We start from the raw sequence: 57,671 nt of genomic DNA, 5'->3' as shown, positions 1-57,671 counted from the left end.
ACCCATGCTGGCCCAGGAGATCGGCCGGGACGACCCGGGCCAGGCCGCCGTCCTAGACCGGCTCCTGGACCTGCTGCTCGTCACCGCGCTGCGGGCCTGGTTCGCCCGCCCCGACACCGACGCGCCGCCCTGGTGGCGGGCCAACGGCGACCCCGTCGTCGGCCACGCGCTGCGGCTGCTGCACAACCATCCCGAGCGCCCCTGGACGATCGCCGCCCTCGCCGCGGCCACGGGCGTCTCCCGCGCCTCGTTCGCGCGCCGGTTCGCCAGCCTGGTCGGCGAGCCGCCCATCGCGTTCCTGACCGGCTGGCGTCTCACCCTGGCCGCCGACCTGCTCCAGGAGCCGGCGGCCACGGTCGGCGCGGTGGCCCGCCAGGTTGGCTACGGCAGCCCGTTCGCCCTCAGCACGGCGTTCCGCCGCCGGTACGGCGTCAGTCCGCAGCAGTACCGCGCCCGCGCCCACGGCGACCGGGCGGACCAGCCGCCGTCCGACGGCCGCCCGGCGGACGCGCCCGGATGATCCGTTCGGCGACGACGACGTTGATGAGCCAGCCGGCGGCCATGAGCACCGCCCGGCTGGCCTCGCCCGGTTTCCCGACGGCGATCTCGTAGGGCAGGTGGGTGAACAGCTGGGTCCCCGCCCCCAGCGCGAGGGCGTAGGCCCGGGTCATCCAGGCCCGGTGCCGGGCGATGTCACCCCGCCGCACGGCGACGACGCCCAGGATGACGGCACTTCCCATCACCGTGCCGACGATGATCCGCAGGCCGGCGAGAACCACGCCGTCGGCCGGCGGCAGGTCGTAGAAGAGCGTCATCCACACGCCGGTGAACGCCACGGCGAGCCCGCAGGGGATCAGGAGCCGCCCGGTGGCGCGGTGCCAGCGAGGTGCGCGCCGACGCAGGCCCGGCGAGAACTGGAAGGCACCCAGCACGCTGTACAGGCTGGCCCCGATGATGTGCACCACCACGGGCACGGGCTGGGCGACGAAGCGCGCGTTCTCCGCCGTGGCCCGCGCGCCGCCGGCCAGCTCACCCACCCGCAGCGCGCCAGCCGCGACCGGCACGGCGCTGAGCAGGAGCAGCCCGGCAGGCACCAGCCACGAGGCCCGCCCCGACGAGACAACGGAGGAGACTGCGGCGGACGACCCGGCGACCGCGCGCCGGCCAGGCAGGCCCGCGGCTCCGGGTGAGCCCACAGCACCGGGCGAACCCACGAGGCCGGAAGGAGACCTGAGCGCGGTCCCGTTCTCATCGGTCACGAGACGATCATGGGGCCGACGGGGCGGTGCTCTCATCAGCGTGGAGGCCGGAGCCACCCTGGCCGATCGGGCGAGCTCCGGGTCCTACTTCCGGCCGACGGACGCCGGCCGGACAGATGCCGTTACCACCCGCCCGCGCCGCCCGCCCCCGACCGGCGGACGTCGACCCGTCCGGTCTGGTAGGCCCAGAGGGCGATCTCGACGCGGTTGCGGGCGCCGAGCTTCGCCATGAGGCTGGCGATGTGGGTTTTGACCGTGCTGAGGCTGATGTGCAGATCGGCGGCGATCTCGCTGTTCGTCCGGCCGCCCGCCACGGTGGCGAGCACCTGTTCCTCGCGGTCGGTCAGCGCCTCGACCGGCTGCACCGGCACCGGTGCGGGCCCGCTCCCGGCGAAGGTGGCGAGCAGCCGGGCGGTGACGTTCGGCGCGATGAGGGCGTCGCCGCGGGCGGCGGCGTGCACGGCCTGCGCCAGCAGATCGGGGCCGGCGTCCTTGAGCAGGAAGCCGCGGGCCCCGGCCCGCAACGCGGCGTAGACGTACTCGTCGAGGTCGAAGGTGGTGATGACGACGACGGCGAGCGGATCAGCCACCCCCGGCCCGGCAAGGGCGAGCGTGGCCTGGATGCCGTCCATCACGGGCATCCGGATGTCGATCAGGCAGACGTCGGGCCGCAGCCGGCGGGCGAGCTCGACGGCCCGGCGGCCGTCCGCCGCCACGCCGACGACCACGATGCCCGGCTGGGCGTCGAGGATCATCCGCAGGCCGGTGCGGACGATCTCCTGGTCGTCGGCGACGACCACCCGGATGTCCGGATCGGGGTTCCCACCGGCGTGCGGGTCGGCGCTCCCACCCGCGTCGCGGCCGGCGTTCACGTCGCCCACCCGGCCCGGGGCAGGGTGGCGGTCACCGTCCAGCCCCGGTCGGGGGCGGGGCCGGCCTCGCAGGTGCCGCCGAGCAGGCGCGCGCGCTCGATCATCCCGGTGAGCCCGTAGCCCGGCGACGGCGGCGGGTGCAGGGCGGCGGTGTCGCCGTCGTCGCGCACGGACAGCCGCACGCACGCGTCATCGGCGGACACCACGACCTCGACGTGGTTCGCGTGCCGCGCGTGCCGGCGGGCGTTGGTGATCGACTCCTGCGCGAGCCGGTAGATCGCGGACCCGACCGACGGCGGGAGATTTCCCACCTCGCCGACGATCCGCACCCGCACCGCCGGGCCGGAGCGGGCCTGGCCGGCGAGCCGTTCGAGATCGGCGACGGTCGGGTTCGGCGCCAGTTCCGCCGGCTCGTCACGGCGCAGTACCCGGACCATGGCCCGCATCTCGGCCAGGGTGCGCGACGCCTCGAGCTCGATCACCCGCAGTGCCTCGGCGGCGGCGGCTGGGCTCGACGGCGCGGTGGCGATGCCCGCCTGGGCCCGGATCGCGATCGCCGAGACGTGGTGGGCGACGGTGTCGTGGAGATCCCGGGCCAGCCGCTCCCGTTCGAGCAGCTTGGCCTGCTCCAGCTCGCGCAGCCGGGCCCCGGCCCGGTACCGGAACGCCCCGCCCAGCGCGAACGAGGCGAGCAGCACGGCCGCGCCGCCGACGGCGTCGGCGGCACCGGTGGCAGCGGAGATCATGCAGACGGCGGCGGCGGCGAGCACGACCGCCGCGCCGGTCACGGCCTCCCGGCCCGATCCCCACCGCAGCAGCGAGTACGGCAACAGCAGCATGAAGATCATGCTGTTCAGCTGGGGGACGCCGCCGCCGGTGAGCACCGAGGCCACAGCCGAGGCACCGAAGGCGATCGTGACCGCCGCCAGCGGCCTCGCCCGGCGCCACAGCAGGGTCGGGACGAGGGCGAGTGCCAGCAACACCGACCAGGTCCGCCACGGAAGGTCCGCCCGCAGCAACCCCTCGGTGAGCGCGGCGACCGTGAGCGCGGCGGCCAGCGGCCAGTCCCGCCGGCCCGGTGTCGACGGGCGCGCCGGACGCGGCTCCTCCCACAGCGGACGGACGAGATCGCGCACACCGCCACGGTAACCAACCCGGGCATCACGCCGGGCCGTCATCGCCGCGTGGCCGGCCGGACGGCCGGATGCCACCGCCGTCACCGGCTATCGCCCAACCGACGTCCCGGGACGGCCCGGGCCCTCTCCCGGCCGCACCCCGGAGGACCGACGAGTGGCAAAGTGGGTACATGTCACAGAGCGTGTCGCCAGGCTGGTACGACGACCCGTCAGGGCAGCCCGGCGCTCGATGGTGGGACGGCAACACGTGGACCGACCACACCCAGCCGGCACCGCCCCCGCAGCCCGCCCCGGCGCATCACGGCCCGGCGCAGCCCGACCAGCCGCAGTACGGCCAACAGCAGCCCGGCCAGCAGGTCCCGCCTCAGAGCGGGCCGAGGCCGGGCGGCTGGGGCGGCCCGCAGGGCTACCAGCCGCCGCCCGTGCAGACCCGCCACACCCCTGACCGGGTCCAGCGGCAGGTCCGCGAGCAGGCCGGGGTGCACGTGCCGGCGCAGGGCGGCGGTTCGCTGTTCAGCGAGCCGGTGCTGGTCGTCAACCAGAAGACGAAGCTGATCGAGTTGACGAACGAGTACGCCGTCTTCGACCAGAACGGGAACCAGATCGGCTCGGTCGTCGAGGTCGGCCAGAACGCGTTGAAGAAGGCCGTGCGCTTCGTGTCGTCGGTCGACCAGTTCCTCACCCACCGGCTTGAGGTGCGTGACGCCGCCGGTGTGCCGCAGCTGGTGCTGACCAGGCCGGCGAAGCTGTTCAAGTCGAAGGTGGTCGTGACGCTGCCCGACGGCCGGGAGGTCGGCAGCATCATCCAGCAGAACGTGTTCGGCAAGATCCGGTTCGGGCTGGAGGCCGGCGGCACGAACGTCGGAATGATCAAGGCCGAGAACTGGCGGGCGTGGAACTTCTCGATCGTCGACCAGAACGACACCGAGGTCGCCCGGGTGACCAAGACCTGGGAGGGCCTGGCCCGGACGATGTTCACCACGGCCGACAACTACGTGGTGCAGCTGCACCGGCCGCTGCCGCAGCCGATGCTGAGCCTCGTGGTGGCCTCGGCGCTGACCATCGACACCGCGCTGAAGCAGGACTCGAACTGAAGCAGAATGTGAAGGGCCTGGGTTGAGCCGGTGGCGCGGGCACCGGCTACCGGTGCCCGCGCTGGCGCTGCTCCGCTCGCTCAGCCGGCCCAGACGGTCTTGAGGTTGCAGAACTCCCTGATGCCGACCGCGCTCAGCTCACGGCCGTAGCCGGAGCGGCGGACGCCACCGAACGGCAGCTCCGGATGGGAGCTGACCATGCCGTTGAGGAAAACCGCGCCGGCGACCAGGTCGGAGATGAACCGCTCCTGCTCGGCCGGGTCGGTCGTCCACGCGTTGGAGCCGAGCCCGAACGACGTCACGTTCGCCAGCTCGATCGCCGCGTCGATGTCCGGCACCCGGTAGAGGGTGGCCAGCGGGCCGAACGCCTCCTCGAGGTGCAGGCGCATCGCCGGGGTGACGTCGCCGACGACGGTCGGTGGGAAGAAGTATCCCGGCCCGGACGGCGCCGTCCCGCCGCACAGGATGCTGGCGCCCTCCTTCACCGCGTCCGCGAGGAGCTCCTCGATGTCGAGCCGGCCGCCCTCGGTCGCCAGCGGGCCGATGTCGGTGCTCGGGTCCATCGGATCACCGACCTTCAGCGCCGCCATCCCGGCGACGAACAGCTCGGCGAACTGCTCGTAGACGTCCTCGTGGACGATGAAGCGCTTCGCGGCGATGCAGGACTGCCCGTTGTTCTGGCAGCGGGCGGTGACCGCCACCTCGGCGGCGCGCGCGACGTCGGCGGAGGGCATGACGACGAACGGGTCGCTGCCGCCGAGCTCGAGGACGGTCTTCTTGATCTCCTGCCCGCACACGGACGCGACGGCCTGGCCGGCCGGTTCACTGCCCGTGACGGTCGCCGCGGCGACGCGGGGGTCGCGCAGCACCGCCTCGACCTGCCCGGCGCCGATCAGCAGGGTCTGGAAGGCGCCTTCGGGGAACCCGGCCCGGCGGAACAGGTCCTCCAGGTAGAGCGCGCACTGCGGGACGTTCGAAGCGTGCTTGAGCAGCCCGACGTTGCCCGCCATCAGCGCCGGCGCCGCGAACCGGACGACCTGCCAGAGCGGGAAGTTCCACGGCATCACCGCGAGGACGACGCCGAGCGGCTGGTACCGGCCGAACGCCCGGCTCGCGCCGACCGAGCCCGGGTCGGCCAGCGTCTCGTCGGCGAGGAACGCCGCCGCGTGCTCGGCGTAGAACCGCATGCCCTTCGCGCACTTCGCCGCCTCGGCCTCGGCCGAGCGCAGCGTCTTGCCCATCTCGGTCGTCATCGTCACGGCGATCTCGTGCCGTTCCGCGTCGAGAATGTCGGCGGCCCGCCGCAGCAGCGCGGCCCGTTCGGCGAAGGTCGTCCGGCGGTAGACGGCGGCCGTCGCGCTGGCCAGGGCCAGCCGCTGTTCGATCTCGTCACCGTTGAGCGCGTCGAACGTCCTGACCACTGCGCCCGTCGCCGGATTGACCGACTGGATCGCCATGTCGCTCCCTCTGCTGGATCTGCCCGCTGGGTCTGCCCGCCTGGCTGCCCAGACGCGGGCCACGGCCGCCGTGGAGAGTGGGCACTCCCCGTCGTCGGCGCGGGCCCGTTCCGACTCCGCCGTCGGCGCGGCACTCACCGATCGACGCGATAATCCCCGATCTCGCCGCGCCGTGCCGGCGCCTGGCACGGTTTGCCCACCAATTTGCCGATCAACCGGTCGATCGGGCTTCGCCGTTCCGCCCCGGCACCCGCCGCCACGAGCTGGACTTTAACAGAGTGATCGATTACTTGCGTCAGGCGATCTGGGTGCCGCCGTCCACCGACAACACCTGCCCGGTGACGAACGCGGCGGCGTCCGAGGCCAGGTAGACGGCGGCGGCACCGATCTCGGCGGGCAGGGCGGTCTGACGCTCCAGCACCGTGCGCCGGCCGACGGAGTGCAGCTCCGGGCCCCGGGTGGCGGCCAGCCGGGCGAACACCCCGTCCGGATGCCAGCGGCTGCCCGAGCTGACGTCCCGGCTCATGTCCTCGGGGAGGGTCCCGTAGGGCGCGATCGCGTTKACGGTGATGCCCTGCCGGCCGACCTCCTTGGCCAGCACCCTGGTGAAGCTGTGCACCGCGCCCTTCATCGCCGAGTAGACGGCGAGCAGCGGGTCGCCGACGATCCCCGACGTCGAGCCGATGTTGACAATCCGCCCGCTCCCCCGCTCGATCATCCCGGGAAGCACCGCATGGGTGCAGTTCAGGGTACTCATGATGTTGAGCGAGATGTCCCGCTCCCACGTCGCCGGGTCCGAGTCGGCGAACGCGTCGAGGTCGACATTGCCGCCGACGTTGTTCACCAGCACGTCGACGCCGCCCAGCCGCTCCCGCACGGCAGCCACCATGGCGACCACCTGTGCGCGGTCGGTGACGTCGGCGGCCTGCMACAGCACGTTCCCCGCGCCGGCGGCCAGCAGCTGCTCGCACACCCGACGGCCCTGCTCCTCATCCCGGCCGACGATGACGACGTTCGCCCGCTCGGCCGCGAAGGCGAGGGCGATACCCCGTCCGATGTTGGCGTTCCCGCCCGTGACCACCGCCGTGCGGCCGTCCAGCCCGGTCTCCATGCTGTGCCCTTCCGTGTCCGGTGCGGGTACCCGCCGTCGCGCCGTTCCGCGGTGGCCGGCTCTCCCGAGATGGCAGGCGTTCCCAAGATGGCGAGCGAAGCCCGGCCCGCCGGTCAGCCGGCAGGCAGGCCGACGAGGACCTTCATCCGCCGGCCGTCGCGAAGATCTTGTAGAGCGTCGTGCAGGTCGGACAGGCCGACGTGGTCGACCCACCCCGCCGTCGGGTACGCGCCGCCCGCGATCAGATCGATCACCCGGGTGAACACCCCGGGGCCGTAGCCCAGCGACCCGGTCAGCTCGATCTCCCCCCGGGCCAGCACCCATGGCGCGAACTCGACCGGCCGCTCGGCGACCGCGATCCCGACGTAGCGCCCCCGGGCCCGCAGCACGGCCGGGGCCAGCCCGAACGTCCCGGGCGCCCCGGCGGCGTCCAGCACCACGTCGACGCCGCGACCGCCGGTGCGGCGCCGGACCTCGTCGGCGACGTCGGTCGTGTTCGGGTCGAGGACGTCGGCGACACCGAGCCGCTCCGCCGCGGCACGCCGCGCCGGCGCCGGCTCGACGAGCAGGATGTCCGTCACCCCGAGGGCGCGCAGACCGAACACCACGCCCATCCCGATCGGCCCGGCACCGAACACGAGGGCGGATCCGCCCGCCTCGGCACCGGAGCGCAGCACGCCGTTGAACGCGACCGCCATCGGCTCCACCAGCGCGCCCTCGGCCAGCGACATCGACGAGGGAAGGCGGTGCACCATCGCCCGCGGGACGGTCGTGAACTGGGCCAGCCCGCCGCCGTTCGAGCAGATCCCGTGCGTCATGACCTGCCGGCACAGTTCGGGGAGACTGGCCTGGCAGCGGTCGCAGTCACCGCAGGAGTAGAGCGGCTCCACGCTGACCCGCTCGCCGACGGCGACGTCGGTGACGCCCGCCCCGACGGCCGCGACCACCCCGGCGAACTCGTGGCCCACGATCTGGGGCAGCACGCCGCCGGTGAGCGGATGCGGCACCGTCGTACAGGCCCGCGGCCCGGAGAAGATCTCCGTGAGGTCGGTGCCGCACAGCCCGTTGTGGGCCACGGCGATCTTCACCTCGCCCGCCGCCGCCTCGGGCTCGTCGACCTCCTCGACGCGCAGGTCACCGGGGCCGTGCAACCTCGCCGCGATCATGACGCCCGGACCTGGTCGATCAGTTCGCGCACCCGGGCGGCGCCGAGGCCGGCGGCCTCCGCGGCGGGCATCCCCTCGGTGGCCGGGGAGAGAACCTCGGGCCCGACCCAGCCGAGCGCGCCGATACCGTCCAGCACGCGGAACAGCCGGACAAGGTCGAAACCGCCGTCGCCGGGAAGCAGCCGGTTGAAGGTGTCCCGGGCGATGTCGTCCGGTGCCTCGGCGGGCCCGTCAGACACCTGCACCGCGAAGACCCGGTCGCCCGGGAGCGCCTCGAGCGCCGCGAAGTCGGGGTTCCCCCGGAAGAAGTGCCACGTGTCGAACACCAGGCCGCCGTTGGCCCGATCCGCCGCCGCGACAACGGCCATCGCGGCCGGCAGGTCCCTGATCGCCATCATGGCCATGAACTCGAGCTGGATCAGGGTGTCGAACTCCGCCGCGCGGTCACACAGCTGCCCGAACGCGGTGGCGATCTCCTCGACCGGGAGGTCACCGGTCGGGCGGGCGAACGCCGTCAGCGCCGCGGGCCGCAGGGCCGCGCACATGTCCAGCACCTCGTCCGCGGTGAAGGCGATGGAGCGCGAAGCCGTCATCGGCTCGCCGCCATACCAGTTCATGAGCCCGTCGAACACGATGCCGAGGCCCTGGTCGCGCAGCCGCCGCCCCAGCTCGGCGGGCGCGGTGCCGGCCTCCTGGGCCAGCGCCACGTCCAGCGGGCTGATCGAGATGCGGMCGAACCCGCCGGCGACGGCGGCCTCCACCCGCTCCGCAAGGGGGCGCTGCAGGCCCACCGTGCCGGACCACATCACCCAGCCGATGCTCTCCGCTGAACCGGTCATCCGCGGCACCTGCCCCTCAGTCACCCGGCACACTACGCCGGAAACGACACTCAATGCCACCGTCGATATCCTGGGGCAGGTGTGGCGCGGCGTATAGTACGACTGTGGCGGGTGAGGTGTCAGCAGGGCTCGACCTCCGCGAGCGCACCCGGCGCGCCGTGCGGACCGAGCTGATGTCCGTCGCGATGGACCTCTTCGTTCGCAACGGCTACGAGGCCACGACGATTGACGAGATCGTGGCCGCCGCCGGAATGTCGCGCCGCAGCTTCTTCCGCTACTTCGGGTCGAAGGAAGACGTCGTCCTGGGGCACCTCGACGCCCTCGGCGCGTCCCTGGCCGAGGCCCTGGACCAGCGCCCCGCGAACGAGGACGCCTGGACCGCGCTGCGCCGGGCCTTCGACACCCTGATCGCCCACCAGACCAGCGACCCGCAGGGCGCCCTCTCAATGCGGCAGATGCTCGACGGCAATCCCGGGTTGCAGGCCCGCAACCTGGAAAGGCAGTGCCGATGGCACGACCGGCTCGCGCCCCAGATCGCCGCACGCCTCAGCTACCCGGGAACCGGACCCGCGGATGACAGTCCCGCGGGAGCTGGCGCCGTAGTCGACAGCCACCCGGGTGCCGGCCCCGCCGCCGGCGCTCGCACAGCCGCGGTCATCGGCGCCGCGCTGGCCTGTATGGAGGCGGCAAACCGCGCCTGGATGGCCACCGACGGCCGCACCCCGCTGGCCACCATCCTCGACGACGTCATGCGCACCGTCCGCCCCGCCGCCTTCTAACCCGTCGCACTCAGCCCAGGCCGGGTTCGGCGCAGGCCGGCTGATATCCAGCAGACCCGGATACCGGGGCAGGTTCCCTATCTGACGGATTTCGCCGCAGTGCTAATCTCGCAACGGAGCGCCGCGCTACATCCCCGCAACCACGCACGCGCCCCTGCAGCGCGCAGAACCGAGCATGTGGGGCTCCAGAACCCGATTTGGGCGTGACCTGCACGTTTGCCCGCCGAACGAGGCCCGCGTCGGGCAGGCTGGACGGCCATGGCGTGGTCGCGGCTCTACGCCCTGACGCGCAACGCTCTCGKACTGATGTTGCTCCGCGTGCGTGGGGACACCTCGAAAGAGGTGGAGCTCCTCGTCCTGCGACATCAGGTGGCGGTGCTGCGACGGCAGGTGAACCGGCCGGCGCTGAAACCGAAGGATCGGGTGATCCTCACGGCGCTGTCCCGGCTGCTACCCCGCGCCCGCTGGGACGTCTTCGTCGTCACCCCGGCCACCGTCTTGCGATGGCACCGTGACCTCCTCGCACGACAATGGACCTACCGGAGCAAGAAGCCCGGCCGGCCACCGATCCGACATGAGATCCGTGAGCTGGTCCTGCGCCTCGCGCGGGAGAACCCAACCCGGTGCCACCGCCGGATCCAAGGAGAGCTCGCCGGGCTGGGCTACCCGGTCGGAGTCGCCACCGTCTGGCGGATCCTGCACCACGCCGGTGTCGACCCCGTACCCCGCCGGGCCGACACCTCCTGGCACACGTTCCTGCGCGCGCAGGCCTCCGGCATACTGGCCTGCGACTTTTTCGCGGTGGACACCGTGTTCCTGCAACGGATCTACGTGTTCTTCGTCGTGGAGATCGCCACCCGCCATGTCCATGTCCTCGGAGTCACGCAACACCCGACCTCGGCCTGGGTCACCCAGCATGCACGGAACCTGCTGCTAAATTTCGAGGACCGCGGCCGCCGGTTCCGGTTCCTCATCCGTGACCGCGACACGAAGTTCACAGCTTCCTTCGACACCGTCTTCACGGCAGCCGACATCGACGTGGTACGCACGCCCCCGCCGTCGCCCAGGCAAACGCGATCGCGGAACGCTGGGTGGGCAGCGCCCGCCGCGAATGCACCGACAGACTGCTGATCGTCTCCGAACGGCACCTGACGTCAGTCCTCATCAGCTACGCCGAGCATTTCAACACCCACCGGCCTCACCGCTCCCTCGGCCAGCACCCACCCGACCCGCCACCCGTGGTCACCCCGCCCCTGGGTTCCACCGTCCGTCGCACACGCATCCTCGGCGGGCTGATCAACGAGTACCGCAACGCCGCCTGACGACGCCCGCAGACAATCACCTCAATGGCAAAAGGGTCAGCTCACAGGCCGAAACCCGAGTTCTGGAGCCCCACAGGCGGCACTATGGTGCTCAGCAGGGCTTTTCCATGTCGACGAACTCCACGGCGCCGTAGCCGTCGAACGTGTCGGTGTGCCGTCCGGTCTCAACGAAACCGAGGCGCTGGTACAGACGGATGGCACGTTCGTTGAAGGCTGCGACGTCGAGCACGACCCGGCGCTGCCCGTAGAGGGGGCGGGCGAACTCCAACCCGGCCAGCACGAACTGCTCGCCGAGCCCCCGGCCGGTGAGATCGGGCCGCAGGCCGAACCCGTAGAACAGCGCGTCGCCGTGCAACTCGAAGAAGTAGAAACCCATGAGCGCACCGGCGTCGTCGCGCACCGCGAAGAAACGCTCGGGGTTCTTCACGGGTAGGCCGTCGTCGTCGTAGAAGTCGTAGGGCGGGTCGTACCGCCAGGCGGCGCGCTCCCCGAACATGGCATCGTCCGCCGGTTCGATCCTCACCGCTTCTACTCCGAACTGGGACCGTCCCGAACGTCGTCCCCCACCGTCAGCGCGATTCTCCCACCATGCGGCCAGGGGCATCCATCGGCCCACCCCCGCACGTTGCGGCAACCGTCCCTGCGCCCTCCCGGTGAACCAGGATCCGGTTTCGGCAACCCGGCTCCTGGCGCTCGTTGCCCGCACTCTCGGCAACCCGTCTCGGCGACCGTGGACGACGGGCCGACGCGCCGCCGTGGACGGGACGAGACTCCGCCCTGTCCGCTGCGAGGCAGCCCCCTCACCAAGCCGAAAATCGTCCAGCGGAACAGATCACTGTGATTTCCATGGCAGAGTTCGACCGTCCTCGACCGCCGAGCTCAGCGCTCGGCGAGGAAGTCGATCTCGCTGATCGCGATGACGTTGCCCTGGCCGTCCGAAGGGTCGTAGGCCTCGGTCACCCAGACCTTGACAATCCGCACGTCCTTTCCGCGAACGTTCAGGTCCTGGCGGTCGGGCACGTCGCGCAGCGAAAGGATCTGGCACGGCCCGTCGCCGAGCTGCACCCCGATCCTCCGCGGCCTGGCCTGGGTCAGCCGCTGCGGGTCCTTCCCGTCCAGGCCGGCGCGGATCGAGACACGGTCGATCCGAACCGCGTCGTCGAAGAGGAGGACGAGGGTCGCGCTCCGGCCGGCCTGCTCGGTATCGGCGCAGGACTCGCCGGGGGGCCGGTCCGGATGCCAGGCCGTGGCCCAGGCCCGGTTCCGGAAGCCGTCGACGGCGAATGCCTGACTGTAGCCGGGGAGCTCTTCCTCGGCCGGTTCGACCCGCCACGACTTGACGTCGATCTCCTTGTACGAATGCGGCAGGAGCCCGGCCGCATGGTCCGAGACCCAGCCACGCGAGCTGCCACTCCATGGCCCGACGAAGGCGAGTACGGCGGCGACGACGACGGCCAGCGCCGTCGCGCGGAAGGCCGCGACCCGCGGTACGAGCGGCTGATCGTATCCGCGCCAGGCGCCGGCGACGGCGCGCATCTCCCGGTCGAACCGGCGGCGCTCACCGGCGCCCGCCAGCGCCGCCCCCCAGCCGCGCGCTCTCGGCGGTTCCGGCTCCGCGTCCCGGCGGGAGCGGGCCTCGAACCGGACCAGCATCTCCCCGCAGGTGCAGAACCGGGCGCCGGCCGGGTTCTGCCGCCCGCACCGGCACGGCATCGGAGTGCCAGGCTCTCCGGATCTCGGCGGGTGACCGGATGCCTCGGGATAAGGCGGCGTCTGCGGGTAGCCCGACGCCTGCGGGTGACCCGGGGGCTGCGGCGGACTCCCGGGAGCCGTCGACGGCGTCGACACTCCGGTCGGCGCCTCCTCGTCCGGACGGACCGCCCGGAAGCTGTCCCGTGGTCCGGCGTCCGGGCCGGCGCCCACCAGGCCGGCGATCGAGATGGGGCGCAACCCCGCCGGCTGTGCCCCACGCGGGACCCGGATTCGCCCCTCGGCCGTCCGAGATGCCGGCGCCGCGGGATCCTCCCTGCGGACGGCCCGCGGCATACCGGGGGCCGACGGCCCAGCGGGAGCCGACGGCGAACCGGGGCCCGGATCCGGCCGGGCTCCGGAGACCTGACCGGGCCCCGCGGCCGCTGGTCTCGGATCCCCGGACGGCGGAGGGCCACCGACGGGCGGATAAGGGCCGGCGGCAGAGCCCGCGGCCGGACCTGGACCTGCGGCTGGCGTTTCCCTCCGGCCTCCTCCCAGTGAGGGCGGCGGATCGGAGCCCTCCGCGGACCACAGGAACCGGCCACATCCCTCGCAGAACTGGACGCCGTCGTTGTTGACTCGCTGGCACGTCGGGCACGTCGTCATCCGGCACCGCCCAGGTCGGCCCGGTCGGCCGGACGCACCTGGTCGGTCACCAGGAGGGCGGCGAGGGCCGCCAGATCCTCCCCGCCGTCGCCACCCGCGCGTTCGCCGCCAGCGCCCAGGCCGACGGCGGCCGGTGGTGCCGATGCCGATGCCGATGCCGGCGGCGGCATCGGCACCACGGGCGACGACACCGGCGCGGGCGGCGCACCGAACCGCCTGGCGCGGCCGGCGGGTTGCCTCCGCGGCACCAGGGCCAGGTCGGGATCAACGCCGTACCCGGTCACCCACCAACCGGGCTCCGCGGGGTCGGGAAGCCCGGCGACCAGCCCATAGGCGTCGAGGACGTCCCCGTCCGGACCGGTCACAGCGAGATGAAGGCAGGTGGCGTCGGGGTCGCCGTCGTGGAGGTGGGGCACGACGACGCCGATGGGCTCCCCGGCGGCGACCCGAGTGCCGGCCTGGGGCAGGCAACGCGTGCCCTGGTAGCGATAGCTGCGGCCGTCGTCGGCGCGCAGCAGCAACGGGGAGCGGCCATCCACGACCCCGCCGGCGACCGCGTACACGGTCTCCCCCGCGCGGGCCGGCAGACGCAGCTCGCCGCCGGGCTGAGGCGCGACGACGAGCGCCCGCGACAGTGGCTGGTATCGGGCGCCGCTCGGGGCCGCGGGAGCCATGACGGGCGTCGCCTCTGCGCCCGGCCGAGCGACCGGGGCGACCTGTGACCGGTCGTCCGGGGAGACCCGTGCCCGCGCAACCGGGGCGACCACCGACGGCACGTGCGACCTGAGATCCGCCGGGCCAACCGGTCCAGCACCACCCGACGGGACGGCCTGCGGGAGGGCGTCGGACCGGTCAGCCGGGACGTCGGACCTGGCGCCTGGGACGACGGCGTCCGCGACCCCGGGCGTGCCGCCACGGCCGGGAGGCGGAGCCGTGCCAGAGCCGGCGGACGAGCCGGCCTCCGCCGAGATCGGGGCCGGGGATGGGGCCTCTGACCTGGGCTTTTCACTGTCTGTCAGATCGTGTGCAAAAAGCGCCCGAAGCGCGTCCGCGTCGGCCTCGCTCCCGCCGAATTCCGGCGGCGCTGGTGGCGGCACCGTCTCCCCCGTCATCGTCCTCGGTCGTCCTCACCGGCCATCAGGAAAGGAAGCTGGTCTATTCTTCCACGTCAGCCGTACCGTCTCCTGCCTCGTCCGGCCTGCTGTTCCGCGGATGACGTTGTCACAGCTGATGCTCAGGGTAAGGTCGGGGCGGCCCTTCGCCCGCACATGGGGCGAAGATGGTTCTCGAGCGATGCCGGAGGCGGGGGATGCGTCGCGGCGTGTACAGATCTATGCCGGCGGGAATGCCGCACTTGACGCCGCGCCTGGAACAACCTCACGGGGAACGGCGATGACCGAGGCGCCGGTTCCCCCGATCCTCGCGGCCCGCGTTCGGCTACCCGCCCCCGCCGGCATGCACCGGCCGCGGCTGGCCGGACCGCTCATCGTCCCGGCCGCCTACCGGGTCGGAACCGTGGTCGCGCCGGCCGGCGCCGGGAAGACAACCCTGCTTGTGGAGGTGGCGCAGGCGTGTGCGTGGCCGACCGCCTGGCTCACGCTCGACGACCGGATCGGCGGCCTCGACTCGTTCCTCGCCCACCTGCATGCCGCCGCGGCAGCGGCGGCCGGTCTGCCCGCCGGATCCTGGACCAGCATCGAGAACGCCATCGTGGACCTCGACCGGCACCTGACCGACAACCTGCTCATTGTCCTGGACGACCTGCACGCGGTGGACGGACAGCCGGCCGAGGCGGCGGTCCAACTCCTGCTCGACTACCTCCCCCCCAAGGTCCGGGTTCTCGTCGCCGCCCGCTGGCGCCCGAACCTCGATCTGCACCGGCTGCGTCTCGCCGGGCAGATACGGGAGGTGGACGCCGACGCGCTGCGTTTCCGGACCTGGGAGGTCGAGGAGCTGTTCCGGGACTGCCACGGCGTCCGGCTGCGACCCGAAGAGGTAACCGCGCTGACCCGCAGCACGGACGGCTGGGCCGCCGGTTTACAGCTGTTCCACCTCGCCACCCGCGGCCGGCCCGCGTCCGAACGGGCGAAGATTCTCTCCGGGCTCGGTAACACGCGGCTCACCCGCGAATACCTGACGATGCACGTGCTGTCCGCGGTGAGCGCGGACGAGCGGGACTTCCTGGTGCGGACGAGCGTCTTCGACCGGCTGACCGAGAAACGCTGCGACAGCCTGCTGGGACGCACCGGGAGCGGTCTTCAGCTCGCCGAGCTGGAACGGCGTGGGCTGTTCACCTTCGTCGAGGACGACGGGCGGACCTACCGTTACCACGAGGTGTTACGAATTCACCTGCTGGAACGGCTCGTGCTGGAACACGGGGAGGAACGAGCCCAGGAGGTGCACGGGGCGGCGGCGCGGCTGTGTGAGGAGGACGGCGCGCTCACCGAGGCGCTCCTGTCGTACTGCCGCAGCGGGGACTGGGAGCAGGTGCGGCGGCTACTCGGCCAGGGCGGCCGGCGCCTGGCCGACGACCCGGCCGCCTGGTTCGAGCTGCTGCCGGCCGCGATCCGCGACTCCGACCCGTGGGTGCTGCTCGCGATGGCCCGCCGGCTCGCCGCGGACGGGTCGCTCGAAGCCGCGGCCGATACCTATCGCGACGCCGCGACGGCGTTCGGCTCCGAAACGCCGGCCCGGGTTCACCGCGAGCTCGCCGAACTCGACGACTGGCTCCACCCCGCGCCGCGCCGCGACACGACCTGGCTGCGGACTCTTCGGGCGGTGCTGGCCGATCCCGGCCCGCATGTCGAAGGATCCGCCGACCCCCCGCAGACGGCGCTCGTGCGCGGGATCGCCGCCTTCGTCGCGGGAGAGATCGCGCTGGCCCGCCAACGCTTCGACACGATCACCGCGGGTATCGGCGCAAGTCCCGTGATCGAGACAGTCGCCGCGGTCGGGCGGGCCGCGTGCGCCCTGCTCACGCAGGACGCACAGGCCGGCGAGACGGTCGAGGAGGGAGTGGCCGCGGCGGAGCTGCTCGGGCATGCGGCCGTGCTCCGCGTTGCGGCCGCCGTCCGCGCCCTGTACTTCGGCTACGGCAACCGGCACGTCCTGCACCTGCTCGACGCCGCCGGCCGGGCCGGTGACCGGTGGGGGGTGGGGGCCCTCGTCCTGCTCGGCAGCTTTGCCGGCCTCCCGGTGCCGGACGACGCCATGTTCCCGGCCGACGAGCTTCCCGCGCCCGCCCTGCCGCCGTCGACCGGCCTGGCGCCGGGGCAGGTGTGGCCGGACGACGAGCCGATGCACCTGCGCGCCTACCGACAGCTGGCGATGGCACTGGACCACACGGCAGGGATCTTCGACGAGCTGACCGCCGGTGCGCTCGCGACCTGGGCGCGGGCGTCCGCGCTGCTGGCCTGGCGGCGGGCGGGCGCGCCGCTGGACGAGGACGAGGCAGCGCGGGTGGTCCGGGCAGCGGCCCGGCTGGGACCGGCCCCGCACGCCCTCGCCCTCGTCGGTAGCGTCCCACCGCCCTCGGCCGCCCCACCGCCGTCGCACGCGGCCGGTCCGCCGCCGTCGCCCTCTGCGGCGTCCGGTGCCCCGTTCGCCCCAGGGTCCGGCGCGACATCCGGCCAGACCCATCCGCACGAGGTGGCGCGCCGGATCGCCGCCGAGGCGGGCGTCGGAAGCTGGGTGGAAAGGCTGATCGCGTCGCTGTCGGGCGGCGGCCGCCCGCCCGCCGCCGTCATGCCCGCGGGCATGACGGGCACCGTCGCTGCCGCGGTCGACGCCGACGCGGCCAGCCCGGCGCCGGCCGGTGAACCGCCCGCTGCGGAGCGCCGGCTGACCGTCCGCTGCCTGGGTCGGTTCGAGCTGGAGATCGACGGAGTGCCGGTCGGCCTGGCCGGGGTACAGCCGCGCAACCTCGAGCTCCTTCATGTGCTCGCGGTGCACGCGGACCGGCCGTTGCATCGGGACCAGCTGATCGAGCTGATCTGGCCGGACGCCGCGCCGGCACAGGCGAACCACAGCCTGCAGGTCGCGGTCAGCGCCCTGCGCGGGCTGCTCGAACCGGCGGTCCCGCGCGGCCGGCGCGGGCTGCTCCGCAGGGCCGGGCAGGGCTACCTCCTGGCCCTCGTCGATCCGGACGACCACGACATCCGCCGGCTCGAACGACTGCTCGATGCCGCAGCCGCGGCACGACGCTCCGGTGACGTCGAGGCCGAGTACCAGCGGCTGGCGAGCGCGATCGAGCTCTACGCCGGGGACGTCCTGCCCGGCGGTGGCCCGGCGGACTGGCTGCTGGCCGAACGGGACCGGCTGCGGACGACCATCGCCGCGGGCTGTGAACGCGCCGCGGCCATCTCGACCGAGACAGGCCGGCACAAGGATGCGGTCCGGCACGCCGAACTGGGGCTCGAGGTCGACCGGTACCGGGACGGGCTGTGGCGGACGCTCGTGGTGGCGCTCCGATCGGGCGGGCAGCCGGCCGCGGCCGCCCGCGCGGAGGCCCGGTACGAGGCGATGCTCGCCGACCTGGGCATCGAACTCACATCGGCCGAACCTCCACTCGGTGCGGGACATGGGCCGGCTTGGCCGACCTGACAGCCGCCTCCACCTCCCGCAGATCGCTGCCCTGAGGCACCCGGACGAGGAGCGACGGGGTGCGACCGCCCGGCAGTTCGCCCTGCGGCCGGGGCGACCAGTTCACCCCTCCGCTGTCGGTCACCTCCGCCTCCACCCCGGCGAGGACCCGGACGGCCGCGGCCACACCGGCCGGCGTGCCACGCCACCGCAGGACCTCCGGCAGCTGCCGGATAACCGCCCGGGTGCGGTCGGCCGGCCATCCGCCGTCCACCGCCATCCCGAGCCAGCCGGCCAGCCAGCCGAGGAAGTCCTCCGGCGTCAGATCCGGGTCGAGGTAGGCGTCGACGTTGTCGAGCGTGGCCAGCACCGGCGCCAGCACCTCGTCGAAGGCGGCGAGCAGCGCGCCGACGGCCCCGGCGCCGAGCAGCACCCCCGGTACCCCGCCCGCCAGCGAGAACGGGGTGTCCAGGCCCTCGACCGATCCCCTCATCCGGCCGCCTGGGCGCGAACCGCGTCGATCTGGTGCTCGAAGCTGAACACCAGGCTGGTCGGCGGCAGGTCGAGGCGTTCCACCCGACTGAAACGCTCCCGGGTGACCGGGTTCGCCTGGAACAGCAGCGCCTCGTCGACGTAGGCGACGCCCGACACCGCCTGCAGGACCCCGAACACGTCCCCGACGTGCACGGCCCGGCCGAACGGCCAGCCGGTGCCGTCCGGTCCGCCGCTGACGGGGTTGAGGAACCGGTAGAGGGCGGTCAGCGCATCCTCCCGCACCCGGTCCGGGTGGGCTGTCGCGGCGCAGCGCAGGCGCGCGACCACGGTCACGCCGACGTAGCGCGGCGGCTCCACGCTGACCCGCACGCCGACCACCCGCCGAGCGTCGAGGTACCCCCGGATGGCCTCGCCGGTGGTGTCCGGAACGACGAGCTCGGTGAGGGCGAGACGGCCGTCGGCGCCGGCCGCCCGGGGCACGACGAGCACCCGGACCGCCCCGGCGTCCTGGCCGGACTCCTCCACCACGCAGCGCACCCGGGCGGTCTCCGGGGCGGCCTGCCGGGCGAGGACCTCGAAGTCCTCGGCGGTGACCGCACGGTCCCGGTGCCGCAGTGCGAGGGGTCCGCGGACCTTGGCCTCCTCGATGGTCTCCCCGTCCACCCCACCGCTGGCCGGCTGCCGGTTGTACACGGCGGCGACGTACGGGATGGAGGAGCGCAGCGTGTTCAACGAGCGGGCGACGACGTTGCCGATCCGGCCCCCGCCGGTCTGGTACGGCCGCACCCGGACGACGGACCCCTTCGGCGGGACGGCCCCGTACTGGCGCACCGAGCCGTCCGCGAGCCGGACGAGCGGCCCGAACCCCACCACGCCGGTGGTCGGGTCCACCATCACGTGCCGGTCGTCCGGCCCGCTGGACGCGAACGAGTCGACCAGCTGCCAGACCGACCAGCCGTCGGCCGTCTCGGTCCCGGCCCCACTCCCATTGCCGTTCCCGTCCGGGCTGTCCGGCGCGGACCCGTCGCCCGCCGGCACCGCCACCGACCCGGTCGGCGCGGTCGTCGGGAGCGCCGCCGGCGACGCGGAGGGCAGTCCGGCGGGCAGCGCGTTGCGCCGGGTGTCGTCGGCGCTCACCTCGATCACGATCGGCTCGGAGGTTGTCGGAACCGGGACCTGGCTGAGCCGGAACGTCTGCCCGGCAACCCCCTCCGAAATCCCGAGGACCGCCCCGGCGACCTGAGCGCCGTGCACCGCGTCGACGTCCCCGCCGACGGCCGCCCCGACGACGGACACGATGCGCGGGGATTCCCGGTAGGCCGGCACCCCCCGCCGCTCGACGACCCGGCAGCGCAGCCAGGCGGAGGTGACGCCGCCCACGTCCCGGACACCGTGCGTGCGCGGCAGGTGCAGCTCGATCACACCCGTGGTGTTCAGGCCGTTCGTGGTGTCCTGTTCGAGCGAGCATCGGCTCCAGCGCCGGCCGTCCCAGGCCTCCCAGCGCAGCGGCGGCCGCAGCGGGTCGATGCCGTGCCCGCTCACCATGCAGGTGAACCGCAGGAGGACGATCAGCGACGGGGCCGGCCGGTCGAAGCCGATGTAGAGCGCGTCGCCGGCCTTGGGACGCTCGTCAAAGCAGGCGAACCCCGAGCCGAATCCGAGTTCCCGGGTGTGGTCGCGCAGGGTCTCGCCGTCCACGCTGGACGCCACCACGACCGAGCGTGCCGGCACGATGTCCAGGTCCGCCATGGTGGTGAACTCGATCGCCCGTTCGGTGGCGGTCCGCCGGGTGGACACCACAGTGCCCTTCGCGATGCGGACGGTGGCGTCCTGCTGGGCGGAGAGGCGGAACGAGACCTCGGCGCGGGCGGCGACCGGCGGGAACAGCCGCACCCCGACCAGGTCCAGGAACCGGACGTAGTTCCGGTCGGGCACCCGGTTCAGCCGGTACAGCAGCAGGTCGGTCATCCAGGCGAAGGTCTCGACGAGGGTCACGCCGGGATCGCTCACGTTGTGGTTGGTCCACGTCGGGCAGCGGTCGGCGATGAAGCGCTTCGCGTCGTCGACGAGCTGCTGGAAGGTCCGGTCGTCGAGGTTCGGTGCCGGCAGCATCATGAGGAGGCCTCGTCGGGGATGACATAGAAGGGGACGACCAGGTTGCGGCGGTCGTAGACGCCGCGGACCCGGTAGCCGATGTCGATCCACAGGGTGGATTCGACGGCGTCCGGGGTGACCTGCACATCCACCACGTCGACCCGGGGCTCCCAGCGGCTCAACGCGCGCGTCACCTCGTAGGCGATCAGCCCGGCGGTGGTCGAGTCCGCCGGGGCGAAGACGTAGTCGGCGAGCGGGCAGCCGAACTCGGGCCGCATCGGGCGCTCCCCCGGGGTGGTGCTCAGGATCAGGTACATCGCCTGTTCCAGCTCATCGACCCCGCTGGTCATGGCGAAGGACCCGCTGGCGTCGGTGGCCATCGGCCAGCCCCAGCCGACCCCGAGGAAGTCCGTGCCGGCGGTCGTCCCAGCCGGCGCCGGGGGCATCACGGGCCCACCAGGACGGTGACGCCCGATCCGGTGAGGACGGCCGGTATCTGCGCGCACTGGGTGACCTGGCATCCGCTGTAGGCCACGCCCCGGCCCTCCGCCAGCACCGTGGTGCTGCCGGCGACCACCTGGCCCTGCTGCGCGATCAGCAGCATGAACGGGTCGGAGACGTGTAGGCCGACGTGCGGCGGTGTGTTCAGCCCCGATGACGAGGTGACGGCGACCGGCTGCCCGCCAACCAGAACGGTGGCGGCCAGGCCGGTGGTCAGCGGGGCGGCGAACGGCAACGGGGCGGGCGACGGGATCGGCGTGCCGGTAGGGCCGGGTACCTGATGAATCGCGCACACTCCGGTGATCTGGTCGCCGGCGACGGCCGCAGGAGAACCCACCGTGCCACCTCCGTTCGTCTCGCCCGAGACACCTCGTCCGGGGGTCAGTTGAGCTTGATCGGGTTTCCCTGCACTGTGACGTCCGCGCGGCTGGACAGGGTGAGGCCGGCGTCAGCAGAGATCGACCCGGTACCCCGCGCGGAGATCGTCAGGTCCTTCTCGGCGGTGAGCGACAGTTTCCCCTTGGCCCGGACGTCGATGTCCGCGTCGGTCTCGATGGTGAGCCCGCCCTGGTCGTGGTCGAGCCGGATCCGCACCTTGCCGTCCCGGGTGCGGATCTCCACGTGCTCGTCGCCGTCGGCGTCGCTGACCACGATCTCGTGGCCCTTCCGAGTGCGCAGGCCGCGCCGGACGACGGTGCCGGCGGCGGTGTCGACGCCGCCGCCGAAGGGCGGCGCGTCCACACCGTTGTACAGGCCGGCGAGCACGAACGGGCGGCGCGGGTCACCCTGCTCGAAAGCGACCAGCACCTCGTCGTTGACCTCGGGCAGCACCAGCATCCCGCGGTCCGGGCCGCCGCCGGCGATCGCGACCCGGGCCCAGTCGGTCTCGTAGTCCGCGGACAGCCAGGGCAGTTTCACCCGCACCCGGCAGCGGGACTCCGGATCGTTGATGTTGGAGACGACGGCCGGCACCACACCGGCGATCAGCGGGCTGCTCTGCCGGGCGCCGGCGGCCGAGGCCAGACCGAGCAGGGACCGGTCGTGCGGCCCGCTCACCGTGAACCGGGTGCGGTAGCTGGCGTGGTCGAAGACGTGCTCGGCGTGGGAGACGGTGAGCTTGCCGTCGAAGCTCCCCCCGGTCCGGCCCACGCTCAGCGCCACACCGGCGAGGATGCGCGGATCTCCGTGGGCCACGCCCTCGGCGGCGACCGAGGTGCTGGCGATCCGCTCGGCGACCGCGGCGACCATCGCGTCGCACTCGGCCTGCGTCGCGAGCGGCCGGGCGGGAGCGACGTACCGGGCGGAGGAGTTGCCCGCCCCCAGGTCGGCCGGGTCGTCCTTGATCTGCGCGGCGCGAGTGCTCGCCCGTGCGGTGGCCACCAGCTCGCGCTTGCCCCGGTCGTCCCAGCCGCGGACCTCGACCTCGGACACCTGCTGCGCGGCGGTCACCCGGGCGGTGAAGACGTCCAGGTCGCCACCGGGGGTGAGCTGCAGGTGGCTCGGGCTGTCGAAGTTGCCCGGCCTGGGCGCGTCGTCGGCGGCGGTGGGACGGACGAACTCCATCTTGTTGTCCCGTACCCGGAGCACGTGGTCGACCTCTCTGGCCCTTCGGGTGAGGAAGTCCCAGTGCGTCTCGTTGACCTGGCCGACGTGTTCGTGGACGACCGTCGTCGGATTGATCGTGCCGGTGTCTATGCTCAGCTCGCGGGCGATCTTCGTCACCAGGTCGGAGTCGGTGACGTTGTGGTATGTGGCCGTGTGCACGCCGTTGAACAGAGCGTATGAGCTGTCGTAGGCCACCACGACAGCGGTCGCGCCCCGCTCGTCGTAGCCGAAGCCGAGGCTGTAGATGGTGCCCTCGAAGAGGACCTTCTCCGCGCCCCCGCCCTCGGGGGTGGCCCTCGGCGGCGCGGTGACCTTCAGCGCGTGGCGGAAGTCGAACCCGGCCGCCGCGAGCACGTCCCGGCCGGGGTCATTGAGTACCACGCGGCAGGCGTCCGGCGCCGCGACGTCGCTGTCCACGACGACCCTCAGGATCGTCTCCTTGATCGCGGGCGGCACCGGCTTCCCGTCCAGGTAGAGGACGGGCAGCGCGCCGTAAGTCTCGGGAGTCGCCACGGTCAGCCACGCCCGAGGTCGGCCCGGTCCGGCAGCAGCAGCCGGGTGCCGACCGGCAGCCGCATCGGGTCGTCGATGCCGTTGAGCTCGGCGAGCGCCCGCCAGCAGCCGGGGTCGCCGTATGTGTTGTGCGCAATGGYGGCCAGCGTGTCGCCGGCGATGACCTGGTGGGCCTGCCGGGCGCTGATCCCACCGGAGGTCGGGTTCGTCCCCTTGGCCGGCTCGGGAGCCGCCTTCATCGCCAGCGAGACCTCGGCGCGGGTGGGCGCACCGGTGGGCGTGAACAGCGTGCAGGTGGCGTCGACGCTGGTGAGAAGGCCGACGAACTGCCCGGTCTGGCCGACCTTGAAGTCACCCCAGTTGAACATCAGCACCGGCGGGCTGGGCGACGTCCCGCGCCGGGAGCGCTCGGTGGGGTTCGTCCAGTTGAGCAGCTGCTGGATCTCGGTCATCACGGTCCTTCCGCCCTGGCCCCCCGAGTCGAGCAGCAGGCTGAACTGCAGGTCCACGGCGCGGGCACCGAGGAAGGCCGGGCGGGACGCGTCCTTGGCCGCCTGAGTGGGGTGCTCCTTGTACTCCGCCTTCTTGCCGATCTTGATGGTCGACGGGTTGAAGTGGAAGACCACGGCCTTGCTGGGGTGCTGCTGCTCGCACAGCCGCGCCTTGGTGAAGCTCTCGTTCCCGGGGCTCATTTCGGGAACTCCGCGGTGAAGCCCTGATGGGCGAACTCCAGGGTCTCGGTCACGATCTTCGCGTCGCTGGTCGAGAAACGCGGCCCGGAGTACCGGACCGGGCAGACGCCGGCCATCGACCACTGGGCGACGCGTTTGAGGTTGTCGTTGAACGCGGCGATGGAAGCGGTCGTCGGCTTACCGGCCGCCTCCCGGCGGAAGGCCGTGAACCAGGCGCTCAGATTCCCGCTGTTCTCATCGACCGGCCGGGTCAGCTTGACGTTCTGGTAGTGCACCCGGCCGAGGAGCTGGTGCTGGAAGCCGTTCTGGCCGCCCTCGTCATAGGTCTTGATCTCGTAGTTGGCCTCCAGCCCCTCGATCGCGGTGAAGGCGCCGAGCTCGAAGGCGCCGATGGTCACCTCGAAACGCAGGCCGTTCACCGGCTGGGGCTTGAGGCCTCCGCCGGCCGACGCCGCCGAGGCGGCACCGCCGGAGCGCACCGCCGACGCGCGGGATGGGGCCAACGCCCCGGACGGTGGTCGAAGCAAACTCACAGCGGGTCTCCCAACAAACCACGGCGCTCCCGGTCGGCGAGCAGTTCGGCCCGCAGCCGGCGGGCCAGATGCTCGTAGATCTTCTCGGCGAGCCCGGGGATCTCGCTGTCCGGAACGCCCGCGGCCGGGTGGGCGCCCGCCGCACCGCCCGCGGCCGACGTCGATCCGCCCGCCGCCGATGCGCCCGCGACTGGGGCCGAAGCCGCCGCCATCGGGGCTGGAGCGGGTGCGGCGAGCGCCTCCTCCACCATGGGTGTGGCCTCGCGGGCGACGGCGTGCGACGACGTGACGAAGGCCGGGCCTCCGAACTCCGGTGCCCTTGCGGTGAACCGGACGGGGCCGCGGCTCTCGTCCGCTGCGACGACCCCGCCGGCGGCCGTCGCCGTCACGGCCGTCGCCGCACTCCCGACGGGTCGGGTCCAGGGCGCGCCGAGGGGGGCACCGAGCGGCGCCGGCAGGCTGGTAGTCACGGCCGAGCGATGCACCGGCGCGCCCAGGCCCAGCCGCCGGACCGGCGCCACGGCCGTGACCACCGAGCGGGCCGGGTGGTCCGCGCCCGCGGCCAGCAGGTCGGCGGTGAAGCTGTCGACGAGGGCGGCGCCGGTGGGCCGGGGCGTCGGTTGGACCACCGCCCGGGCCGCCGCGGGAGCGGGCCGAGCGGGCAGCGGACCCGTCCGGACGGACGCATCGGCCGCCGGGCCGGCCTCCGGGAGGGACCGGTCGACGGACCTGTGCACCGCGGCCGCCGGTGCGTCCGTAGGGGAAGTGACCATCGATGCCGAGACCTCGGGCGAGCGCCTGGCGACCGCGGCCGCGTCCGGCCGGGGGCTGGGCACAATCCGCGGCCCGGCCCCGACGGTCGGTGCGGCCACCCAGGACGGCGGGGCGGACACCGGCGGTTCGACGACCGAGAACGGTTCGACAGCCACCGATGGCGCGGCGGGTGCGGGCGGTTCCGCGCCGCGCCCCGGCCCGCGGTCCGGCTGGCTCGCCGCCCGGGTGACGGGCGTCGCGGGCGGGACGGCGCGTACCGGTACGGACGGCGGGTCAGCCGCGTCGGCGAGCCCGTCGGCCCGCGGCCCGTACGTCCGCGCATCGGCCGTCGGCGGCGGCACCGCGGGGAGCTCGGACGGAGTCGGCGCGAAGAGGGGCGGATCCGCTGCGGCGCCGGCCGGCGCCGACCGGTCCGCGGGGACGGGCGCCGCCGGACCGGGGACAGGCACCTCCGGACCGGGAAGCCCGGCGGGCCGGCGCGCGACCGGCAGGCCGAGTCCGTAGCGGCGCGGCGAGGGCGGTTCGGCCACCGGCTCGGCCGCCCGGCGGGCAACGGACGGTGCTTCTATCACCCATCCACGGCGGGACGGGTGCGGCGTGGCCGGCTGGCTGGCGGCCGAGTCCGACGGGGGGTGCCACCGCGGGCCGCCGGCCAGGCCAGTCATCTCCCGGACGGACGTCGCCGGACTGGTCGTCGCCGTCGACGGCGGGCTCGCCTGCACGACCGGAGGCTGCGCGGCGGACGGTCCGGCCGTCGGGAGGTGCGGCTGCGGCGGGGCGCCGGCCGGCCGAGCACGGCGGTCGAGGCTGCGCACCATCGGCGCCGGCAGCGGCGATGCGGACCGGGTGACCACCGGCGGCACCGTGGCGGCGGCTAGCGTCCTCGGCCGGGGCGGACCGGGCAGCGCGGCAGGCGGTTCGGTCACCAACCCGACCGGCCCGGACTCCACGGCGGGCATCGGGGGGACCGGTGGAACCGCGGAACCGACTGGCGTTGCCGAACCGGCCGGCGCCACGGAACCGGCCGTCTCGGTCGGCGCCACCGGCCCTGCCTGCCATGCCGGACCCGCCGGCCGGCCGGAGCCCTCCGCGGAAGCGTCCGACCGCCGCCGGCCGCCCGCGGTGGGAGCGCGTGACATCAGGTCAGCCACCAGATACGGGACCGGGTCGGGTGCGGTACCGGGCGTGCGGTCGGCGGCGGACCGATAGACCGCGCCGGTTCCCGGCACGGGCGTGGTGGCCAGCGGCCGGAAGCTGCCCCCGGCGGCGAACGGAGTCACGTCATGCGCGGGCGCCCGGAGCACGAGCGGCGCCGGCGACCGGGCGCCGAGGCCGCGGGCGAAACCGGTGGCATCGGACGTCACCGGGTGCGCGACGGCGGACCGCCGGATCGGCGGCAGTGCCTGCCATGCCGGCTGGCTCTGCTCGGTGGTCGCCGGCGGGGCGATCTCGTTGGCCGGCGGCGACGTGGTCGCCTTACCGGCCCGGCGCCAGACCCGGCGCAGTGGTCCGAGCATCGTCTAGTCCCGTTCTCCGGCCTGGTCGGTCATCTTCTGCAGGACGGCGATGAAGCGCCGTCGATCCGGGTGCTCGAGGTCGAGGATCTCCGCCAGGGACCAGTGGAAGCCGGCGGCCACGTACGCGACCTCGTCGAGCAGGTCTTCGGCCGCGTACGTCAGGATTCCCCCGAGGCACCACCTGCCACGTCGACCGTGAAGGCGTGGTCGCAGGACGGGCAGGTCACCGCCGCATGGGTGTGTCCCTCCTGGTTGACCCGGCGGTAGAGATCCTGGAGGAAGGCGAGGTCGGGGGCGAACAGGCCCTCGACGACGGCCGGGGTGACGGCCGACAGCCCGCCCAGTCTGGTGATCACCCGGGAGAGCAGCAGGACCGTCAGGTACGCCTCGTTGTCCCGCACCCGCGGGTCCCGCAGCGGCAGGATCTCGTCCCGGGCGGTGGCCAGCCGCATCACGCCCTCGCGGTGCACCTGGCCGTCGTCGTCGAGGTAGCCGCGCGGCAGCACGAACGCGAACTCGGTGACCAGGCCCGTCCGGCTCTCCCCGGTCACGGCGCCGGACGGGGACGCGGACCCGGCCGCGGCTGCCGGCAAGGAGCTCAGACTCATGCCAGCTCAAGCCCCTCGTGGACGAGCGTGACCTCCTCGATGATGATCTCGCTCCCACCCGCCTGCAGGCTGCCGATGCTCACCTTCGAGGGCCAGGCGTTGGTGAAGTTGAAGCGCGCTTTCTCCCCCCTGGCGTAGTCGTAGAGAACGATCGACCCGTGCTTCCGGGCTTCGTCGATCTTCCCCTCCTGGACCTGCTTGATCCACTTCCACCAGCTCGGATCATCCGTCTTCCCGCGCTTGAGCTGGATGTCGCCCCACTTGCGGGCGCCGGGCAGCTTCTTGATGACCGGAATGCCGCCCTTCTTGTTCTCCTTGTGCTCGATCACCTGGATCTCGGCGCTGAGCCCGGAGACCTCCTTGAACTGCGCGATCGTCACGCCGTCGATCTCGATCTGGTAGGCGTAGTTACCGAGCGCGTCCTCGCCGATGGGCACGGCGTTCTCCTGTCCGGGACTGGTCGGGTGGTGGACCGGCGGGCGGCTACTCGGCGCCGGCGGTGATCTGAGCGATCCGGAAGACCACGAACTCCGCCGGCTTGACCGGCGCGACCCCGATCTCGATGATCACCTGGCCGGCGTCGACGACACCGGGTGGGTTCGTCTCCTCGTCGCACTTGACGTAGAAGGCCTGGTCCGGGGTGATACCGAAGAGGGCGCCGTCCCGCCACATGCCCAGCAGGAACGCGGACACCGTGCGCCGCAGCCGCTGCCAGAGGTCGAGGTCGTTCGGCTCGAACACCGCCCACTGGGTGCCGTTGAGGATCGACGCTTCCAGATAGTTGAACAGCCGCCGGACGTTGACGTACCGCCAGGCCGGGTCCGACGAGAGGGTGCGTGCGCCCCAGACCCGGATCCCGCGACCGGGGAAAGCGCGGATCACGTTGATCCCCTCGGGGTTCAGCGCGTCGTGCTCGCTCCTCGTGATGTTGATTTCCAGATCGAGGGCGCCGCGGACCACCTCGTTGGCGGGTGCCTTGTGCACCCCGCGGCTGTCGTCGCTGCGGCCCCAGATCCCGGCGACCGGCCCGGACGGTGGGATGAACCGGCGCCCGCCCTCCACCGGGTCGAAAACCGACACCCACGGCCAGTAGAGGGTGGCGTACTTGGAGTCGTACCGGGCCTTCTCCTTCACCCAGTCCTTGATCTGCTGTGCGTTCAGCCCAGGCGGCGGGTCGAGGATCGCCATCCGGTCGCCCATGTTCTCGCAGTGGTCGATCATCGCCTGCTGCACGGCCTGCACCGTGTCCAGGCCGACCTGTCCCTGCTGGTAGCAGAACATCAGGTCGGGAGCCAGAACCATGGTGACGTCGTCGCAGGCGGCGAGCCCCCACACCCCGGTACGGGCGGAGACGTCGCCGATGAAGTCCTCGGCGCTCGCCCGCGGCGCCGGCGCCGGCGCCGGCGCGCGCAGCGCGACCGTGCCAGGCGAGGGGGCGCGGTCGAGCGCGGTCACCCCGTCCAACTCGGTCACCCGGACCAGCTGCGACTGCTCGTTGATGACGGTGGCGACATTGCGCTTCCCGCGGCGGGCGGTGAGGTTCTCGAACGTCTCCACCTGCCGGCCGTCCTGCATGACGATCACGGTGAAGGCGCGGCCGACGTCTGCCGCCGCGCCGTCACCGTCCCCCCCGTTCGCCGCCTCGCCGCCGGCCCGCTCGATCGGCGCGATCTCGACCGCCAGGCCGCCGCGCGCCCCGGGGTCGATCGCCTCCACCTGGTAGACACCCACGCCCGGACGGGTGGCGCTGGTGAGCTCGGCCACCGGGCCCGCGGTCGCCCCGTCGCCGCCGGAGCCCACGCTGACCACGTAGCAGGCCCCGCCGCCGTTGTTGAAGTACTGGAAGACCGCCAGCGGCAGGTAGGCGCCGGGTACGAAGTCGCCGAAGACCTGCACGTACTGGCCCCAGTTGGCGATCCTTACCGCGTCGTTGCGAGGGCCGCGCGCGGTGAAGCCGACGAACGCGGCGACCGCGGTGCCGACGCCCTCGATCGGGCGGGACCCCGCCTCGACCTCCTCGACGTAGACGCCGGGCGACCGGTAGTTCGGCATGACGTGCTCTCCTCGCCTCGGTAGGGATGTCATAGATCGTCCGTCCGGGCCCACGGCCCGGCCAACGTCCGACGGCGCACACTCGAGGGCATCTGGATTCGCCTGATCGGGCAGTAGCGGCACGCTGCTTGTGACCCCGGCAACTGTCACGATCGTTCGTGCATACGCACGTCCGGGCGGGAGTGGGTCGGGAGCGCGAGCAAGCAGGGAGCAGGTGTTGTCGGAGCCATCGGGTGCGAGACAATCGCGATCCGGGGAACAACGCACCCGGGCGGCGGACCCGCTGCGCACCAAGCCGGCGTGCTCGCCTCACCCCAGCGCGGACCGGCCCGGCAACCTGCTGGCCCTGCAGACGCTCGCCGGCAACGCGGCGGTCACCGACCTGATCGAAGCGGCCGGACCGCCCGGTGTGGCGCGCTGGACCGGACCGATCAGCCGCGGGGCGGCCACGGGGTCGGTTACGGCGATCCCTGATACCAGATCGGCCCGTACGGACCGGTCAACGGGACGCGCAGGCTGTTCCGAGTTTGTCCTCCGCGTCGGCTGGGCCGCAGTCGCCCGGCTTTGACGAGCTCCGCGACCGCCACATCGATTTCCGTGATCGACAGCGCAACGACGGCGTCCACAGTGGCGGGATCCGCGGCATCGGTGAAGTGCTGTCGGACATGCTCGATCCGCTGGGCGCCAGCCGCCGTCKGCCGGGGCACGTAGGCCCACACCTGCCGGAACATACCCTCGTAGTCGAGCGGGCCCGGCGTGGTCGCGGCGCGTTCCAGGTTACGTTCCGATTCAGCTACCGCAGCCTGGCCGATTGCCAGCGACCGCGCGTTCAGYGTGGCATCGCCGGACAGCACCCAGACGTCACCCCTGCTGTTCTCGACCTCGACGCCTTGCTCGTTGAGCTTGTCGTGTACCACCCGGGCGAACAGGTTGAAGAAGGTCTGGCCCTCGAAGGCCGACATCGCGAAGAGCAACTCGGAGAAGCGCTGTGGTGTGATCTCACCCCAGCTCGCGATCTTCAGCTCTTTGCCTCGCAGCTTGTCCTGCACATTCGGGTCAGCCAGCACCCGCGCGGCCACCCCCTGGGTGAAGGAGTTCTCCCGGAAAAGCCACCCCTCGGTGTGCATACGGTCCCAGGCCCGCCTGGCCTGCGCGGTAACCTCGGCCTTGTTGATCAGATGGCCGGCCGCGAAGGCGTCGGTGAGGTAGTGGGCCGCGAACATGTTGCTCACGACCGCCGGCTGGGGCACCTGGCCCCGTTGCGTCGCGCCACCACCGACCGGTACGCCGGGTGGTGTCGGGGGCCCACACCCCCAGGAAGTGAGGCGCCGGCGTCGCGCGGACCGAACGGCTGAACGGGCGCGGGAGCACCCAGATACGCGGCCTCATGTGCCTGATCAAGCGCGCCGCGGTGGTAGCGCTCCCACAGGGCTTTGTGGTCTGCGCCGGCGGCGGCGCTCGCGGCGGCGTCGCCAGGGTCTGCCGGCGGCGCGAAGTGGCCCTCGTTCCTCTTGTTGAGTTCCATGTACTGGCCGCCGGTGGCCTGATCGAGTTCGTCGTTGCTCGGCGCTGTCACACCGGGAACGCCTTGGCGCGCTTGCTTGTCCCGGTCGATCAGCGCGTTCAGGCGCCGGAGTTCGTCCGGGGGCGCGGTCTGCATGGCCACGGAGTCCGCGTAGAAGTCGGCCATAGCGATCAGATTCCCCTTCGGGATCCGGACGCCGTYCACCTCGACCAGCTCGCCGTCACCGAACTGAGCGTGCTCACCCGCCTCATACCGCGCTACCATCAAGGCCCGCGGCCGCCCATCCGATATGGGGAGAACGCGGCGCCGCGCCAGCAGACCGGCCACGGCAATGTTGCCGGCCGCCGCCTGCAAGGCGAGCAGTCGCGGCTGCGCACTCGTCGTCCGATGTTCGCGGGTCTGCCTTGGCTGCCGGTGCCCAGTAGCGAAGAGGCGGTCAATACGGTAACCGTATCCGCCCATACGGTCGGGCACCCAGACCCCCCGGTTTCTCGCCGCAGACAATTGCATTCCGGCATTCACGTCACGCTGCATTGCCCCGGTCGCCCCCATGCTGTCGGACCGGTCACGTGACGTCAAGGTGGCGATAGGTGGCCCGGACCGGATGACCGTGTAGGTGCCGGATGGCCAGCTGGCCGGGGCCTAGCCGGCGGCGGCGACCTGCGCGCCACGCATGTCGCGGGCGTCGACCCGGGCCTGTTCGGGGACGGCGGCGTAGCAGCGCCACAGCGCCGAGTTCCGCCGCCCGGGCCGGTTCGCCCCGGTCTACGGCGACCTGGCCGACGCGCACGCCGACCTCACGGAGGCCCTCGCCGCCTGATGGGAGCCGGGCGAAGCCGGGATTCCGGAGGCCGAGGTGTCAGGTGCCGATCGGGGATTCCTCCTCCTCGTCCGGCATCGGCGCCGCCTGGCGGGCGACGTGCTCGCCGACTGCGGCGGCCTCCAGCTCGGCCGGGTCGTCCGGGTGGCTGACCGTGCCGCCGGGACCACCGGCACCGGCCGACTGCTGCACCACATGCGTCAGCTCGTGCGCCAACAACCCGCGCCCGGCCGAGGACGACGGGTCGAACCGCCCCGGCGCAAAGAACACGTCCGTACCGGTGGTGAACGCCTCCGCTTGCACCGCTCGGTTCAACGTCGCCGCCGCGCTGTCGGTGTGCACCCGCACCGCCGACAGGTCGACCCCCATATGCCCCTCCATCTCGGCCCGCACCGGCTCCGGCAGCGGCGACCCGGCGCCTCGCCGCGCCTCGATCACATCGCCGATCTCCGGATCCAGCGGGCCAGCGCCCTGGGACCGCAACGCACTGCGCAACAACGCCACCCGACCGGTCGCCGAACCGGCGGCCGCCGGTCCCGGTGGCCCGCCGAGCACCGCGCCCGCCCGGATGTCGCGTACCAACCGGCCGAAGGCCGCGTTGCCCACCATCGACGGCAGGACCTGCTCGGCGGGACGAGGCTCCGGCCGCCGCTCGACCTCGTTCCGCCGCCGCATCCCCGGGATCGGCCCGCCGTCCAGTGTTTCGTGTTCCATGGTCGCCCTCCGAAGGTGTGCATGTCCGGACCCGCACACCTGTGCGGGATTATCCGGCCGCCCCAGGCCGGAACCAAGCCAACCGAAGCGGAACCTTGGCGCACGTCGCCCCTTCCGGCCGGCGACGCGCCGAGTCCCAATGTCCGGCGGCCGTCAGGGCGTCTTGCTCTTCTTCTCACGCAACGCCACGCACCTCGCCGGGTCCAGACCGGCGACGCGGCAGACGTCGTCGCCGTTCGGGTGTGGGGCGTTATTCATGATCGAATCGGCGGAGTTGTAGCCCGCCGGCTTCTTCAGCTCTTCCCGGAACCAGTGGAGGCGATCGGCGATCTCCATCGACTCGTTGTCGGCGTGTGCCTCGATGTAGTCGTAACGGTCCAGCTCGAACGCGAACAGGTGATGCAGCTCGTGCGCGAAGCCGACCGGGTCGCCGCCGGCCCAGTTGGTGGCGACTTCCCACTTTCCCGGATCGACCTCGACAGTGAAGGGCGGGTTACCGAACTTGTCCGCCGCGGCCGATTTCACGAAGACCACATCGACCAGGTAGCCCTTGGTGGAGGCGGCCTTCTCGATTCCGTCCTCCATCCGCCTGACCCGCTCGACGTCCTTGTCGGTACCCTTCCCCGCCGGCTTCAGGAACACCCTGGCCTTGACCACGATGTTGGCGAGGGAGGTCCGGTCCACATAGTAGACGCCGCCGCCGAACTTGCCCGGTATCGCCACCCATTTTCGCCGAGGGCTGCCCGATGCCTTCTCTTCGAGTTGGGTCTGCTTGGCCTCGGCGGGCTTGGCCAGCCGTTTCTGCTCGGCCGATACCGCACCGGCGGTGCTCGCCTGCGTCTCGCCACTGATCACGTCCGCGCTCTTGACCTTCGTGTCGAAGAGCAGCTTGAGCTTCGTCATGTGGTTGACGAAGGTCGTGGGTTCCTTCCTCGATTCGGCGATGATCTCCTCGGCCAACGCCAACGGGTCCGACTCCAGCGTCTTGAACGCCGCCGTGGCCCGTATGGCGGTGATGAGAGCCTCCGCGTCCTCGGTGGCCTTCAGCGAGTCGAACCACGTCGGGTCGAGATACTTGATGATGTCCTGCCGCTGGTCGGACGGCAGCGGCCCGAGCGAGTCCTTGTAGCGCAGGACGAACGCCTCGGCGTCGACGGACCCTTTCGCCAGGACGGCCTCGAAGGCCACGTGGAGACGGCCGACGTTCACCCCGGCAGCCCATTTGAAGTTGGCGTTCAGGTTGTCGAACTGCCCCGAGCGACGCAGCGCGGTCAGCGTGCTGAGCATGTCGTACATGGGCAGGCCGTTGAGGACCCGGAACGCCTCCTGGTAGCCGCCGCCCGTCGCCTGCGGGTCGGGCTTGTTGACCGCCTCACGGATCAGCCCCGCCGCGGCGGCGTCGCGCTGGATCACGGCCGTGGCACGCCGTGCGCCAAGCACGCCGGCCACCGCCCGTTTGCCGGCCCACTCACCAGCCTGCTGCTGCGCGGTGGGTTCGCGCGGCACAACGATCGATGCCACACGTTGGACGTCGGCGAGCGGATTCTCGGTTCGACAGTCGTCGCAGGAGCACGAGGGGCCGCACCGGCCAGCCGTACGCTGCACCGCGCGGGTGACGGCCCGGTTCCCTGCCGCGTGTTGCAGCGCCAGGAATGGATGCCCGGGGCCGTTCGGGCGGGCCGGCGGGCGGAACCCCTGCACGGGCCCCGGCACGCCGATTTCCGGCTGTCGCGCGGCGGTCTTCACCGTGGGGACCCGGTTCGCCGAACGGCTGATCCCCACCTCGGGCACATGGGCGGCGCCAGCGGGTTCACCGGTCGATGGTAGGCCGAGCCGCACGCGGAGGGTAGCCGCGAGAAGGGCGCCACCGGACGCCCGAAAGGGCACACGTGGCCGGACCGCGCCCCGCGAAAACCAATGAGTTGTCTGCAGGCGAGGTGTATGGCGCTCGCGCTGGCACATCGCGCGCGGAGAACACGCCGATCGGCTCTGGTCATGAAACCGGCGCGGCCCCGTCGGCACTCAGCGCGGCAGCAGGTCGAAGTAGGGGCCGAACTCGTCAGCCAGGCAGAGGCGCCCGAGCTTGCGATATTCGAGGCCGATCGCGGTCACCAACTCCCGCATGTCCACCACCTGGCCGTTGGCCGCGCCCAGGTAGGCGGCCGTGACGGCGGCGTTGCGGATGTCGCCGCCGGCTAGCTCGAACGCCTTCGCGCAGAACTCGAGGTCGACGTCGGCGGCCAGCGGGACCCCGCGCAGCATCCGCCGCCACAACGCCAGCCGCGCCTCGACGTCCGGACGGGCGAACTCGGCGACCACCGACAGCCGGCGGCGGAACGCGTCGTCAAGGTTCGCCGCCAGGTTCGTCGCCAGGATCGCCACCCCGTCGAAGCTCTCGATCCGCTGCAGCAGGTAGGCGACCTCCACGTTCGCGTACCGGTCCCGCGCGTCGCCGACCTCCGATCGCTTGCCGAACAGCGCGTCGGCCTCGTCGAAGAACAGCACCGCGTTCAGCCCCTCGGCGCCGGTGAAGATGCGCTCCAGGTTCTTCTCGGTCTCCCCGATGTACTTGTCGACGACCGTCGACAGGTCGATGACGTACAGGTCGACGCCGAGCGCGCCGGCGACCACCTCGGCGGCCATCGTCTTGCCGGTACCCGACTCGCCGACGAAAAGGGCGATGATCGCCTCGCCCCGGCCCCCGCCGCGCCGCAGGCCCCAGTCGTCCAGCACCTGGCCGCGGTGGGCCCCCCGCCCGGCAAGATGTCGCAGGGTGGTGAGGGTCCGCGGCGGCAGCACCAGGTCGTCCCAGCCCACCGCCGGGGTGATGCGGCGGGCCAGCCGCTCCAGCCCGGTCGCGTTCTGCTGCCGCGCCGCCGACGCCAACCGGATCGGATCGGGCTCCGGTGCCGTACCACCTGAAGCCGGCCCCGGCGCCGTACCGGCCGGGAACGAGACAGGGTCCAGCCGCGGCCGCGCCGCCGGCATGGGCGCAGCGCCGTCGGCGACCATCGACGCGCGGGCGGTGACGACCGCCCGCCGCACCTGCCGCGGGGTAAGCCGGAACGCCGCCAGCTCGGCCGGCATCTCCGCTCCGAGTTCCGCCGCCCAGACCGTCGCCAGCTCGGCCGCGCCGAGCGGCGCCACGTCGACGACCAGTGAAGGGTCCCCCGATGTCCCCGGCTCCCAGGCCCGCCGGCCGTGCACCACGGTCCGCACCGGCGGCACCGGCCCGACGTCCGATGAAGCGGCGACGACGGCGGCGAGGGGATCCCCGTCGAGCGCCTCCACCGGACCGATGATGAGCACCGCGCCGGTGAGCCTCGCCTCCCGGATCCCCTCCCGCACGACCAGCGACACACCACCGCTCACGTCGAGGGCGGGGCCGGCATGGTCGGCATGGTCGGCGCCGAAGCCCGCGCCGTCCCCCGGCGCCGCTCCACCCGCGCCGGTCCGTCGCCGCGCGGCGACGGCGGCCAGGTCGAGCCCGACGAAGGGCCGGCCCGCCTTCCGACAGGCGGACGCCGCCACGGCCAGCCCATCGGCACCGGGTGCAGCACGCAGGTAGACCAGGCTCACCGCCGAGCCGGCGGGATCGGCACACCCGGACGAACCGGGCGACCCGGTCGGCTGACCGGACCGGAACGCACGGGCGAGCAGCGCTACCAGCGGGCCGCCGACGTCCGGCGCGTCGGCGAGCACCACGCGGAGTGCCGCGCCCGGCCGGTCGTCGCCGAGCAGGTAGCCGGCCACCCGGTCGGGGACTCTCAGCGACCTGCTCAGGAACGGCCGCTCGGCGTCCTCCACGATCAGCAGGCCAGCGCCGACCAGGGGACCGTCCGGCGTGCACCGTGCCCGGGCATCCGCGTCCAGCGGGGAACGCCCGCACAGCTCGAGGGCCAGCCCCGGACTGGCACGCCGGCGGGTCACGTCGTCCTGCAGGTAGCCGTACAGCTTCTCGAACCGCGCGTCCAGGTCGGGCGCCAGCGCGACCAGCAGGATGTCGACGTCCAGCCCGGTGAGGCCGCACCGCCGGGCGAGGTCGCGCAGCCGCAGCGACTCCCCCCTGGACAGGGCCACGGCAGCGGCGCGATCCACATCGACGGACAGCTCGGACGGACCCACCGAGCCCGGATCCGCCGGAGGCGGCGTCCCGGCCGGGACGGTGGGTGCGCCGAGGGACCAGGCGCCGCCCGATGCCGCCCGGCCGAGAAGCGCGTTTACCTGCTCCTCGCTCAGGTAGAGGCCGCGGAAGGCGTCGTCGGGCTCGCTGTCCACGGCGCGCCGGGCGGCGACGGCCGCCCGTACCCGCTCCTCTACGACGGCGAGCCGGCCGAGCAGATCGACGAGCGAGGCGTCCCGAGAGGCGGGCACGGCTCAGATCTCCTGGATGCGGCGGCGTGGGGCGTGCCGGTCCGGCGGCCCTCCTGACGATCCCCCGTCTTCCTCCGCCCGGCGGCGGTCGACGGCGGAGCTCCGCACGTGCAGCTGCGGATCCGCTGCCACCAGCGGTCCCACCGGCTCTACCCGGGCCGGGTCGAACGGCGCCACCACGACGAGGTCCAGCGACGGCTTGAGCTCGCCGCCGAGCGCGTTCCACACGTCCGTGATGCTGCGGTCGCCCCCGGTCGGCAGGGCCAACTGCAACAGCACGGGGATGGGCTGGTTGGCCAGCGCACCGCGGAGGTGCTCCCGGGGGACCGCGTCATACCGCAGCAAGGCCGACAGCAAGGCCGACAGCAGTCGGTGCTCGTCCTCCGGCCGGGTGGTCCAGGCGGTGAGCAGGTAGGACAGCCGGAGCCGGCGCGCTGGTGGCCGACGGGAGACTATCTTGCCGTCGGCGTCGTGGACCGCTTCCATCGCGATCTCGCGCCGGGCGACGTCCTCCCGGATGTCGTAGAGGAAAGCGTCGATGCACGGCCCGCTGCGCCGGGCCGCCCACTCCCGGGTGGGCGCGTCGAAGAGCACCTCCATGTCGTCGCTCGCGACACCCTCGGCGCTCAACAGTGCGGACAGCGTCGCGTCCACGTCATGGATCATTGCTCTGAACGGTCGCATCCCGGGCGGGCCGCGACAAGAAAGCTATCGGCCGCGGCTGGCTGCCCGATCGGGCAGCCAGCCGGGGGCGGAACGTCTGCGCGACGGGCCGTTCCCCGCCCCCGGTCCACCGAGTACTGTCGCGATCATGGCGACGTACACCGCCGCTCAGATCTACGCTTACGCCCGGGCCGCCGGCTTCACCTCGGACCAGGCCGTGACGATGACCGCCGTCGCGCTGGCCGAGTCGGGCGGCAACGGGATGGCGCACGCCACCCGGGGCGAGGACTCGCGCGGGCTCTGGCAGATCAACATGAACGCCCACAAGCAATGGGCGCACCTGGACGCCTCTGACCCCGCGGTCAACGCCCGGATGGCCTACGAGGTCTCCCGCCAGGGCCGGGACATCTCCCCCTGGACGGTCACCCACGGCGGCGCGGATGCCCGCTACCTGGACTACCGCGCGCAGGCGCAGCGGGCCGCGATCGAGGCCGGGGACGCGGGCGCGCAGGGGAACTGGTCGGGGACCGAGGGCTACGGGCACGCGGTCGCCGCCGGCGGGGGTGGGGGTGGGGGTGGGGGCGACCACACGGCCGGCTTCGCGGCGAGCGGGTACTCGACGTACTCGGCCGGCACCGGCGGGAACGGCCCGGGCGGCGCGCAGGTCGGCGAGACCACCCGGCATTTCCTCGACGCCGCGCTCGCTCAGGCCGGCGACCGCTACGTGTACGGCGCCGAGGCGCAGCTGAACGACGCGGACCCCGACGCATTCGACTGCTCGGAGCTGACCCAGTGGGCGGCGGCGCAGGCCGGCGTCGAGATCCCCGACGGCGCCGCGAACCAGTACGAGGCCCTGCGCACCGAGGGCCAGGAGGTCTCCGTCGACGAGGCCCTGCGCACGCCCGGCGCGCTGCTGTTCCACGCCGACGCGAGCGGCTACGTCAGCCACGTCGCGATCAGCCTCGGGGACGGGCGGACGATCGAAGCCCGCAACTCCCGCCTCGGCGTCGGGGTGTTCGACGGACGGGAGAACTGGCTCAACCGGGCGGCCGTCCTCCCCGGACTGTCCGGGGAGGTCGGCGCGGGCGCGTTCGCGGCCGGGCCCGGAACCGGCCTCGGGGCCGGGGGGACCGCTGACGCTACCGACAGCGACGCGGACGGGCTCACCGACGCCCTGGAAGCGTCGCTCGGCAGCAACGCCCATGAGGTGGACAGCGACAGCGACGGCTTGTCCGACTCCTACGAACTGCTGCGCGTGCACTCGGACGTGATGTCGGCGGACACCGACCACGACGGTCTGGCGGACGCGCTCGATCTGGCCTCCGGCTTCGACCCGACGAACGCGGACAGCACCGGCACCGGTCGTCTGGACGGGGCGACCGGCGAGGCGGCCAGCCTCGACACCGACGACGACGGGCTCGCCGACGCGCTCGAGCGGGTCCTCGGCACCGACTCGACCCTGGCGGACAGCGATCACGACGGGGTAACCGACGGCGCGGAGCACCTGAACCGCATGGACCCGCTCGACCTGAACGACGTGGGGTCGCTGGTGCACGGCGCGGACACCGGCCCCGGGACGGGAGCCGACCTCGGTGCCCTCCACCCAGGCGGCACCGACCTCGATGGCACCACCCACCTCTGACGGCGGCGACGGCGATGGGGACCAGGGCGACCCGCCCGGATTCAGAGCAGGCCGTGCCGGAAGGCGTAGGCCACCGCGTGGGAGCGGTTGCGCAGCCCGAACCGTCGGGTGACATCCTGCAGCACGTTCTTGACGGTCCGCTCCGAGTAACAGAGCCGGCGGCCGATCTCCCGGGTGTCGAGCCCCTCGCTGACCAGCCGGAGCACCGCCAACTCGCGCTCGGACAGCCCCGAGAAGGTGAGCCCACGCGGGGCCAGCACCTGGGTGGACACCTGGCGGACCTGCCTGAGCAGCGGACCGAGCAGGTCGGGCGGAAGGTAGCCGTCGCCCGCGGCTGCTCCACGCACCGCCGTCAGCACGGTCTCCGGGGTGGCGCTCGCACGGCGCAGCAGGCCCACGGCCCCCGCGTCGACGGCCGCCGTCAGGTCGTGGCCGTCGAGGTCGGCGACGACCAGCACGACTGGCACGCCACCCTGCTGGATCTCGCGGACGGTACGCAGGGTGTCCTCGTCGACCGCCTCCGCACTGACCAGTGCCACGTCGACGGCGGGCGCGCCCTCGGCCCGGTCGGTGGGTGGGGTCCGCTCGGGCCGCCAGCCGGCGATGGCGCCGGCGGTCGCGGTCGCCGTTCGCCGGTCCGCGAGGGGGCGGCCGGGGGATGCCGCGGCGGCCCCCGCCAGTTCGGGAACCCGCCACGACGCCGCCGGCACTGCCGGCACTGCGGACGGTTCGGTGACGATCTCGATGTCGGGGCAGCCACCCAGTTGGGCGGCGAGGCCGGCCTGGGTGATCGGGTCGCTGGTGCGGACCAGCACACGGACCGGATGGGGCATGGGATGTCCTCCTCGTCAGCCGGCTTCGCTCCGCGTGCGGGAGGCTCCGCCGGTGTTCCCGCCCGCTTCGCTCGGTCGTCGGGGCGCACCACATATGGCACATGGCTCTCAAGGCCGGCTCACGGTCACGCGGCACTCGAGAAAAACTCATGACGGCCCCGGGCGGCGATTCAAGGTCCGCACAATTTCCGCCGGCCGCCGGCCCGCCAACCGGCGGTCCCCCGTCGGCGACTCCCCCGTCGGAGGCGAGCCGGCTGCTCGACACGGTGCTGGCGGAGGCGGCCCGGCGCCGCCGGGCGGACCTGCAGGCGCGGCTCGCCCGGGAACGCGGGCGGCTGGAGACGTCGACCTGCCTCGTGGCCGTGGTCGGCGAGTTCAAGAAGGGCAAGGGCACGCTCATCAACGCGCTGCTGGACATGCGGGTGTGCGGCACTGACCCGGTGGCCACGACGCTGGTACCCACGCTCGTCAGGTACGCGCCACGGGCAACGGCGACGCTGCAGCGCGCCGCGCCCGCCTCGGACGCCTCGGCCGACAGCGCTGTCCCGCCGTCTACCCATCCCACCGACGAGCCGGTCACCATCACCGCTCTCCACGAGGTCACCCAGGCGGCCGCCGCGGAGGGGCGGGGGGCGTCCATCACCACGGTGACCGGGGCGGAGATCGGGATCCCGCGCCGGTTGTTGGAGTCGGGCCTGCTGCTGCTCGACACGCCGGGCCTGAACGGCGGGCTCGCCGACGGCCGGGCCACCGCCACCCTGCGCGCCGCCGCCGGCGCGGACGCGGTGGTGTTCGTCTCGGACGCGAGCCAGGAGCTCACCGCACCCGAACTCGAACTGCTGCGCCGGCTGGTGCGGCTATGCCCGGCGGTCGTGCTGGCTCTCGCCAAGGTCGACGTCTACCCGCACTGGCGGCGCATCCGCGACACCAACCTCGCCCACCTGCGCCGTTCGCGACTGGAGCTGCCGATCTTCCCGCTGGCGGCCCCGCTGCGCCATCATGCGCTGCGAGCCGGCCGGTCCGATCTGGACGGCGAATCGGGGTATCCGGCTCTCGCCGCCATCCTGCGGGACGACATCGTCGGTGGGCGACGCGCCCGGCTGGAGAAGATCGCGGCGGAGGCGGCCGCGGACGCCCTCGGGCAGATGCTCGCCGAACTAGAGACGGAACGGGCGGCCCTCGCCGATCCGGCGGCGGCACGGGAGCTACGGGCCAGACTCGAGGAGGCCGAGCAGCGCGCCAAGGGGATGACCGAGGCCGCCGCCACCTGGCGACAAGCACTGGGCGACCGGTCCCAGGACATGACCGCGCGGTTGCGGGACGACCTCGACAACCGGCTGCGCAACCTGGAATCGGCGGTGGCCGGGCGGATCGAGACGAGCGAGCCCGCGCGCGACTGGGACGACCTGCGCGGCTGGCTGTACCGGCAGACCAACGACGCCCTGCTGACCCACCGGATGATGATCCGGTCCGAGGCGGAAGCCCTGGTCACCGTCGTCACCCGGGAGTTCGAGGCGGATTCGGGGCGGGTGCGCGCACTCCTGGACGCGGCCACCGAGCGGCCCCTCGGCACCCTCGCCGAAGGGCAGGACCCGGAGTTCCAGCAGGTCGGCGGCGTGGACCTGCTCGCCCAGGGGGCCCGCGGCGGCGGCATCGGACTGATGATCGTCTCCGTGGGCGGAACTGTGGCCACCCTCGCCGGGTTCGCGACGGCGTCAGTGCTGCTCGCGCCGGTGGGCATCGGCGTCCTGGTCGTCCTCGGCCGGCGGACGATCGCCTCGATCCGGGAGAACGAGGTGCGCGTCCACCGGGCGAACGCGCTGAAGACCGCCCGCGAGTACCTCGCCGAGACCCGCCGGGTCGCCGCCCAGGACTCGGCGACCGCCCGCGAACAGATCTACCGCAATCTCCGCGACACCCTCACCGAGCAGGCGGCCGAGCTGTCCACCTCCGCCCAGCGGAACAAGGAGGCCTCGGCACGCTCGATCAAGGCGACCTGGGAGTCGCGCCGGGCCCGGCTCGCGGCGGTGGAGGCGGAGGTCGCCCGGCTGCGCTCGCTGGTGGGCACGGCCGGGGCGGCCGGCACCGGGGTAGCGCCGTGACCGGCACGGCCCACCCAGCCGGGCAGGCCGGGCTGCGGGAACAGGTTCGCGCGCTGCTGTCCGACGCGGTCGACGCCTACCGCGGCACCCCCGCCGAGGCGCCGCTCCGTCATGAGCTCGGCCGGGTCGACGGGCCGCTGCGGGTGGCCATCGCCGGGCGGGTGAAGGCCGGCAAGTCCACCCTGCTCAATGCCCTGGTCGGCGAGCAGGTGGCGGCGACGGACGCGACCGAGTGCACCCGTGTCGTGACCGCCTACACGGAAGGCGAGCGGGAGGCCGCCTGGGCGTATCTGCGGGAGGGATCAGTGGTCGAGGTGGCGCTGCGCCGGACACCGGGCAGCACCCACGTCGATCTGGCCGGCCACGGGGAGGGCGAGGTCGAGGCGCTGCGAGTCGAGCTGCCGAGCCCGCGGTTACGGCGGCTGACGCTCATCGACACGCCGGGCATCGCGTCCCTGTCGGAGGAGCTCTCCCGGCACACGGAAAGCTTCCTGCTGCCGGGCTCGGGGTGGCAGGCCGGACGCCCGCCGGGGCGGTCGCCCCGTGGGCCGTCCGCCCCGGCCGAGGCGGCGGGCGATGCCGCCGCCGGAGGCATCGGGGTCGGCGCCGACGCCGTGCTCTACCTGCTGCGCTTCCTGCACGCCTCGGACGTCGGCTTCCTGGAGTCGTTCCGCCGGACCGGGGTGGGCGAGGCGACACCCGCCCATGCCATCGGCGTGCTCTCCCGGGCGGACGAGGTCGCGCCCGGCCGCACCGAGTCGGTGGACCTCGCCCGACGCGCCGCCGCCGACATCGGCCGGGACGACCGGGTACGCGCCCTGGTGCAGACCGTCGTCCCGGTCGCAGGCCTGCTCGCCCAGGCGGGCAGTCGGCTCACGACGGACGAGCTCGCCCAGTTCCTGGTGCTGGCGGCGGAACCGGCCGAGGTGGCGGACGAGTTGCTGCTGTCGGCCGACCGGTTCGCCTCCCCGGCGGCGGCCACCGGCGTCCCGGCACCGCTGCGCGCGCTGCTGCTCGACCGGCTCGGGCTGGCCGGCGTGCGGCTGGCGGTGGCGCTCGTCCGGCTCGGGGATGCGCGCGACCCGGCCGGGCTGGCCGCCGAGCTCGCCGCCCGCAGCGGCCTGCCCGAACTGCGGGCGCTGCTGCGCGACCAGTTCACCGACCGGGCCGACGTGCTGAAGGCACAGCATGCGCTGGGCGTGCTGGACGACGTGCTGGACGAGTTTCCGCACCGCTCGGTCGCGGCGCTGCGGGCCCGCCGGGAACGTCTCGAAGCCGGCGCGCACGCGCTCGCCGAGCTGAGGCTGCTCGGCGACCTGCGTACCGGTGTGGCCGACGTCGGCTCGCTCGGCGAGGACCGCCGCAGGGAGATGGAGCGGCTGCTCGGCACGAACGGCACCGGCGCGCACCCCCGGCTCGGCCTGCCCCCCGGCGCCGGCCCGGACGAGGTGCGGGCGGCCGTGCTGGAGGCCCTGGACACCTACCGGCGCCTGTCCGAGAACAAGCTGGCGGCCCGTCCCATCCGGCGGGCCGCCACCGTCGTCCGCCGCACCTGCGAGGGCCTGCTGCGCGCCGCCGGCACCGGCGGGTGAGCGGCTGTCAGGCGCAGGTGATGGTGAAGGATGCCTGGTCCGAGGGAATGACGCCCTCCGGCGAGGTGATCACGAGCTGCTCCCAGTACGTCGTGCCGGCGGTCGGCGAGAGCGTCCAGGTGGTCGTGACCTGTTGGCTGCCGGCAGCGCCGAACGTCACCGACGAGTTGTTCGTGTCGGTCGCGCCGTCACTCCGTCTCCAATGATATTGGACGGTGCCAGCCCCGTCCGCCGTAATCGTCGCCTGGAACGTGACCGTCACGGGGCAGGTCGCCGTGCCCTGGTTCGGCGTGGCACTGATCCCGGAGATGGTGGCGTTCATGCCGTCGAAGGTCGCCGTCACGCTGCGATTCTGGTCCATGGTGAGGAAGCAGCCGGTACCGGCGATGCCGCCGTTGCCGCAGTTGTCGCCGGACCAACCAACGAAACGCGCGTTTCCGTCGGCGTCGGCGTTCAGCGACACCTGCTCCCCGGCCTGCACAGGCACGTCGCATGCCTGCCCGGAACCGCATGTGAGGGCTCCGCTGACGCTGCCCGGGCCGTTCACCTGGATGTGCAGGTTGTACGTCTGGGCGGTCGCGGTATATGTGGCGCTCGCCTCCGAGGACCGGCCGGCGGTGTCGGTGACCCGTACGGTCACCGTGTAGGTGCCCGCGGCCGGGAACGTGAAGTTCGCGGTCGGCGCGGTCTGGGCCGCCTGGAAGGTGCCGGTGAAGTTGAACGCGTAGCTCGCGATGTCGGCGGAGCCCTCGGTGGACCCGGAGGCGTCGGCGGTCACCTGCGCCGCTCCGGCGCCCGCCGGACGGGTCACCGTCAGGCGCGCGGTCGGCCCGGTGGCCGGCGCGCCCACGGTCACCTGGGCGGACTGCGAGCTGGTGCGGCCGTTCCGATCGGTCACGGTGACCCGGACGCTGTAGCTCCCCGGGTCGGCGTAGGTGTGGGTCGCCGTGGAGGAACCGCTCGCGGCCGTCCCGTCCCCGAAGTCGTACCGGTACCCCTGGATCGGCGCCCCGCCCGGGGCCGATCCGGAGGCGTCGGCCGTCACCTGCAGCGGCGCCGGGCCCGTCGCTGGATTGACGGTCAACGCGGCCGTCGGACCCCTGTCGTCGGTCCCGCCACCGCCGTTCTGCCCCGGCTGGTTGTTCTGCCCCGGCTGGTTGTCCTGCGGCGGTGGGTTGTTCTCCGGCGGTGCCGGTGGCATCTCGCCGACCACTGTGATCGTGGCCGTCGGCACCGCCCGCCGTCCATCGGCGAGTGTGACCTGCGCCGAGACCGTGTACTCCCCCGGTTTCGACCAGCTGTGCCGCGCATCGACCCCGCTGCCCTCGGCGTCATCGCCGAACCGCCACCGCGCCGAGCTCACCCGGGCACCGCCGCTCGCCACCACCCGCACGGTGACCGTCTCACCCACGGCGACCTTCGTCGCCGACACCTGGATCTGGACGGCTCCGCTGTCGGGGGTGGCGGGCTTGGTGGGGGACGAGGTGGGCGGAGTGGGCGGCTTCGACGTCGGCGGCGTGGACGGACCCGACCCGGACGGCCCGTCTCCGTTCCCGGTCCCGGTCAGCCCCGCGCCCGGCTGGTCCGGGTTGTACTTCTGGATCTTCTGCGTCTCCACCGCGGTGCCGTTCAGCCGCACCACCCCGGCCTCCGCGCTCGCCGGGTCGTTGTAGAACACGAAGTCGCCGCTGGGCAGCAGCTCGAACGGGGTCTCGGCGGGCAGCACCGCCGGACGCGCGAGCACCGCCCGCCTGGCGAGATCGACGACATGAACCTGGCCGGAGGTGTAGTCGGGAACGAACAGCCGGCTGGCCACCTCGCGGGGCGGCCCCAGCCGATGGCCCGCCGCACCGAGGTCCACCACCGCGTCGCAGGTCTGCGAGGCCAGATCGCTGACCAGCACCACCCCCCGCCTGCCCGAAGCCCCGTACACCCGGGCGGCCGACGGCGAACCGGTCACCACCACCGTGTCGTCCTCCTGTCGGGTATCCAGACAGGTCGCCGCCAGCGGTGTGCCGTCCGCCTCCACCGGCCAGACCGAACGGGCGGCCTCGTCAACCACCACCACCCGGCCGCCCGCCAGCACCAGCGTCGACCGCGCCGGGTCGGCCGCCCTCGGCCGGGTGTGCTTGCCGCCCTGATCGAGCCGGACCAGGTCGCCGCTGTCACCGTCGAGCAGCCACAACCGGCCGTCCCCGTCCACCAGCGCGGCCCCGGACCGCACCCGGGCGCCCAGCGACTGTGTCCCCCGGACCTGCAACGTCGCCGGATCGGCAGTGGTCACGGTCCCCGCGGTCTCACTCACCGTGTACACCGCCTGCTTCCCCGGAAAGACGGAGAGCGGCTGATCAGACTGACCGAACCTCGCCGGCTTCGACGCCATGAAGGTCGCCCCGTCGATCTTGACAACGCTGCCCGACGAACTGTTCGCGACGAACACGTCCGCTTCCCACTGCCCCGCGGACAGGTTCCCCCGGCCCACCCCGACCTGCGTCACGACCTGCGCGGACGCGCCATCCACCAACGCCGCCTGGCCGACAGCGGACGACACCAGCCAGGCGGAGCCGTCGTCCAGCGTCAGCGAACGGGCCGACGGGCCCTTCGCCAGGACCGCCACGGCACCTCCGGTGAGCAGCAGACCGGCGAGGGCCACCCAGGCGAGCAGTGCCGTCGGGCGGATCCGGCGGCGCGGCCCGCCCGCGTCCGGGGCCCGCCCCGACTGCCCAGCCCTCGCCTGCCCAGCCCTCGCCGTCATGTCATCTCCGCGTCCGTGCCGTGTCCACACATCATCTCCGCGTCATCTCCCCGGCAGCAATGGACGCGGGTCGACCGCGGCGACGACCCGCCGCCGCAGGCTGTCGGACCGGTGGAGTTCCTGTCTGACGGCCGCTGCCAGCTCCCAGGCGTGCCGTGCCTCGGCTTCGCCCGGCTCCGCCGCCGCGAACAGCGCGCTGCTCACCACCGGCGCGAGACTGCCCACCCGCTCACCGGCAGCATCGCCGCGCAGTGCCCGGGTGCGTGCGACGACCTCGTCCGCGGTGAGGGCGCGCGAACGGCCCACCCCCCGTTCGGACAGCCGGTCCCGGACCTCCCGCCAGGCGCCGCCGATCTGCGCCGCCGCCGTACCGGCGCGGCGGCGCCGGCGGCGGCGCGCCTTCTCGCCGACGATCCCGACCGGGACGGCGACCGCCGCGGCAACGACCGCCAGCAGCGCGAGCAACAGGGTGTTCCGGGCGCCGCCAGCGCCACCGCCGCCGGTCTGGGCCGCCCGGTCCAGTTCCGGTTTGACGATGGGAGGGACGGTCTGCGCCTGCGGGGCAGCTCCCTCGCCACCGGGCGTCCGGTCGTCGCTGGGTGCCGGCGGCGTGGCGCCGAGCTTGCTGATATCGGTCGGGTCGAAGGCGACCCAGCCGATACCGTCGAGGGCCACCTCCGGCCAGGCGAACGCCTGCTTCGACGTCACCGTGAACCTGCCGGGCGCCGACGAGGAACGGCTGTCGAGCAGGTATCCGACGGCAACCCGGCTCGGGAACTCCTCGGCCCGGGCGAGCAGCGCGAACGCTGCCGCGAACTGCTCGACGTAGCCACGGTTGTCGGCCTTGGAGCCGGTCAGGAACCGCTTCAACGCACCGTACGAGTGGCCGGGACGGGCGTTCAGGTCCACCGGGTAGTTGGCCTGGTCCCGCAGGAAGTCCTCCAGAGCGGTGAGCTTCTCGTACGGGCTCGACTTCCCGCCCATCACCTGCGACGCCAGGTCCTGCAGCTCCGCCGGCATGCCCGGCGGCAGCTCGAGGTACCGCGCGGCGGCCGGGCCGGAGGCGGGCACGGCGCCGCGGACCTGCTGGTCGGTGGGGCCGGGCACGCGCGCGGTGAGGACGTAGTGGTCGCCGGTCCGGGCCGGAGCGGCGACGGCGAGCACACCGGCGTCGGGCTGGAACGCGTAGTCGAGACTGGCGCCGGAGATGCGCACCGGCCGCCCGAGGGACGGCAGGAACGGACCGCTCGCCGTGTCGACGGTCACCTCCATGCGGGTCTCGTTGCCGACCGCGGGCGCCAGGCCGTCGCCGTCCGGCAGCGTGCTTCCGCTGCGGACGAAGGTGCCGTCCTCGCGCCAGCTGGCACCGTCGAAGTCGGCCAGCGTGACGGTGCGCAGCCGGTCGGTCGCGACCTTGCCGCCGACCGCGGACAGTTGCACCGTGAACAGGTTCCGCGCCGCCGTCGCCTTGTGCGCGGCCTTCACCTGCACCAACGGGTTGAGCGAGGTGGAGATCTCGACCGGGGGATGCCGGTGGTCGCGGGGATCGAACCGGTCCGTGCCGTCGGCGATCGGCAGGAACGCCGCGCCGATCGTGCCGAGCAGCGCGGTCACAGCCGCGACCGGCAGGCCGAGCGCGAGCCGACCCGCACCCATCCGGGGCCGCGCCGGCCCGCCCGCTCCGCCGCCACGGGTGTCGCTGGTCCCACCCGCGTCGGCCCGCCCGGCGTCGGGCTGGGTCGCGGGCGCCGCCTCCGGGCTCACCGCCACCGCGGAGAGCTGCCCTTCGGCTGCCAGCCGGGACGCCCGGACAACCGCGAGCACCAGCGCAAGGAGGGCGATCAGGCCGGTGAGGACGAGCAGTGACCGGCCCCGGGCCGCGACCAGCAGCAGCGCGACGACGTAGCCGACGATCGCCGGAAGCACGGGCGCGAGCACCGAATCGGTGCGCACCGTGAGGACGGCGGCGGCAAACGCCGCAAGCCACAGCGCCAACACCGGGATGAGCAACAGGTCTGCGTCGGGGTGCGCGGGCAGCCCGACGGTGAGCATGCGCGCCCAGCCGTCCCGCGCCGCCGAGCCGAACTCGGAGGACAGCGCCGAGAGCCCGTCCCCGAACCTGGCGGCGAACAGCGCGAGCACGCTGAACAGCAGGGCACCGATCAGGCCGACCAGGCCGACCAGCCAGCCGGCGCGCAGCCTGGCCCCGGCGAGGCAGCCGAGCGCGGACGCCAACACCACCGCCGGCAGCAGGACGACCCCCGCGCCCCCGGTCGGGCCGCCGGTGAAGAAGGTGGCGAAGGCGACCGCGACCAGCGCGACCAGCACCGCGGCGAGGGCTACCTGCCCGGGTCGGAACGATCGCGGCCCGGGCGTTCGGACGGGGGTGGGCGCCGGCGCGGCGCGGATCCGCCGGCGCGCCGGCCGCCCGCCCGCCCGGCCATCCGGGGCCGGCGGCGCCGGCGCCGACCCGGGCGGCGGACCCGCACCGGACGGCGGGGGCACCGACACGGCGGGCGGCTGCACCGGCCCAGGCGGAGGCGGCGGCACCGGGCCCGGTGGCGGCATGGATCCCGGCCTCGGCCCTGCCCCGGCCGGCGGCGCCGGCGGGCGCACTGCTCCAGGTGGGGGCGGACCATCGAGCCTGAACACCGGCAGCGGCTGCGTCGTGTCGGCCCCGGCGCCGTCCCAGTCGCCCGCGGCCGCGCCCGGCCCGCCGGGCCTCGCACCCGTCGTCATCGGCGCACCGACGCGTTCCACACGGACGCGAAGTCCGTGCTGGTGCGGACGTTCACCACCAGCGCCCCGCGGACGGGAGGCCCGGGACGGCCGTGCTCCTCCCCGACGCAGACCAGGCTCGCCATCGCGAACCGGGCTCGAACCGCCGAGATGACGGAGATCTTCGCCCCCGGCGGTTGTCCCGTCACCACGCCGAGCGCGGCGCCCTCCTCGCGCGGAACCATGCGCAACAGCGCCGTGAGCCCGGGGTCGTCCGGTCCGGGACGGACGCCGGCGAGGGCATCGAGGACGCTGGTGGTGTCCTGGCCGCTCTCGGCGACCACCCGCGTCCCACCGGTGGTGTGCAACTCGACCGGGAAGCCGCGCTGGCAGCCGGACACCGCCAGCGATGCGGCGACCCGGACCGCGTCCTCGAAGTAGTCGCCCTGGTACGGCGACTCGCTGGTGTCCAACACGACCATCATCCGGGGTTCGTTCGGCACCACGTTGTGGCGCACCATCATTCGTCCACTGCGCGCGGTCGACCGCCAGTGGATCAGCCGCAGGTCGTCGCCGCGCACGTACTCGCGCAGGCTGTGGAACGCCACCCCGCCCTGCGGCGCGGTCGCGCTGGTCGGGCCGTCCATATCGGGCGAACCACCGGTCGGCAGGGGGCCCACCGGATGGATCCGCGGGTGCACCCGCAGCATCGACCGGGACGGGAAAGCCCGCCCCACGTGCAACAGCCGCAGCGGGTCGCTGTGGCCCACGACCAGCGGCCCGACCTCGAAGACGCCGCGCCGGTCGGTCGGCAGCGGGTAGGTTGCCGAGAAACGGCTGCCCGGTGCCAGGCTCGGCAGGGCCACCGCGACCGTGCGATCGCCCACCGACTCGGCGGCGAGGATGGGCGGGCTGCGCCGCCGGGCCGCATTCGTCACCGCGATCAGGGCGCGGGCGCCGTCCCCCTCGAAGACCCGCGGCGGGTGGATCTCCCGGGAGAGGGTGACATCCGGGGTGACCAGCATCCAGCCGGCCGCGAACAGCAGGGCGACGCCGGCCGCCAAGCCGAGCGCGAGCAACTCCGGATAGTCCAGCACGGCGCCGGCCACGACGAGCACGACCGTCGCGACCGCCATGGCGATCCCGGACTTCGTGATCAAGGCAGCCGCCCCCCGGCTTCAGCAGACCTGGTAGTTGAACGAATTCAGCAACTCAGCGGACGTAACGAATTCAGTGGATCTGGTGGCTAATAGGAGGCGCGCTGGTCCGGCACCGGCACCGATGCGGTGATCGTACCGAGCAGGCTCTCGGCGGTGGCGCCGGACAGCTCCGCCTCCGGACGCAGGATCATCCGGTGCGCCAGGACGTACGGCGCGAGCGCCTTGACATCGTCCGGGGTGACGAACGCCCGGCCGTCCGCGGCCGCCTTCGCCTGGGCCGCCTGGGTCAGGGCCAGCCCGCCCCGCGGGCTCACCCCGAGCCGCAACTCGGGCATCCGGCGGGTCGCGGCCGTGATCGTCACGATGTAGCTCAGCAGCGCGGGCGACAGGTGGACTCGGCGCGCGATCTCGATCATCCGCTGCATGTCCGCGATCGACACGACCGGGCTGAGCGRCTCCGCCGACATCCCGTTCGCCCGGTTCACCAGGATCTCCACCTCGGCCTCATGCCGCGGGTAGCCGACGTGCAGCCGGGCCATGAACCGGTCGATCTGGGCCTCCGGGAGGTCATACGTCCCGCCGTGCTCCACCGGGTTCTGGGTGGCGATCACTATGAACGGGCGGGGCACCGCGAAGGAGACGCTGTCCATGGTGACCTGGCGTTCCTCCATGACCTCCAACAGGGCGGACTGGGTCTTCGGCGACGCGCGGTTGATCTCGTCGGTGAGCACGACGTTCCCGAACACCGCGCCYGGCGAGAATTCGAACTCACGGGTCTCGTTGTTCCAGATCTGCACCCCGGTGACGTCGGTGGGCAGCAGGTCCGGGGTGAACTGGATCCGCCGCATGGTGCCATCGATGGAGTTCGCGATCGCCTTGGCGATGGATGTCTTGCCGACACCCGGGACGTCGTCGATGAGGACGTGCCCCTCCGCCGCCATGCAGATCAGCGCGAGCCGGACGACCTCCGTCTTACCCCGGATGAATCGCCCGATGTTGTTCTGCAGCGTCTCGAAGCGCTCGCAGAACCAGGTGGCTTCGGGCGCGGTCGCCGGCGACGTCATGAGGTGCTCCGCGTTGTCACGGCGGAAACCCTAGAGCCGGAATCACCGGATGTTGCCTCCCTGGACCAGAACGGACCCGAAAGGGCAGACCAGCGCGCCCCAGCGGGCGGGCCGGGAGTACGAGCGGGCAGATCGCATCCCACGGTCACGCCGGCCGCATCGGCGGTCGTAGGTTCACCGCACACGGGCGTTCGGAGCATGGGGCCGCCCCGTACGGAGCGAAGCAGGGCTAGGGAGCGGAGGCGATGGATCCGGTTCTCGTCCTGCGGGACACGCGGTTGCAGGTCCGTCCCGGGGACACCGCCCGGACCAGCGCGACCGTGCGCAACGCCGGTGATCTCGTCGAGCAGTACGCCCTCGACGTGCTCGGACCGGCCGCCGCCTGGGCGGAGGTCATCCCTCCCACCATCTCGGTGGTCCGTCGCGGGGAGAGCACCGTCCAGATCCTGTTCCGGCCGCCGGTGGGGCCGACGACCCCGGCGGGCACCGTGCCGTTCGCGCTGCGCTGCGTCTCCCGGGAGAACCCGGACAGCGTCGCGATCGCCGAGGGGGACCTCGCCGTCGGGGCGATCCACGAGATCGTCGCGTCAGTCACCCCAGCGGTGTCCCGCGGCCGGTGGTCCGGCCGTTGGACCGCGCGCTTCGAGAACCGCGGCACAGCACCGGCCCGGCTGCGGCTGTCCGCCTCCGACGAACGCCGGACGCTCGGTTTCGCGCTTGCCCCGGTGGAGCTGGAGATCCCCCCGGGCGAATCCGGTTACGCCTTCCTGAAGGCGCGAGCCGCCAAGCCGGCGCTGCTCGGTGCGCTGACCCGGCAGCAGGTGCGGCTGACCTACACCCGGGAGACCGCGCCCGACGAGCCGGTCGCCGAGGGTTTCGTGGATGTCTCCTTCGAACACGTCCCGGTGCTGTCCCGGGCGATGACGACGATCGCCGGCCTCGCCCTCGTGGGCGGAGCCGCCGCCGTAGTCCTGCTGAGCCAGTCGAGCCCGAAGGACGACACGGCGGCGCCGGGGGCCGCACCGCCGGCACCGACCACCTTCTCCGCGGAGACCGGTGACGGCGGTGTCGTCCGCCTGAGCTGGTCGACGGTCCCCGGGGCGAAGGAGTACGGAATCCAGAAGCTGGTCGGGGACGAGGACGTCGCGCTCGACACCAAGAGGGTCGACGGGCAGCTGAACGCCTACGACTTCACGGGGCTCAAGGGCGGCGAGYGGACCTGCTTCCGACTGGTGGCGTTCAACGACTCCGGGGCTTCGCAGCCGTCCCCGCACGCCTGCGCCCCTGCCGGGATCACCCCGGAGCCGAGTCCCGGGCCCACGCCGACCGGACCCACCCCGACCGGACCAACGCCCACGTCCCCCACACCCACGCCCGAGACGCCGAACCCGCAGCCCGGTCCCGGCACGCGGGAGCCGCGGGACGCCTACGTCGTCCTCAGTGTGTTCGCCAAGGACGACCAGGTCGCGAACGACGCGCAGAAACCTGCACAACGTGCCGGCGAGATCGGCTCGGCGCTCGGCGTCGACGTCGTCCTCGCCGACGCCGACAAGTCGACCCGGCTCTCCGCCCAGTATCCGGGCTTCCTCGTGATCTACGCGGACCGCTTCGTCACGATCGAGGACGCCGGGAAGTTCTGCACCGACATGAGCGACAAGCTCAGCACCGTGAAGGCCATCTGCGTGGCGCAGAACAACTGAGCGGGGGGACATCCATGGCCTACGCGCTCGGCATAGACGTCGGCACGACGTTCACCGCCGGTGCCATCTGGCGGGACGGCCGGGCCGAGGCGTTCGGGCTTGGCACGCACTCCACCGCGGTCCCCAGCGTGCTGTTCCTGCGGGACGACGGCGTGATGCTGGTCGGGGAGGCAGCCGAGCAGCGGGCGGTGACCGAGCCGTCCCGGGTCGCCCGCGAGTTCAAGCGGCGGTTCGGCGACGACGTGCCCGTCCTGCTCGGCGACACCTGGGTGACCGCCACCGAACTGTTCGCCGACATGATCCGCTTCGTGGTCGGGAAGGTGACCGAACGCGAGTCGGAGGCCCCCGGCTACGTCATGCTGACCTGCCCGGCCACCTGGTCCGACCACCGCAGGGGGCTGATGGAGGACGCCGCCGGCCTGGCCGGGCTCGGCCAGGTGGGCCTGGTGGCCGAGCCGACCGCCGCGGCGATGTACTACGCGGCCCAGGAAAGGCTCGAGCCGGGCGCCCTGCTCGGCATCTATGACCTCGGCGGCGGGACCTTCGACGCGACCGTGCTGCGCAAGACCGCCGGCGGATTCGAGTTGTGCGGCGATCCCGGCGGCGACGACGAGATCGGCGGGGTGGACGTCGACCAGGCGGTCGTCGACCACATCGCGCGGGCGGTCGGCCCGTCCTGGCACGAGCAGGACACCTCCGACCCGGCGACCGCGCGGGCGCTCGCGGCCGTCCTCGCCGCCGCGGTCACCGCCAAGGAGACCCTGTCGCAGGACCTCCAGGCGGAGATCCCGGTCATACTGCCCGGCTGCAACAAGGTCGTCCGGATCACCCGTGACGATCTCGAGGACGCGGTGCGCATCCTGGTCCTACGCACCGTGGACGCCTTCCGCCGGACCGTCCGCGCCGCCGGCGTGGAGGTGTCGGACCTCGCGCGCGTCCTGCTGGTCGGCGGTTCCAGCCGGATCCCGCTGATCGCCCGCATGATCGAGGACGACCTGCGGGTGCCGGTTGCCGTCGACACGCATCCGAAGCTCGCGGTCTGTCTCGGTGCGGCGATCGCCGCCGGCCCCCGGGTGGCCACCGGGGCGCTCGGGGCGGCGGCCCCAGGGACCGCCGCCGGTCCCGCACCGTGGACCGCCCCGCCGGTGGGCACGCCACCGTCGCCCCGGCCGGCCGACGCGCCGGCGCCGCGGCCCGGCGCTCCGCAGCCCGCGCCGTGGCCGGACGGCACGTCCGCGGGGGTTCCGACCGGTGGCCCGGGGGATGAGCCGACCGACGTTCCGCGGCGCGTGCCGGAACCGGTCGAGGCGACCGCCGCCCGCCGCGCCGCCGACCTGGTGGCGCCGGCACCGGCCGGTCCGCCCGGCGGCGCCCGCTCGGAGGAACAGGTCCGGCTCGACGTCGACCTGGCCGGCGCCGGCCTGGCCGAACCGTCCGACCAGCCGCTGCGCCCCGCGGTCATGCCGACGCGCGCGGTCCGGCTGGCCGACCGCGACGTCCCCCTCGTCGTCCGGACCGCCGGCGACGCGTCCTACCGGCAGGCCGGCCGCCGCACCGCGGCCGTGCTGGGGGCGGTCGCGGTTGTCGCGGTGCTCGCCGCCGCAGCGATCGGCGTCCTGCTCGGCCTCGGCGGCGGCTCGGCCGGACCGGAGCCCCCGCCCCGCACGACGGCGCCAGGCGTGGCCAGCACCGCGGCGGCAACCGCCCGAGTGGCCCGGCTGGCCGGCGCTCCGCTACCGGCCGGCGGGAGTGGCGGTGGCTCGGTGGGCGCCGCCCTCGCCGTCGCCGTTCGACCTGGTGGCGGGCTGGTGGCCGTCGGCGCCACCGGATCGCCAGACCCCGCTGGGCGCACGCCATCCGCATGGTGGACCGGCGACGGGACGACCTGGCGGCTGGCCGCGGTGCCACTGCCGGCCGGCGCGACCGTGGGCACGATGAGCGGCTTGGCCTCCACCGGGGGACGCCTGGTGGCGGTCGGCTGGGTTGGTTCCGGGGATACCACCAGCGCCGCAGTCTGGGTCTCGGACGACGGGCAGGCCTGGCGGGCCGGGTCCGTGGGCGGGGCCGCGTCGTCGAGCATGCGTGACGTCGTCGCCCGTGCCGGCGGGCTGCTTGCCGTGGGTCAGGACGACGGTTCGGACCCTGAGGGCGACGGCGCGGTGTGGACGTCGGCGGACGGCAGCGACTGGCAGCGGGTCGACATCTCCGGGGCAGACGGGCTCGGCACGCAGACCCTGCATCGGGTCGTCTCCCTGGCCGGTGGCGGCCTGCTTGCCACGGGGCAGGAACCGGAGGGCGCCGGCACCGTCGCACGCGTCCGGCAATCGGCGGACGGGTCGAGTTGGACCGGGGTGGAGACCGACCTGCCGCTCGACGCCGAGGTGGCCGGGCTTGCCATACTGCCGGACGGCCGGCTGGTCGGGGCCGGGTCGGTCCCGCACGCCGGCGGGCGGCAGCAACAAATCTGGGTGGCGGATGCGACCGGCCGCTCGTGGGCACCCCAGGACGCGCTGACCGCGACGGGCCAGTCGGGAACCGGGATCGACATCGCCGGGGTGGCCGTGGCGGGCACGCTGGTCGCTGCCGGCAGCATCGACGGCACGGACGGACCCGCCGCGGCCTCCTGGTCCGTCACCCTCGACCAGCCGCGCTGACGGTGTCACGAGCGACGGGGTTCACCGTCGACACCGTCCTACTGAGCAAGTTGTACGTCCTGTTCTTCAGGGCCGCCAGCGTGCGACCAGTTCGGTCCGGTTGGTGCAGCCGAGTTTGGCGAGGATCGAGCGGACGTGGCTTTCGATGGTGCGCTCGCTGAGCACCAGCCGCGCCGCGATCTCCCGGTTGGACATGGCCTGGACGACGAGCGCGGCCACCTCGTGCTCGCGGGCAGTCAGTGGGTCGGTCTCTCGGCGGGCGGCCGCCAGGTCGGCGAGCAGCCGGTCGGCGCGGGCCAGCGGCCCGGGCATGTCCAGCCGGCGAGCCTCGGCCGCGGCCGCGGCGGCGAGGGTCACGGCGGCGTCGGGGTCGTCGAGGCGGCGCAGCACGTCGGCGAGGGCCAGCTGGTTGAGCACGATGTGGGGGCGCGCGCCGAGCGCGGCGTCACGCGTGATCGCCGTCCGCAGCGCCGCCTTGGCGTCGTGCAGCTCTCCCGCGTGGCCCAGCGCGCGCCCGTAGTGGCCCTGCATACAGCCAACGAAGAAGACCGTCGGTGTTCCGACCGCCCCTGAGTACGCGGCGTAGGGCTTCAGGTGGGTGGCGAGAACCTCCGCTGCCGGAGGGTCGCCGAATGCCTCGACCAGGTCGATCAGCTGCATCAGTAGCCCGCCCCAGCGGAGATCGACGACCGGGTCGTCGAGCATCTGGCGCAGCTGCTCGTAGTATGCCTTCGCTGCCTCGCGGCGGCCCTCGAGTTGGAGAGTGTTGGCGCGGAACACCGTGATCAGCGGCGACGGCGGGACTGCTTCCAGCATCGGCCAGAAGTCGTCCGGGAGTTCGGCGGCGTCCCCTCGCAGCATGGCCAGGTGGGCGGCGAAGGCGTAGCTCAGGCCGGTCGCCTGCGCGTCTCCGGCCCGCGAGCCTAGTCGGTGGGCCTGGAGGTTGGCCGACCGCGCGGCGGCGAACCTGCCTTCCAGCGCGGCTCGGGCCGCCGCGCCGCGCAACCGATGCCAGCTCGCCAGCGGGAGGCTGCTGCGGTCAGCCAGCATCGCGACGGCGGCCATCGCCTCGTCCACGACGTCGAGGCGACCGAGCTGGTAGGCGGCCCTGATCCGCCATTGCTGCCCGAGTACGGCAGCCAGCGGCTGGCTGAGCCGATCGGCCTGCTCGACGGCGGTCGCGGCCAGCCGCAGCCGTTCCTCCGCGTCGTCCGGACCGGCCAGCGACATCTCCCGGGCGCGGGCGGCATCCAGCAACGCCTGGGCGTCGCCGCTCGCCTGCGCGAGCTCCATCGCCTCGTCGACGTGCCGGTGGGCCGCCTCCGTGGATCCGGCCTCGCCCAGGATCGTGGCGAGTTGGGACAGCAGTTGTGCCCGCAGTGCGGCCGGCTGCGGTGCGGCGAGCGCCGTCCGGCACAGCCGAGAGATCGTCTCGATGGCTTGAGGGAAGGTCACCCAACGCACCACCAGCGCCGCCGCGGCCACCAGGTCGTCCCTGCCTGCCCGCTGCGCTGCCGCAGCGGTTTGTTCGCATTGCCGGAGCGCTTCGGTCAGCGCTCCGGCCAGGTAGTAGGCGCGCGCCAGCTCCAATGTCGTCTGCGCGAGTTCCGCCTCACCGGCGCCAGCCTGCCGCAGCGCCGCTACCGCAGTGAGCAGGTGCGTGGCCGCCTCGTCGTAGGCCAATGCTTGGACTGCCTCGACAGCGGCCTGCCTGGCCCACCGGGCCGCGCAGCGCTGTGCCTGCTCGTCGCCGCCAGCACGGCGCCAGTGACCGGCGACCGCGGCTGCGAGCCCGGGTAAGGCCGACGGTCGCACCTGCAACGTGATGGCGGCTCGCCGGTGGATCTCGCGCCGCTCGACCGGGTCGAGAAGGTCCGCCAGCCCCTCGGCCAGCAGGCCGTGGGTGACCCTGCTGGTTAATTGAGCCGACACGCCGGGTGGGGTCGTCGTCGGGAGCGTGTCGCGGCTGGATCATGCCGTGTGCGGCCGTCTTCCTC

At 73.2% G+C, this 57,671-nt stretch carries 43 protein-coding genes and 1 pseudogene (1 of these 44 running past the window's edge); 10 read left to right on the top strand and 34 right to left on the bottom strand.

Annotated features, from left to right (window positions below; genetic code table 11):
• On the top strand, positions 1-520 hold the 3' portion of the coding sequence (locus BBK14_RS22320; protein WP_071065220.1) for an AraC family transcriptional regulator. The gene continues 482 nt to the left of window position 1, outside the view; only the last 520 of its 1,002 coding nucleotides appear in the window; its start codon lies beyond the left edge, outside the window; it ends in the stop codon at positions 518-520.
• Here the strand turns inward: BBK14_RS22320 and BBK14_RS22315 are convergent.
• The 3 genes from BBK14_RS22315 to BBK14_RS22305 form a co-directional block, all read right to left on the bottom strand.
• Positions 432-1,259: a DUF2306 domain-containing protein gene (locus tag BBK14_RS22315; RefSeq protein WP_241831754.1), complete on the bottom strand. Its 828-nt coding sequence runs from the start codon at positions 1,257-1,259 to the stop codon at positions 432-434. The genes BBK14_RS22320 and BBK14_RS22315 overlap by 89 nt on opposite strands.
• Before the next feature lie 122 nt (positions 1,260-1,381).
• Positions 1,382-2,131, bottom strand: a complete 750-nt coding sequence (locus BBK14_RS22310) for a response regulator (RefSeq protein ID WP_198541383.1) — start codon at positions 2,129-2,131, stop codon at positions 1,382-1,384.
• On the bottom strand, positions 2,128-3,267 hold the full coding sequence (locus BBK14_RS22305) for a sensor histidine kinase (RefSeq protein ID WP_241831753.1): 1,140 nt from the start codon (positions 3,265-3,267) through the stop codon (positions 2,128-2,130). Before BBK14_RS22305 ends, BBK14_RS22310 begins: the two co-directional genes overlap by 4 nt.
• Positions 3,268-3,437: 170 nt before the next feature.
• Here BBK14_RS22305 and BBK14_RS22300 point away from each other — a divergent pair, with 170 nt between their 5' ends.
• Positions 3,438-4,361 carry an LURP-one-related family protein gene (locus BBK14_RS22300; protein ID WP_071065217.1) on the top strand — a complete coding sequence of 308 codons (924 nt, stop codon included), beginning with the start codon at positions 3,438-3,440 and terminating at the stop codon, positions 4,359-4,361.
• 80 nt (positions 4,362-4,441) lie between these two features.
• Here BBK14_RS22300 and BBK14_RS22295 read toward each other — a convergent pair whose 3' ends face one another.
• The 4 genes from BBK14_RS22295 to BBK14_RS22280 form a co-directional block, all read right to left on the bottom strand.
• Positions 4,442-5,818, bottom strand: coding sequence for an NADP-dependent succinic semialdehyde dehydrogenase (locus BBK14_RS22295; protein ID WP_071065216.1), 1,377 nt, complete (start codon positions 5,816-5,818; stop codon positions 4,442-4,444).
• 295 nt (positions 5,819-6,113) lie between these two features.
• Positions 6,114-6,929, bottom strand: coding sequence for an SDR family NAD(P)-dependent oxidoreductase (locus BBK14_RS22290; RefSeq protein WP_071065215.1), 816 nt, complete (start codon positions 6,927-6,929; stop codon positions 6,114-6,116).
• Positions 6,930-7,042: 113 nt separating this feature from the next.
• Positions 7,043-8,095, bottom strand: a complete 1,053-nt coding sequence (locus tag BBK14_RS22285) for a zinc-binding dehydrogenase (protein WP_071065213.1) — start codon at positions 8,093-8,095, stop codon at positions 7,043-7,045.
• On the bottom strand, positions 8,092-8,934 hold the full coding sequence (locus tag BBK14_RS22280) for a sugar phosphate isomerase/epimerase family protein (protein ID WP_071065226.1): 843 nt from the start codon (positions 8,932-8,934) through the stop codon (positions 8,092-8,094). The genes BBK14_RS22285 and BBK14_RS22280 overlap by 4 nt, the downstream gene beginning before the upstream one ends.
• 116 nt (positions 8,935-9,050) lie before the next feature.
• Between BBK14_RS22280 and BBK14_RS22275 the strand changes: the two genes are divergently transcribed.
• Positions 9,051-9,713 (top strand): TetR/AcrR family transcriptional regulator, encoded by a 663-nt coding sequence (locus BBK14_RS22275; RefSeq protein ID WP_241831752.1) that lies wholly within the window; start codon positions 9,051-9,053, stop codon positions 9,711-9,713.
• A 216-nt stretch (positions 9,714-9,929) separates the two neighbouring features.
• Positions 9,930-11,035: pseudogene (locus BBK14_RS22270) on the top strand (integrase core domain-containing protein).
• A gap of 91 nt (positions 11,036-11,126) precedes the next feature.
• Here the strand turns inward: BBK14_RS22270 and BBK14_RS22265 are convergent.
• The 3 genes from BBK14_RS22265 to BBK14_RS22255 all read right to left on the bottom strand — a co-directional run bounded on the left by BBK14_RS22265 (position 11,127) and on the right by BBK14_RS22255 (position 14,160).
• On the bottom strand, positions 11,127-11,558 hold the full coding sequence (locus BBK14_RS22265; protein ID WP_071065210.1) for a GNAT family N-acetyltransferase: 432 nt from the start codon (positions 11,556-11,558) through the stop codon (positions 11,127-11,129).
• A 356-nt stretch (positions 11,559-11,914) separates the two neighbouring features.
• Complete coding sequence (locus tag BBK14_RS22260) at positions 11,915-12,688, bottom strand: NADase-type glycan-binding domain-containing protein (RefSeq protein WP_198541382.1); 774 nt, start codon at positions 12,686-12,688, stop codon at positions 11,915-11,917.
• Between the two features lie 701 nt (positions 12,689-13,389).
• Positions 13,390-14,160, bottom strand: coding sequence for a M23 family metallopeptidase (locus BBK14_RS22255; protein ID WP_131802392.1), 771 nt, complete (start codon positions 14,158-14,160; stop codon positions 13,390-13,392).
• Positions 14,161-14,785: 625 nt separating this feature from the next.
• Here BBK14_RS22255 and BBK14_RS22250 point away from each other — a divergent pair.
• Positions 14,786-17,995, top strand: a complete 3,210-nt coding sequence (locus tag BBK14_RS22250) for an AfsR/SARP family transcriptional regulator (protein WP_241831751.1) — start codon at positions 14,786-14,788, stop codon at positions 17,993-17,995.
• Here BBK14_RS22250 and BBK14_RS22245 read toward each other — a convergent pair.
• The 18 genes from BBK14_RS22245 to BBK14_RS22165 all read right to left on the bottom strand — a co-directional run bounded on the left by BBK14_RS22245 (position 17,940) and on the right by BBK14_RS22165 (position 37,445).
• Complete coding sequence (locus BBK14_RS22245) at positions 17,940-18,467, bottom strand: phage tail protein (protein ID WP_071065204.1); 528 nt, start codon at positions 18,465-18,467, stop codon at positions 17,940-17,942. The two genes, BBK14_RS22250 and BBK14_RS22245, sit on opposite strands and share 56 nt — an antisense overlap.
• Positions 18,464-20,584 carry a putative baseplate assembly protein gene (locus BBK14_RS22240; RefSeq protein ID WP_071065203.1) on the bottom strand — a complete coding sequence of 707 codons (2,121 nt, stop codon included), beginning with the start codon at positions 20,582-20,584 and terminating at the stop codon, positions 18,464-18,466. Before BBK14_RS22240 ends, BBK14_RS22245 begins: the two co-directional genes overlap by 4 nt.
• On the bottom strand, positions 20,581-21,009 hold the full coding sequence (locus BBK14_RS22235; RefSeq protein ID WP_071065202.1) for a GPW/gp25 family protein: 429 nt from the start codon (positions 21,007-21,009) through the stop codon (positions 20,581-20,583). Before BBK14_RS22235 ends, BBK14_RS22240 begins: the two co-directional genes overlap by 4 nt.
• Positions 21,009-21,401 (bottom strand): PAAR domain-containing protein, encoded by a 393-nt coding sequence (locus tag BBK14_RS22230; protein WP_071065200.1) that lies wholly within the window; start codon positions 21,399-21,401, stop codon positions 21,009-21,011. Before BBK14_RS22230 ends, BBK14_RS22235 begins: the two co-directional genes overlap by 1 nt.
• Before the next feature lie 44 nt (positions 21,402-21,445).
• On the bottom strand, positions 21,446-23,182 hold the full coding sequence (locus tag BBK14_RS22225) for a VgrG-related protein (RefSeq protein ID WP_071065198.1): 1,737 nt from the start codon (positions 23,180-23,182) through the stop codon (positions 21,446-21,448).
• A gap of 2 nt (positions 23,183-23,184) precedes the next feature.
• Entirely contained in the window at positions 23,185-23,874 is a 690-nt protein-coding gene (locus BBK14_RS22220; RefSeq protein WP_071065197.1) for a CIS tube protein, read from the bottom strand.
• Entirely contained in the window at positions 23,871-24,407 is a 537-nt protein-coding gene (locus tag BBK14_RS22215) for a phage tail protein (RefSeq protein ID WP_020461349.1), read from the bottom strand. Before BBK14_RS22215 ends, BBK14_RS22220 begins: the two co-directional genes overlap by 4 nt.
• On the bottom strand, positions 24,404-26,698 hold the full coding sequence (locus BBK14_RS22210) for a hypothetical protein (protein WP_071065195.1): 2,295 nt from the start codon (positions 26,696-26,698) through the stop codon (positions 24,404-24,406). Before BBK14_RS22210 ends, BBK14_RS22215 begins: the two co-directional genes overlap by 4 nt.
• 3 nt (positions 26,699-26,701) lie before the next feature.
• Positions 26,702-26,860, bottom strand: coding sequence for a DUF6760 family protein (locus BBK14_RS41750; RefSeq protein WP_085950165.1), 159 nt, complete (start codon positions 26,858-26,860; stop codon positions 26,702-26,704).
• Positions 26,857-27,306, bottom strand: a complete 450-nt coding sequence (locus BBK14_RS22205; protein WP_071065193.1) for a hypothetical protein — start codon at positions 27,304-27,306, stop codon at positions 26,857-26,859. The genes BBK14_RS41750 and BBK14_RS22205 overlap by 4 nt, the downstream gene beginning before the upstream one ends.
• The gene (locus tag BBK14_RS22200; RefSeq protein ID WP_071065192.1) at positions 27,303-27,743 is read right to left on the bottom strand and encodes a phage tail protein; all 441 of its coding nucleotides are present in this window, start codon (positions 27,741-27,743) and stop codon (positions 27,303-27,305) included. The genes BBK14_RS22205 and BBK14_RS22200 overlap by 4 nt, the downstream gene beginning before the upstream one ends.
• Positions 27,744-27,789: 46 nt before the next feature.
• Positions 27,790-29,358 (bottom strand): phage tail sheath family protein, encoded by a 1,569-nt coding sequence (locus BBK14_RS22195; RefSeq protein WP_071065190.1) that lies wholly within the window; start codon positions 29,356-29,358, stop codon positions 27,790-27,792.
• A gap of 458 nt (positions 29,359-29,816) precedes the next feature.
• Positions 29,817-30,590, bottom strand: a complete 774-nt coding sequence (locus tag BBK14_RS22190) for a hypothetical protein (RefSeq protein ID WP_131802390.1) — start codon at positions 30,588-30,590, stop codon at positions 29,817-29,819.
• On the bottom strand, positions 30,587-31,417 hold the full coding sequence (locus BBK14_RS22185) for a hypothetical protein (protein ID WP_131802388.1): 831 nt from the start codon (positions 31,415-31,417) through the stop codon (positions 30,587-30,589). Before BBK14_RS22185 ends, BBK14_RS22190 begins: the two co-directional genes overlap by 4 nt.
• 325 nt (positions 31,418-31,742) lie before the next feature.
• Positions 31,743-32,417, bottom strand: a complete 675-nt coding sequence (locus tag BBK14_RS22180; protein WP_071065186.1) for an eCIS core domain-containing protein — start codon at positions 32,415-32,417, stop codon at positions 31,743-31,745.
• Between the two features lie 153 nt (positions 32,418-32,570).
• Positions 32,571-34,379, bottom strand: a complete 1,809-nt coding sequence (locus BBK14_RS22175; protein WP_131802386.1) for a hypothetical protein — start codon at positions 34,377-34,379, stop codon at positions 32,571-32,573.
• Positions 34,380-34,439: 60 nt separating this feature from the next.
• Complete coding sequence (locus BBK14_RS22170) at positions 34,440-36,791, bottom strand: ATP-binding protein (protein WP_071065182.1); 2,352 nt, start codon at positions 36,789-36,791, stop codon at positions 34,440-34,442.
• Between the two features lie 3 nt (positions 36,792-36,794).
• Positions 36,795-37,445, bottom strand: coding sequence for a Pvc16 family protein (locus BBK14_RS22165; RefSeq protein ID WP_241831750.1), 651 nt, complete (start codon positions 37,443-37,445; stop codon positions 36,795-36,797).
• A gap of 157 nt (positions 37,446-37,602) precedes the next feature.
• Between BBK14_RS22165 and BBK14_RS22160 the strand changes: the two genes are divergently transcribed.
• Complete coding sequence (locus BBK14_RS22160) at positions 37,603-39,096, top strand: NlpC/P60 family protein (RefSeq protein ID WP_071065181.1); 1,494 nt, start codon at positions 37,603-37,605, stop codon at positions 39,094-39,096.
• A 41-nt stretch (positions 39,097-39,137) separates the two neighbouring features.
• On the opposite strand, the gene BBK14_RS22155 is transcribed toward BBK14_RS22160, so the two are convergent.
• Entirely contained in the window at positions 39,138-39,929 is a 792-nt protein-coding gene (locus BBK14_RS22155) for a response regulator transcription factor (protein ID WP_071065180.1), read from the bottom strand.
• 266 nt (positions 39,930-40,195) lie between these two features.
• On the opposite strand from BBK14_RS22155, the gene BBK14_RS22150 reads away from it, so the two are divergent.
• Both BBK14_RS22150 and BBK14_RS22145 read left to right on the top strand, forming a co-directional pair.
• Positions 40,196-42,031: a dynamin family protein gene (locus tag BBK14_RS22150; protein WP_241831749.1), complete on the top strand. Its 1,836-nt coding sequence runs from the start codon at positions 40,196-40,198 to the stop codon at positions 42,029-42,031.
• On the top strand, positions 42,028-43,623 hold the full coding sequence (locus BBK14_RS22145; RefSeq protein ID WP_083391165.1) for a dynamin family protein: 1,596 nt from the start codon (positions 42,028-42,030) through the stop codon (positions 43,621-43,623). Before BBK14_RS22150 ends, BBK14_RS22145 begins: the two co-directional genes overlap by 4 nt.
• Positions 43,624-43,630: 7 nt before the next feature.
• On the opposite strand, the gene BBK14_RS22140 is transcribed toward BBK14_RS22145, so the two are convergent.
• From BBK14_RS22140 to BBK14_RS22125, 4 genes are all read right to left on the bottom strand, one after another.
• Complete coding sequence (locus BBK14_RS22140) at positions 43,631-46,378, bottom strand: PKD domain-containing protein (protein WP_131802384.1); 2,748 nt, start codon at positions 46,376-46,378, stop codon at positions 43,631-43,633.
• 42 nt (positions 46,379-46,420) lie between these two features.
• Positions 46,421-48,706, bottom strand: a complete 2,286-nt coding sequence (locus BBK14_RS22135) for a transglutaminase TgpA family protein (RefSeq protein ID WP_241831748.1) — start codon at positions 48,704-48,706, stop codon at positions 46,421-46,423.
• A 407-nt stretch (positions 48,707-49,113) separates the two neighbouring features.
• On the bottom strand, positions 49,114-50,256 hold the full coding sequence (locus BBK14_RS22130; protein WP_071065176.1) for a DUF58 domain-containing protein: 1,143 nt from the start codon (positions 50,254-50,256) through the stop codon (positions 49,114-49,116).
• 86 nt (positions 50,257-50,342) lie between these two features.
• The gene (locus tag BBK14_RS22125) at positions 50,343-51,320 is read right to left on the bottom strand and encodes an AAA family ATPase (RefSeq protein WP_071065175.1); all 978 of its coding nucleotides are present in this window, start codon (positions 51,318-51,320) and stop codon (positions 50,343-50,345) included.
• Between the two features lie 245 nt (positions 51,321-51,565).
• Between BBK14_RS22125 and BBK14_RS22120 the strand changes: the two genes are divergently transcribed.
• Positions 51,566-53,020 (top strand): COG1470 family protein, encoded by a 1,455-nt coding sequence (locus BBK14_RS22120; RefSeq protein WP_071065173.1) that lies wholly within the window; start codon positions 51,566-51,568, stop codon positions 53,018-53,020.
• A gap of 14 nt (positions 53,021-53,034) precedes the next feature.
• Positions 53,035-55,674 carry an Hsp70 family protein gene (locus BBK14_RS22115; RefSeq protein ID WP_071065172.1) on the top strand — a complete coding sequence of 880 codons (2,640 nt, stop codon included), beginning with the start codon at positions 53,035-53,037 and terminating at the stop codon, positions 55,672-55,674.
• 66 nt (positions 55,675-55,740) lie between these two features.
• Here BBK14_RS22115 and BBK14_RS22110 read toward each other — a convergent pair whose 3' ends face one another.
• On the bottom strand, positions 55,741-57,606 hold the full coding sequence (locus BBK14_RS22110; RefSeq protein ID WP_241831747.1) for a helix-turn-helix domain-containing protein: 1,866 nt from the start codon (positions 57,604-57,606) through the stop codon (positions 55,741-55,743).
• Positions 57,607-57,671 lie beyond the last annotated feature (65 nt).

The organism is Parafrankia soli (genome assembly GCF_001854695.1).
GTDB classification, from domain to species: domain Bacteria; phylum Actinomycetota; class Actinomycetes; order Frankiales; family Frankiaceae; genus Parafrankia; species Parafrankia soli.
The sequence above is the reverse complement of the archived record's forward strand: the minus strand, read 5'-3'. Positions and strand labels throughout refer to the sequence as shown.

What these genes read in the sequence shown, in the direction of transcription:
- BBK14_RS22295 (WP_071065216.1), bottom strand. Translation starts at nt 5,818, where the DNA reads ATGGCGATCCAGTCGGTCAATCCGGCGACGGGCGCAGTGGTCAGGACG.
- BBK14_RS22260 (WP_198541382.1), bottom strand. Translation starts at nt 12,688, where the DNA reads ATGCTGGTCCGGTTCGAGGCCCGCTCCCGCCGGGACGCGGAGCCGGAA.
- BBK14_RS22210 (WP_071065195.1), bottom strand. Translation starts at nt 26,698, where the DNA reads ATGCTCGGACCACTGCGCCGGGTCTGGCGCCGGGCCGGTAAGGCGACC.
- BBK14_RS22195 (WP_071065190.1), bottom strand. Translation starts at nt 29,358, where the DNA reads ATGCCGAACTACCGGTCGCCCGGCGTCTACGTCGAGGAGGTCGAGGCG.
- BBK14_RS22155 (WP_071065180.1), bottom strand. Translation starts at nt 39,929, where the DNA reads ATGCCCCATCCGGTCCGTGTGCTGGTCCGCACCAGCGACCCGATCACC.
- BBK14_RS22115 (WP_071065172.1), top strand. Translation starts at nt 53,035, where the DNA reads ATGGCCTACGCGCTCGGCATAGACGTCGGCACGACGTTCACCGCCGGT.
- BBK14_RS22250 (WP_241831751.1), top strand. Translation starts at nt 14,786, where the DNA reads ATGACCGAGGCGCCGGTTCCCCCGATCCTCGCGGCCCGCGTTCGGCTA.
- BBK14_RS22245 (WP_071065204.1), bottom strand. Translation starts at nt 18,467, where the DNA reads ATGAGGGGATCGGTCGAGGGCCTGGACACCCCGTTCTCGCTGGCGGGC.
- BBK14_RS22175 (WP_131802386.1), bottom strand. Translation starts at nt 34,379, where the DNA reads ATGTGCCAGCGCGAGCGCCATACACCTCGCCTGCAGACAACTCATTGG.
- BBK14_RS22240 (WP_071065203.1), bottom strand. Translation starts at nt 20,584, where the DNA reads ATGATGCTGCCGGCACCGAACCTCGACGACCGGACCTTCCAGCAGCTC.
- BBK14_RS22160 (WP_071065181.1), top strand. Translation starts at nt 37,603, where the DNA reads ATGGCGACGTACACCGCCGCTCAGATCTACGCTTACGCCCGGGCCGCC.
- BBK14_RS22180 (WP_071065186.1), bottom strand. Translation starts at nt 32,417, where the DNA reads ATGGAACACGAAACACTGGACGGCGGGCCGATCCCGGGGATGCGGCGG.
- BBK14_RS22140 (WP_131802384.1), bottom strand. Translation starts at nt 46,378, where the DNA reads ATGACGGCGAGGGCTGGGCAGGCGAGGGCTGGGCAGTCGGGGCGGGCC.
- BBK14_RS22285 (WP_071065213.1), bottom strand. Translation starts at nt 8,095, where the DNA reads ATGATCGCGGCGAGGTTGCACGGCCCCGGTGACCTGCGCGTCGAGGAG.
- BBK14_RS22300 (WP_071065217.1), top strand. Translation starts at nt 3,438, where the DNA reads ATGTCACAGAGCGTGTCGCCAGGCTGGTACGACGACCCGTCAGGGCAG.
- BBK14_RS22235 (WP_071065202.1), bottom strand. Translation starts at nt 21,009, where the DNA reads ATGCCCCCGGCGCCGGCTGGGACGACCGCCGGCACGGACTTCCTCGGG.
- BBK14_RS22205 (WP_071065193.1), bottom strand. Translation starts at nt 27,306, where the DNA reads ATGAGTCTGAGCTCCTTGCCGGCAGCCGCGGCCGGGTCCGCGTCCCCG.